Genomic DNA, 49,044 nt, shown 5'->3' on the forward strand with positions numbered 1-49,044 from the left:
GGCCGAAGCCGCTGCTGGTCGGTGCCGGGGACATCGCGGTGTGCTCGACCGGCCTGATCGGCGAGCTGCTGCCGATGGACAAGCTGCTGCCCGGCGTGACCGCCGCGGTCAAGGCGCTGAAGCCGGACGGCGGCCCGGCCGCAGCGAGCGCCATCATGACCACCGACACCGTGGCGAAGAACGCGGTCGCGCACGGCGAGGGCTGGTCGGTCGGCGGCATCGCCAAGGGCGCCGGGATGCTCGCGCCGGCCCTGGCCACCATGCTGGTCGTGCTCACCACCGACGCGGTCGCCGGCTCCGAGGCGCTGGACACCGCGCTGCGCGAGGCCACCCGGCTGACCTTCGACCGGATCGACGCCGACGGCTGCATGTCCACCAACGACACCGTGCTGCTGCTGGCCAGCGGCGCCTCCGACGTCCAGCCGACGCAGGAGGAGCTGACCGCCGCGGTCACCGCCGTCTGCGACGACCTGGCCCGTCAGCTGATCGACGACGCCGAGGGCGCCACCAAGCACATCGCCATCGAGGTGCTGGGCGCGGCCAGCGAGGCCGACGCGGTCGAGGTCGGGCGTACGGTCGCGCGCAACAACCTGGTCAAGACCGCGCTGTTCGGCAACGACCCGAACTGGGGCCGGATCCTGGCCGCGGTCGGCACCACGGCCGCGGCGTTCGCGCCGGACCGCATCGACGTCGCCGTCAACGGTGTGTGGGTGTGCCGGGGCGGGGCCGCCGCCGAGGACCGGTCCAAGGTGGACCTGAGCGGCCGGGACGTGACCATCACCGTGCACCTGCACGAGGGTGAGATGAGCGCGACGATCCGCACCACCGACTTGTCGCACGCGTACGTGCACGAGAACTCGGCGTACAGCTCGTGAACGCTTCCGACAAGGCCGCCATCCTGATCGAGGCCCTGCCCTGGCTCGAACGCTTCCACGGCACCACCGTCGTCATCAAGTACGGCGGCAACGCGATGATCGACCCGGAGCTGCAGCGGGCCTTCGCCGCCGACATGGTCTTCCTGCGGTACGCCGGCATCAAGCCGGTCGTGGTGCACGGCGGCGGCCCGCAGATCTCGTCGATGCTCGGCCGGCTCGGCATCGAGAGCGAGTTCCGCGGCGGCCTGCGGGTCACCACCCCGGAGGCGATGGACGTCGTGCGGATGGTGCTGGTCGGCCAGGTCGGCCGCGAACTGGTCGGCCTGATCAACGAGCACGGCCCGTTCGCCGTCGGTCTGTCCGGTGAGGACGCCCGGCTGTTCACCGCCGTGCGCCGGTCCGCGGTGGTCGACGGTGAGCCGGTCGACATCGGCCAGGTCGGCGACGTCGCGCAGGTCGACACCTCGGCGGTGGACGACCTGATCGCGGCCGGGCGCATCCCGGTCGTCGCCACCGTCGCGCCCGACGCCGACGGCCTGGTGCACAACGTCAACGCCGACACCGCCGCGGCCGCCCTCGCCGTCGCGCTCGGCGCCCGCAAGCTGGTCGTGCTCACCGACGTGCCCGGCCTCTACACCAACTGGCCCGACACCTCCTCGCTCACCTCGCAGATCGACGCCGACGCCCTGGAGAAGCTGTTGCCCAGCCTCCAGTCGGGCATGGTGCCGAAGATGGAGGCGTGCCTGCGGGCGGTGCAGGGCGGCGTCCCCGCGGCGCACGTGGTCGACGGCCGCGTGCCGCACTCGACGCTGCTCGAAGTGTTCACCTCGGAAGGATTCGGCACGATGGTGGTTCCGTCATGAGCTCGTTCACCGAGCGCTGGTCGCAGAGCATGATGAACAATTACGGCACGCCGTCGCTGGGCCTGATCAGCGGCTCCGGCGCCGTCGTGGTCGGCGAGGACGGCAAGGAGTACGTCGACCTGCTCGGTGGCATCGCGGTGAACGCCCTGGGCCACGCCCACCCGGCCGTCGTCGCCGCGGTCTCCCAGCAGGTCGCCACCCTGGGCCACGTCTCCAACCTCTACCTGGCCGAGCCGCCGCTGGCCCTGGCCGAGCTGCTGCTGGCCCTGGCCGGGCGCCCGGGCCGGGTCATCTTCAGCAACTCGGGGGCGGAGGCCAACGAGGCCGCGTTCAAGCTGTCCCGGCTCACCGGTCGCACCCACGTGGTCGCCACCGAGGGCGGCTTCCACGGCCGCACGATGGGGGCGCTCGCCCTGACCGGTCAGCCCGGCAAGCGTGAGCCGTTCCGGCCGCTGCCGGGCGAGGTCACCCACGTCCCGTACGGCGATGCGGAAGCCCTGCGCGCGGCGGTCACGACGCAGACCGCCATGCTCATCCTCGAGCCGATCCAGGGTGAGATGGGCGTGGTCGTGCCGCCGCCCGGTTACCTGGCCGCGGCCCGGGAGATCTGCACCGCCACCGGCACGCTGCTGGTGCTCGACGAGGTGCAGACCGGCATCGGGCGCACCGGGCACTGGTTCCACCACCAGAGCGAGGGCGTCGAGCCCGACGTCGTGACGCTGGCCAAGGGGCTCGGCGGCGGCCTGCCGCTGGGCGCCTGCATCGCCTTCGGCCCGGCCGGGGAGCTGTTCGGGCCCGGCTCGCACGGCACCACCTTCGGCGGCAACCCGGTCAGCTGCGCGGCCGGCCTGGCCGTCATCCGGACCATCGCCGGCGAGGGCCTGCTCGATCACGTCAAGCGGGTCGGTGAACTGATCCGGCGCGGCGTCGAGGGTCTGCACAGTCCGGCGATCGCCGGGGTCCGGGGGGCCGGGCTGCTGCTCGGCATCGAGCTCACCGCGCCGGTCTCGGCCGCGGTGGCGAAGTCCTTGCAGGAGGCGGGTTTCCTGGTGAACCCGATCCAGCCCGACGTGATCCGGCTCGCCCCGCCGCTGATCCTGACCACCGAGCAGGCCGAGGCGTTCGTCGCGGCCCTCGGGGAGGCCCTCTCATGACGCGGCACTTCCTGCGGGACGACGATCTGTCGCCCGCCGAGCAGAGCGCGGTGCTCGACCTGGCCGCCGCGATGAAGGCCGACCGGTTCGCGTACCGGCCGCTGGCGGGCCCCCGGTCGGTCGCCGTGTTCTTCGACAAGGTCAGCCTGCGCACCCGGCTGTCGTTCGAGACCGGCATCCCCGAGCTGGGCGGCAACGCCATCGTGGTGGACACCCAGGCCACCCACTTCGGCCGCGGCGAGTCGCTGCTGGACGCGGGCCGGGTCGTCTCCCGGTACGTGTCCGCGATCGTGTTCCGCACCTCCGGCGACGAGCGGCTGGCCGAGCTGGCCTCCGACGTGCACGTGCCGGTGGTCAACGCGCTCACCGACGGCTTCCACCCCTGCCAGCTGCTGGCCGACCTGCAGACGATCCGCGAGCGGCTGGGCACCACGGCCGGGCGCACGCTGACCTACGTGGGCGACGCCGCCAACAACATGGCCCACTCGTACCTGCTGGCCGGCGCGACGGCGGGCCTGCACGTACGGGTCGCCGGTCCGGAGGGCTTCGACCCGGACCCGGCCGTGGTGGCCCGGGCGGCGGAGATCGCGGCGGGCACCGGCGGTTCCGTCGCTGTGCTGCGTGACCCGCGCGAAGCGGCCACCGGCGCGCACGTGCTGGCCACCGACGCCTGGACGTCGATGGGCATGGAGGACGACGGGATCGACCGGCACACGCCGTTCCGGCCGTACCAGATCAACAAGGACCTGCTGGCCGCGGCCGCGCCCGACGCGATCGTGCTGCACTGCCTGCCGGCGCACCGCGGCGAGGAGATCACCGACGAGGTGATGGACGGCGCGCAGAGCGCGGTCTTCGACCAGGCCGAGAACCGCCTGCACGCGCAGAAGGCCCTGCTCGCCTGGCTGTTGGATCAGCAGTGACCGGGCCGGGGACGCGGGCGGCGCGGCACGCGCGGATCGTCGAGCTGGTGCGGGACAAGGCCGTGCGGTCGCAGACCGAACTGGCCGACCTGCTGGCCGTCGACGGCGTCCAGGTCACCCAGGCGACGCTGTCGCGCGACCTGGAGGAGCTGCGGGCGGTCAAGGCCGGCGGGGTCTACGTCATCCCCGAGGACGGGCTGCCCGCCCTGCGCCCGGTCGAGCAGGCCCCGGCCCGGCTGATCCGGCTGTTGCGGGAACTGCTCAACTCGGTCGACGTCAGCGGCAACCTGGTGGTGCTGCGGGTGCCGCCGGGCGCGGCGCAGTTCCTGGCCAGCGCCCTGGACCGCTCGGGGCTGCCCGACGTCGTCGGGACCATCGCCGGCGACGACACCATCCTGGTGGTGGCCCGCGACTCCGGCGCCGGGCCGGGCGCCGCGCTCGCCGAGAAGCTCACGGCCTGGAGCCGTGCCGACCCCGAAGGGAGCCAACCATGACCGCCGTCGAGGCACACTTCCCCGGCTTCGCCGACAACATGCAGAAGCTCCTGAACCACGGGCTGGAGTTCTACCTGGCGTCCAACGAGTCGCTGCGGCCGTTCCTCAACGAGGCCCCGTACGGCCACAAGCTGAGCTGGCTCGACTTCACCGACACGACCGAGGACAAGGGCTGGGACACCGGCGCGTTCCTCAACCTGTTCAACGTGATGAACGGCATCGCGTTCGGCGACCGGGGCATCCCGATGCCGCAGTGGGTGATGGTCGACCTGATCCTGATGCCCTCGGCCGCGGTCATCGCCGCGCTGCCGCAGTCGTCGTTCACCGAGGTGCTGGAGACCAGCGCCTTCGACGCGGACGCCAAGCGCCACATGCGGGCGGTGTTCGACAAGGCCAAGCAGAGCGACTACAACGGCCCGATCCCGATCGCCGGCTACTGCGCCGCGCCCAGTGCGGCCCCGGGCACCTGGGTCGGCTGGTCGCTGTGGTCACTGTGGACCAGCGTCGGGCTGGGCAAGGCGCTCAAGGCGTTGGCGCTGTCGGCGTACCAGGCGCAGAAGCTCGACGGCGTCACCCAGTACGACAACAGCGCCCTGCGGGTGCACACCCGTTTCGGCCGGCTGCGCATCATGGTGGCGACCGTGCCGTTCCACACCTCGCCCGGCTCGTTCGTCTACGAGAACGACTTCACCGTGCCGGTCACCGGGCCCGAGCCGGAGCCGTCGTTCCTGCTCGACCCGTTCGACTACGAGCGGCAGCGGGCCATGCAGAAGGCGATCGAGGCCCACGAGGCCACGTTCTACGTGCTCGCCCCCGGTCACCTGGTCCAGGACGGCCGGACCTACGTGCCCATCCTCGAGATCCCCGCATCCTGATAAGGAATTGTTGATGTCCAAGCGCAAGATCGTCCTCGCCTTCTCCGGTGGCCTCGACACGTCGTACGCCCTGGTCTCCCTGCGCGAGCAGGGCTGGGAGGTGCTCACCGCCAACGTCGACACCGGCGGCCTGCACAGCGGCGAGGGTGACGTCGTCCGGGCCCGCGCGGAGGAGCTCGGCTCGGCACAGCACTTCGTCATCGACGCCCGCGAGGAGCTGTACGCCCGGGTGGTCACGTACGCGATCAAGGCGAACTACCTGCGCAACGGCGGCTACCCGTCCTGCGTCGGCGCGGAGCGGTTGGTCCAGGCGGAGAAGGTCGTGCAGTGCGCGCTGGACAACGGCGCCGACGCGATCGCGCACGGCTCCACCGGCGCGGGCGCCGACCACGTGCGCTACGACTCGGTGATCCGGGCGCTGGCCCCGCAGCTGGAGATCATCACCCCGATCCGCGACGAGCGGCTGACCCGCGAGTTCGAGCGTGACTTCCTGCGCGGGCACGGCTTCGAGACCAGCGACAAGGTCACCACGTACTCGATCAACGAGGGTCTGATCGGCACCTCGATCGGCGGCAAGGAGACCTACGGCTCCTGGGACTACCTGCCCGAGGAGGCCTGGGAGAGCACGAAGTCCATCAACGACGCCCCTGCGGACGGGGTCGAGCTGATCCTGGCCTTCGACCAGGGCGAGGTCACCTCGGCGACGACGCTGGACGGCACCCCGATCGAGGGGACCGGCCCGGACGCGCCGAACTACGCGATCCTGCGCTCACTGAACACGCTGGCCGCCGAGCACGGCGTCGGGCGGGGCATCCACATGGGCTCGACCATGGTGGGCAACCTGGCCCGGGTCGGCTTCGAGGCCCCCGGCATGCTCACCCTGATCGCGGCGCACCGCGAGCTGGAGCGCCTCACCCTGAGCAACCGGCAGCAGGCCACCAAGCTCCAGCTCGGCAACACGTACGGCGACCTGCTGCACGAGGCCGTCTACTACGACCCGATCCTGGACGACTTCCGGGCGTTCCTCGACTCCAGCCAGACCCGGGTCACCGGCGAGGTGCGGATCCGGCTGCACAAGGGCAACGTGATCCCCCTGGGCAGCCGCAGCCCGTACAGCCTGCTGGACGCGGCGACCCGGCAGGGCGTGGTCTACGGCTACGGCTCGTCCCTGTGGACCGGCGAGCAGGCCCGCGCCTTCGCCCACATGTACGCCATCCCGGGCGCAATCGCCAAAAACGCCGCTGCACACGACAAATGACATTTCCTGGTACGGGGAGAAGGCGTTGACCACCACCGGTTACCAAGATCTTCCTGCTCGGGTGGCTTGGCGTCGCTGTCCGTGCTCGTCTCCGCCGTCGCACTCGCCCCGGGAAGGCCACTCGGAACAGACCGTGTGGGCGTCGCGGACCCCACCACCGCGCCGAGTCACCGCACCGTCGGTCGGCCGGCCGAGCGCGTCGTCCCGCCGGCGGGGTGTGTCGCCCGGCCGGCCGGATGCGCGACCGCAGCCTTGCCACCGTCTTCGCCCGGCGGTGCGGCACTGCGGTGACCCGGCGCTCAGGTCGCCGGTGGTGGCGAGGAGGTGGTGCTCGCGGTTGTCGACGCGTCATCCCCGTACCGGGAGGATGCTCTGGCTCTCAGCTCAACCAAGCGGCCAAGACCCGTTCGCATTCGCGGATCTCGGCGACCGGCACGTACTCCTCGTCGGTGTGGGCCAGCAGCGGGTCGCCCGGTGCGTAGTTGACCGCCGGGATGCCGAGTTCGGCGAAGCGGGCCACGTCCGTCCAGCCGAACTTCGGCGCCGGCTCCTTGCCCACCACGGCCAGGAACTCGGCCGCCGCCGGCTGGTCCAGGCCCGGGCGCGCGCCCGGCGCCTGGTCGCGGATCTCCAGCTCGTAGCCGGCGAAGACCTCCCGCAGGTACGCGTAGGCCTCGTCGACGCTGCGGTCCGGCGCGAACCGGTGGTTGATGTCGATGACGCACTCGTCGGGCAGCACGTTGCCGGCGATGCCGCCCTGGATGTTCACGGCGTTGAGGCCCTCGTGGTACTGCAAGCCGTCGACGAACGGGCGCCGCGGCTCGTAGGCGTTGAGGATGGCCAGCACGGGAGCGGCGGCGTGGATGGCGTTGATTCCGCGCCAGGCCCGGGCGGTGTGCGCGGCCTTGCCCTTCAGCGTGATCCGTACCCGCATGGTGCCCTGGCAGCCGCCCTCGACGCCGCTGTTGGAGGGCTCGCCCAGGATGGCGAAGTCACCGGCCAGCCAGTCGGGGTGGTTGCGCACGAGGCGGCCGAGCCCGTTCTTGACCGAGGCGACCTCCTCGTTGTCGTAGCAGACGAAGGTGAGGTCGTGGCGCGGCTCGGTGACGGTCGCGGCGATGCGCAGCTGGGTGGCCAGGCCGGCCTTCATGTCGCAGGTGCCGCGCCCGTGCAGGAGCTGGGCCTCGCCGTCGCCGGTGGTCCAGGTGGGAAGATTGTCCTTGATCGGTACGGTGTCCAGGTGCCCGGCGAGCACGATCCGCTTGTCCCGGCCCAGGTTCGTGCGAGCCACCAGGGCGTCGCCGTCGCGCAGCACCTCGAGGTGGCCCAGCTTGCGCAGGGAGGCCTCCACGGCGTCGGCGAGGGTGCCCTCGTCGCCGCTGACCGAGGGGATGTCGCAGAGCGCGCGGGTCAATGAGACAACATCATCGTGCAGGTCGAGCGTCATGGGACGGACCCTATCGTGGGTCACCCGAACCAAATCGAAGGAGTGAGCGCGTGCCGGAGACCGAAGGTCCGACCAGGCTGTGGGGTGGCCGTTTCGCCGGCGGACCGGCGGAGGCCCTGGCCCGGCTGAGCGTGAGTGTGCATTTCGACTGGCGCCTGGCCCCGTACGACATCGCGGCCTCGCGGGCCCACGCCCGCGTCCTGGCCGGCGCGGGCCTGCTCGACGCGGACGAGCTGGGCCAGATGCTGGCCGCGCTGGACGACCTGGAGTCGGCCTGCGCGGCGGGGGAGTTCCGCCCGACCGTCGAGGACGAGGACGTGCACACCGCCCTGGAACGCGGCCTGCTGGAGCGCCTCGGCACCCTGGGCGGCAAGCTGCGCGCGGGCCGTTCCCGCAACGACCAGGTCGCCACCGACCTGCGGATGTACCTGCGGGACCACGCCCGCGGAGTGGCCGCCGCGGTGGTCGAGCTGGCCGACGCGCTCCTGGAGCAGGCCGGCCGGCACCTCGACACGCCCGCGCCGGGCATGACCCACCTGCAGCACGCCCAGCCGGTGAGCTTCGGCCACTGGCTGCTGGCCCACGTCCAGCCGCTGCTGCGCGACCTGGACCGGCTGCGCGACTGGGACGCCCGGACGGCGATCTCCCCGCTGGGCTCGGGTGCCCTGGCCGGCTCGTCGCTGCCGCTGGACCCGGGCGCGGTGGCCAAGGAGCTGGGTTTCAAGGCCCCGGCGCAGAACTCGATGGACGCGGTGTCGGACCGCGACTTCGTCGCCGAGTTCCTCTTCATCACCGGCCTGATCGGCGTGCACCTGTCCCGCCTCGGCGAGGAGGTGGTCCTCTGGACCTCGCAGGAGTTCGGCTGGGTGATCCTCGACGACGCGTTCGCCACCGGCTCGTCGATCATGCCGCAGAAGAAGAACGCGGACATCGCGGAGCTGGCCCGCGGCAAGGCGGGCCGGCTCATCGGCGGCCTGGTCGCGGTGCTGACCATGCTCAAGGGCCTGCCGCTGACCTACGACCGCGACATGCAGGAGGACAAGGAGCCGGCCTTCGACGCGATCGACACGCTCCAGCTGCTGCTCCCCGCGCTGGCCGGAATGATCTCGACCATGACGGTACGGGTGGACCGCCTCGCCGCGGCCGCCCCGATCGGCTTCTCCCTGGCCACCGAGGTGGCGGACTGGCTGGTCCGCAAGCACGTCCCGTTCCGCGACGCCCACGAGATCACCGGCCGCCTGGTGGCCCTGTGCGCGGCCCGGGAATGCGAGCTGGAGGACGTCTCGGACGAGGACCTGAAGACGGTCAGCGAGCATCTCGACCCGTCGGTGCGCGAGGTGCTCAGCGTCCGCTCGGCGCTGGCGGCCCGGACGACGGCCGGCTCGACCGGCCCGGGTCCGGTGTCGGACCAGCTCCAGACGGCCTCGGACAAGCTGGACGGCTGGCGCGAATGGTCCATCGAGAGCGTGGTCCCACGCTGAACCCCCACGGGTACGGGCGCAGCGTCACCAGGAGCAACACCCCCGCCCGCCCTCACCGCGCAGCCACGTGACACTCCAGCCCGGCGGTCGCCCGCCGGGCTGGAGCGCGTCTACTGAATGTCTTCCGCGCGGCTACCGCAGGTTTGCCCGGCGCCGGAATCGAGGGTGCACTGGACGTCCGGCGCAGGATCCTGGGGGTCGCTCGTGCACGTGGTGTCCGTGATGAACTACAAGGGTGGCGTGGGCAAGACCACGCTCACCGCCAATCTCGCCGCCGAGATCGCCAACGGCGGCTATCGCGTCCTGATGATCGACCTCGATCCGCAGACGAACCTGACGTTCTCGTTCTTCACCGTCGAGGAGTGGAACGCCGACCTGCGCGACACCCGGACCATCCAGCGCTGGTACGACGGGGACATGCCCGGCCAGAGCGTCCGGCTCGATGAGCTGATCCTCACGCCGGAGCGGGTCAACGCGGTGATCAAGCAGGGCGCGGGCCAGCTCGACCTGATCTCCTCGCACCTCGCCCTCATCGACGTCGACCTGCACATGGCGGCGCGGCTCGGCGGCGGGGTCACTCTGGCCGAGAACAAGCGTAAATTTCTGCGCTTGCACGACTGTCTCGCCGAGGCGCTGCGGTCCCCGGCCTTCAGCGGCTACGACATCGTGCTGATCGACTGCCCGCCGAACTTCGGCCTGGTCACCAAGACGGCCATCGTGGCCAGCGACTACCTGCTGGTGCCGGCGAAGGCGGATTACCTGTCCACCCTCGGCATCGGCTACCTGCAGCACAGCGTCGCCAAACTCGTCGCGGAATACAACGACTACGTCGGGCACGCGCCCGGTGCCGGTGCGGCCGGCGACCGCATCGACCCGCGGATCGCCGGGGTGGCCTTCACCATGACGCAGATCTACGCCGGCCGGCCGATCGGCAGCCAGCGCATGCAGATCGACGAGATCCGGGCGGTCGGCGGCGTACCGGTCTTCGAGTCGACCATCCGCAACAGCCCGACCTACTTCGCCGAGGCGGGGCGCGACGGCGTGCCCGCCATCCTGTCCGCGCCGCTCAACGACCCGGTGAGCCAGGAGTTGCGCGCGCTCTCGGAGGAGTTCGTCGCGGCCATCGCTTCCGGGGGGTCCCGCCGATGAGTGCCGACCTGCTCAGCGTGCTCAAGCTGGTGCACCAGGTGACCGGGTTCCTGCTGCGCCTGCCGGCGGACCAGCTCGCGGGCATCGCCGACGGCCGCCTTGCGCTGACGGTGGGCGGCCCGGCCCAGCCGGCGCCTGCCGTCGCCGAGGCGAAGCCGCCGCTGAAGCCGAGGACCGCGCGGCCACCGGCGCAGCGGGAGGCGAGCGATGACTATTCCGAGATCGTGGCCGGGTTGCGCCGGCAGGAGTCGACCGTCGACGGCCTGACCTACCTGTCGACCGTGCAGGTGAACGGCAGGAAGTTGCGCAAGACGGATCTGCTGGCGGTGGGCAGACACCTCAAGGTGGACATCCCGTCGTCGCTGACCGTTGCGATGATCCGCCGCCGGCTGGTGGATCAGGCTTCCGGTGCCCGCCGCAAGTACGAAGGTCTGAGGCCCTGATGACCGACGAGGCGGGCCGGTCCATGCATCTGCTGGACGGGCGGCGGGTGACGCTGGCCGACCTCATCGCGGCCGGACTGCTCAAGCCGGGGGAGCGGGTCCGCTTCAGCCGTCCCCGGGTGGGGCAGACCCACGTCGCCGAGGTCCTGGAGTCCGGGCGGCTGCGCCTGGCGGACGGCGACGAGTACCGTTCGCCGTCGCGCGCGGCCATGGTCGCCGCGAACATGCGCGCTGTGGACGGCTGGCACGCCTGGCTGCTCGAATCGACCGGCGCGTCGCTGGACGCGCTGCGCCAGGATCTGCTCGACCAGGCCGTGGCGGACACCGTCGAGGAGACGGCGGCGCCCGACGAGGAGGTGGGATCTCCGGCGCAGGTCCACGAGTGGCTGCGCACGGCGCGGGTCCGCGCGGAGGGCGATGCGCCGGAGCGCATCTCGGTCCGCGAGCTGCTGTCCTTCTGGGGGGCCAAGGACCGGGGTGACCAGATCGTCCGGATCGAGGCTGACCTGGCCAACCACGGACTCGCCACCCGGCCGAACTTCCGCAGCGTGACGCTGGAGACCCGGGTCACGATCATCACCGCGGCGCAGGAGGCGGACCAGGAGACCGACGAAGCGGTGGACACCGCGGCCCCGCCGGTGGACGACGAGGACGAGGCCGAGTCGCCCTACATCGGCCTGATGGTGGGCAACCTCGCCGCGGCGCTCGCCGGTGTCGAATGGGTGAAGCCGACAGCCACCCTCCAGGAGGCCAAGACCAAACTCCTGCTCAACGACTTCTCGCAGCTCGCGGTGCTGTCCGGCAAGCACAACCTGCGGGGGGCGGTGACGTGGCAGTCGATCGCGCAGGCCCTGCTCGACGATCCGCACGCCGTGCTCGCGGACGCGATCGTGCCGGCACGCGACGTCAGCTACCGGTCCGACCTGCTGACCGTGCTCGACGAGTTACGGCGCCGCGGTTTCCTGTTCGTCCGCAACGAGTCCAATGAGATCGCCGGCATCATCACCGCCGCGGACGTCGCGGGTCGCTACGGGGAGATGGCGAACCCGTTCATCCTCATCGGCGACCTCGACCGGCTGCTGCGCCGGGCCATCATCCGCAAGATCACCCTGGCCGAGGTGGTCGCCGCCTGTGATCCGCCCGGCAACAGGATCAAGTCGCACGACGACATGGCCATGGGTGACTACCAGCGGGTGCTGGAAAACCCTGCCTTGTGGGCGAAGCTCGGCCTGCCGCTGGACCGGGCGACGTTCGTGGCCCGGATCAACACGATTCGCACGGTGCGCAACGCGGTCATGCACTTCAACCCCGATCCGCTGCCGGACAACACCGTCGCGCACCTGAGCATGATCAACGACCTGCTCCGCAAGTACGCGATCTGACCCGGCTCAGCGGGCGCTCACGCTCTCCTGGTGGTCGTCCTCCGCTGCCTCGTTCCGGCTCGGCACGGTGGCAACCGGCCGGCGGTTCCGCCGCCAGATCGTCAGTCCCACAGCGATCAGAACCGCCGTCCCGGTGATCACGCCCACCGCCGCGGTCGGCACGTCCAGCAGCTTCAGCGCACTGGCCAGCAGCACGATCACCAGCGCCGCCCGCACGATGCCGCCCGGCGCCCGGGACGAGATCCGCGCGCCCAGCAGGACGCCCGGGATCGAGCCGATCAGGACCGCGCCCGCGATGTCCAGTTGCAGGTCGCCGAAGAGGGCGTGGCCCACCGCCGCCGAGATGACCAGCGGGATGGCCTGGATCAGGTCGGTGCCGACCAGGTCGTTGGCGCGCAGCTTCGGGTACAGCGCCAGCAGGGCCACGATGATCAGGGAGCCGGAGCCGACCGAGGTCAGGCCCACGATCAGGCCGCCGCCGACGCCGACCAGCAGGGTGGGGATCGGGCGTACCGTGATCGGCTCGGCCGGGCCGTCGCCGCGCTGGTTCCGGGTCACCCAGGCCTTGAGCAGCATGCCGCCCGCGGCCAGCAGCAGCGCGCCGCCGAGGGCGATCTTGATCGTGTGCTGCACGGTCTCGTCGTCGCCGAGCAGGCGCAGCAGCAGGACGCCGGCGAAAGCGCTCGGGATGCTGCCGGCGCAGAGCCAGGCGACGAGGCGCCAGTTCACCGTGCCGCGGCGGGCGTGCACCCAGCCGCCGAACGGCTTCATCACCGCGCTGGCGGCCAGGTCGCTGGAGACCGCGGCGACCGGCGGGACGCCGAAGACCAGGACCAGGATGGGGGTCATCAGGGCGCCGCCGCCCATGCCGGTGAGTCCGACCACGATGCCGACGCCGAGTCCGGCGAACGCCAGGGTGAGGTCCATCGGTCGAGTTTCGGCGAGAATCCCTGCCTTGTCTACTAACTCGGTCGACTATATCAACTATTGGAACGACGAAGTCTTCATGTGACCGCTAACAACGGCCTGCCGGGGGTCATGTTGCCACTCTGTTACGGCTTGACTACATGAATGTTAGCGATAACACTGCGGGGGACGTATCGATGGGATGAGCGGGGTCATCGAGGAGGTCGCACCATGAGCACCCTGCCCCGGCACACCGCTCTCCGCGCCGTCTCCGACACAGTCGGCGGCAACCGCATCGAGCTGCGCCAGTTGCGCTATTTCGTCACCCTGGCCGAGGAACTGCACTTCGGCCGGGCCGCCGCCCGCGAGCACATCGTCCCCTCGGCGCTCAGCGCCCAGGTGCAACGCCTCGAACGCGCGGTCGGCGTGCTGCTGGTCGACCGGACCACCCGGCACGTCGCCCTCACCCCGGCCGGCGCCCGTTTCCTGATCGAGGCCCGGCAGATCGTCGAGCACGTCGACCGGGCCGCCGTACTGGCCCAGGGCCTGGCTCTCGCCGCGCCGACGCTGCGGGTCGGGGTGCTCGACGAGGGCTACGACGCCGTACGCCCGGTGCTGCGCGCGGTGCAGGCCCGTCATCCGGAGCTGGAGGTCCACCAGGTGCTCGCGGGCGTGCCGGAGCAGTGCCGGCTGCTCGCCGACGGCCGGCTCGACGTGGGCATCGGGCGGCTGCCGGGGGCGGCGCCGGAGATCGCCGCGGAGATCTTCCGGCTCGATCCGCTGGGCGTGCTGGTCCCGGCCGGGCACCCGTACGCCGCCCTGAGCCACGTCCCGGTCAGCGACCTGCGCGGCGAGACGCTGCTGCTGGCCGACGAGGACCAGGCGCCCGAGTTCAACGGCTTCGTCGCGGAGGTGTGCCGGTCCGCGGGCTTCTTCCCGACCCTGTTCTCCGGCAGTGTGCAGACGCTGCGCGCGGCCGTGGACCTGGTGTTGCAGGGTCGCTGCGTGCTGTGCACCCCGGAGTCGACGGCGGGCGTGTCCACCGAGCTGGTCTGGCGCCCGCTCGATGCGTCGGTGCCGAGTTACCCGTGGTCGATGTTGTGGCGGGCCCACCACCCGTCCCGATGGGCGATCGAGCTGGTCGAGACCGCCCGCGGACTGGCCGCCGAACTCGGCTGGTGCGACGCGGCCCGGGACCGCGCCAGCTGAGCCGGACCGGCGCGACGCGTCCTGGGCCCCGTGAACAGCCGGAGAAGCCTAGGTCGTCCGGGCGGCCAGCTCCCGGCACCGCTTGCTGAGCGCCTCGATCCGCCGGTCCAGCGCCGCGGAACCCGTCCCGTCCGCAAGGTCGCCGAGCAGCTCGGCATAGTCACCGGCGAGCCGCCGGTACTGCTTGTCGAAGGTCTTGCGCCGCCCCCGCGGCGACCGCCCGTCCAGCTCGACGATCTGCCGCGCGAGGACCGCCGCGGCGGCGCTCGTGGCGTTCCCGGCGTCGACGGCCGCGGCCCGGCGCTCATGCCCGGCGACCGCCAGCCGCCCGGCCCGGCGCCCGGCGACGTACAGCCCGGCCGCGCCCAGCAGGACCGCCGCGATCGCCGCCGCCGCGATCAGATAACGCGGCAGCGACGGGCTGATGGTCCGCGCGCCGTCGGGCACCACCTTGGCCTTGACCAGCCCGTCGTAGTTCACGGCGACCACCTTCAGCGCCTCCAGCGGCCGGTCGGCGAACCCGTCGATGCCCGAGCCGATCGTCGTCTCGGCCACCGCGGCCCTGCCGAAGTTCTCGTCGTCGACGCCGGGCAGCAGCGCGCAGCCGTACGTGTCGTACTCGTCGTCCTGCCGGCTCAGCACCAGCACCAGCGTGCCCTTGGCCGCCTGCCGGGCGGCGTCGCAGCCCTGCCGCAGATCATCCGTGCCGGGCGCCAGCATGATCACAACCAGCCGGCGGTTGCCGAGCACCCGCTGCGCGGCCGGGAGGTCCAGGTCGATGCCGGGGGCCGCGTAGACCGACGATGAGCGGACCTGCCGGGCGATCGGCCCGTCCAGGATGCCGCCGGACCACAGCGCCCAGCCGGCCAGGATCAGGCAGGCCACCACAGCCAGGCCGAACGGCGTGACCCGTCTGCTCACGCCGGCCTCCGCAGGTGGTCGCCGGGCCGGTAGCCGTCGAAGGGCAGCAGCCGCGCTGCCTCGTCGAGCTCGGCCTCGGCGTCGTCGAGCAGCTCGCGGACGTGCGGATCCGGCAGGTTCCCGGTGAGGGCGTCGCGGGCCGCCAGCAGCTTGGTGATGCCCCGGGTCAGCGCCGGGTCACTGGTCCGGGAGGTGAGCGCCGACATCTCGACGGCCAGCCCGGTCAGGCCGGCCAGCCGGGCCGGGGTGCCCAAGCTCGGCGCCGCCGGGGCCGGCCGGCGCACGGATCGCGCCGACAGCAGCAGGAAGGCGACGACGCAGGCGGTGAACAACCACGGCAGGGCGGGCAGGGCGACCCGGACCGGGTCGAGCGGACGGTACGGCAGGGGCCGGTCGAACAGCCCCGAGTAGCGCACGTCGGCGACCCGGTCGAGGTACGTGGCCAGCACCGCCCGCTGCGGATACGCCGACCGGCTGAGCAGATCACCGAACCGGCCGTAGTACGTGGCCGTGGTCAGCTCGGCGAACCCGGCCGCGCCCGGACCGTCGTACTCGATCCACGAGCCGTACATCACCACGATCGGGGTGTCCGGGAAGCTCGCCGCGAGCGCCGGCCCGTAGCGGGGGACCGGTTTCCCGGCCGGCTGCCGAGGCAGGGCCACGTACAACGCGCTGCGGCCCGGAAAAGCCGCCGTCGCCGGCACGTCGGTCAGGGTCGCGCCGGCGGCGACATGCACCCCCGTGCGCCGCAGGTCGGCGGTGACAACCCGCAGCTCCGCGGTGCTCGGGTCGCGCCGGGCCAACCGGTCGGTCTCCGCGGGCGCGGGCTGGTCGTTCAGCTCCGCGACCAGGCCCACCAGCAGTGTGGTCACGTCACCGGTGGCGAACTGGGACCGCCAGTCGGCCGCCGTGCTGCCGGTGGACCGGTAGAGCCCGCCGCTGACCTGGGTGCCGATGATCCGGACGGTGGCTTCCTCGACGTCGCGGACCCGGTCCTGCGCTGCCTTGTCCAGCCCGGGCGGCGCGACCAGGATGCGCACCTCGGCGCCACCGGCCGCGGCCCGGACCGCCGCTTCGTCCCAGGACGCGATGGCACCGGGCAGCCGGACCACCGGCTTCGCCCGGACCAGCGCGCTCATCTCCTCGACCGAGGGCACGCTCGCCGAACCGGCCGGCTGCTGGTCGATGCGCTGGGCGGTCGACGGGGACGCGCCGTAACTGACGTCGATGCTCTGCCGCTGGGCGCCCAGGAAGATCACCAGGATGCCGGCGGCGATGCCGAGCACCGCCCAGCGCAGACACTCCGGCCGCCGCCGCGGGAAGTGGTCAGCCACGCGCGGCCTCCCGCCACAGGGTGTCGGCCCGGCGCGCGCACTCGGCCGCTGTCCGGGCCGCCGCGCGCCCGCCGCGGCCCGCGGCGATCAGCTCGGCCCGGCTCAGCAGCTGCTCGGCCTCGGCGACCGGGACCGGGCACGCGTCGCGGCTGACGGTGGCGGTGTCGATCGCGGCCCGGGCGGTGGACCATTCCGTACGCCGGTGCAGCTCACCGGCCCGCAGCCGGGGCACGGCGACCGCCGCGAAACCGGCCCCGATGAGCAGCACGACGCCCACGGTCCAGATCGGCCATGACGACATGAAGGAGCAGCTCCGGTGGGGTCTCGAGCGGTTGTCAGGACCCGATTGTGCCGGACGGGGTCCATCGATCACGCAGGTATCGTCGTCGACACGGAGGTGGCCGATGACACGGGTCGTGGTGGCCGGGGACGTCGGCGGGTGCGCGCGGCAGCTGACGGACGCGGTCGGCGGGCTGACCCGCGACGAGGACACCGTGATCGTCCAGGTCGGCGACCTGGTCGACCGGGGGCCGGACAGCTCCGGCGTGCTGGCCTTCGTCGACGCCGGCCGCTCCTCGGCGACGTCCGGGATGCGGACGGCCGGGAGTGGCCCTGGACGGAACCGGGGTTCAGCCGCCGACCCTGATCATGTTCCAGGACAGGGCCGGGAGCTCGGCCCGCAGCCGGCCACCGTCCATCTTGGGCTCGCTCAGGTCGCGCGGCTGCACCCGGTCGGGCTGCTGGGCGGTGTTGATCGCGTCCGGGTCGTCGTCGGCCAGGACCGTGTGGGTGGCGGTGGTCAGGCCGGGCAGCGCGCGCAGGTCCACGTCCAGGGTCATCGGCTCGGTCTGCGACCTGTTCACCGCGAAGAGCACCACGCCGTCATCCGTCTGCACGGCCACCGCGTCCAGCAGCGGGACCTCGCCGTGCCGGGCCGTCTCGTGCGTCGGTGCCGTGATCGCCGGCTGCAACACGGTGCCGCGCCCGTAGCGGGTCGTCAGCGCGTACGGGTGGAAGCTCGCCTGCCGCCACGCCGTGCCGCCCGGCTCGGTCATGATGGTGGCGATGACGTTGACCAGCTGCGCCTGGCAGCCGATCTTCACCCGGTCGGCGTGGCGCAGCAGGCTGATCAGCAGGTTGCCGACCACGACCGCGTCGGTGACCGAGTAGACGTCCTCGATCAGCCGGGGCTGGTGCTCGACGGCCAGGTTCGTCTCGCCTGCGAAGCGGCTCTGGTACCAGACGTTCCACTCGTCGAACGAGATGTTGATCCGCTTGCTGTGCCGGCCCACCGCGCGTACGTGGTCGGCCGTCGCGACGAGCTCGTCGATGAACTGGTCCATGTCGGTGGCGCAGGCCAGGAAGCTGTCCCGGTCGTCCCCGTGCTGCTGGTAGTACGCGTGCATCGACACGTAGTCGACGGCGTCGTACGTCTCGGCCAGCACCGTCGCCTCCCAGCTGCCGAACGTCGGCATCTGGCGGCCCGAGCTGCCGCAGGCGACGAGCTCGATCGACGGGTCGACCTGGCGCATCGCCTTGGCGGTCTCCAGCGCCAGGCGGGCGTACTCCGGAGCGGTCTTGTGGCCGATCTGCCACGGACCGTCCATCTCGTTGCCCAGGCACCAGGTCTTGATCCCGTACGGCCGCCCGCCGCGCAGGTCCGACCAGTACGTGCCGCCGGGCAGGTTGCAGTACTCGACCAGGGACCGGGCCGCGTCGATGCCCCGGGTGCCCAGGTTGACCGCCATCATCGGCTCCACGCCGACGGTCCGCGCCCAGGTCAGGAACTCGCCGACCCCGACGTGGTTGGACTCCAGCGAGCGCCAGGCCAGGTCGAGGCGGGTGGGCCGCTCGCCGACCGGGCCGATGCCGTCCTCCCAGCGGTAACCCGAGACGAAGTTGCCGCCGGGGTAGCGCACGAGCGGGACACCGAGCTCGCGGACCAGGTCCGCGGTGTCCTGCCGGAAGCCGTTCTCGTCGGCGCGCGGGTGCCCGGGCTCGTAGATGCCGGTGTAGACGCAGCGGCCCATGTGCTCGACGAACGAGCCGTACAGCCGCGGGTCCACCTCGCCCACCCGGAACGCGGGGTCGACGGTCATGGTGGCGGAAAGCATGCTCAACCTTTCAGGCCGCTGCCGGCGATGCCCTCGACGATATGACGCTGGAACAGCAGGAACACGGCGACGAGCGGGATCGCGCCGAGAATAGCCGACGCCATCGTGTCCGCGTACCGGATGCCGAAGGCTCCCTGCACCGTGGCCAGGCCGACCGGCACGGTCATGATGTCGGGGTTGCTCAGCACCAGCAGCGGCCACAACAGGTCGTTCCACGAGGTGACGAAGGTGAAGATGGCCACGGCCGCGACCGCCGGGCGGGCCAGCGGCATGATGATCTTCCGGTAGATCCGCAGGTAGCCGGCGCCGTCCATGCGCGCGACCTCCTCCAGCTCGCGCGGCAGGCCGTCGAAGAACTGCTTGAAGATGAACACGGCGATCGCGGTCGGGATCTGCGGCAGGCTCACCGCCCACCACGTGTTCAGCAGGCCCAGCGCGTCGAACTCGCGGAACCAGGGCACGATCAGAACCTGGCCGGGAATCATGATGCCGGCCAGCACGAGCCAGAACACCACGTTGCGGTAGCGGAAGCGCATCCGGGACAACGCGTACGCGGCCAGGCTGGCCACCAGCACGGTGCCCACGGCGGTCAGCGTCGAGATGAACAGGCTGGAGCCGAACCAGGTGATGATGTCGGTGTCGCGCAGCACCCGGCTGAACGCGTCGAGGGTCGGGTCGGCGATGGCCCACGTGGTGCGGGTGGTCTCGGCGTTGGGTTTGAGCGCGGTGTCCAGCGCCCAGGCCAGCGGCACCAGCCAGAGCAGGGCGAAGGCGATCAGCACGCCGAAGCAGATGCGGTTGAAGAGCTTGACGCGGGTCTCCGCCCGCTGAGCGAGATCCGTCATGGGTCAGACCCCTTTCTCCTGGCGCCGGACGATGGTGAACCAGACGGCGGAGACCAGCAGCACGACCACGAAGAACAGCATCGACACGGCCGCGGCGTAGCCGACCCGGAAGTTGGTGAAGCCCTCGTCGTAGACGTACTCCAGGATCGAGCGGGTGGCGAAGTTCGGCCCGCCCGAGGTCATGATGTACATCTGGTCGAAGACCTTGAGCGAGGCGATCACCTGCAGCACGGCCACCAGCGTGGTGGTGCGCCCCAGCATCGGGATCGTGATCTTGCGGATCTGCTGCCAGGGTGAGGCGCCGTCCATCGCGGAGGCTTCGTAGAGGTCACGCGGGATCTCCTGGAGACCGGCCAGGTAGAGCACGAAGTTGAAGCCCAGCGTCCACCAGATGGTGGTCATGGCCAGCGACGGCATGGCCCAGTTGGGGTCGCCGAGCCAGTTCGGCGAGGTGATGCCGATCTTCAGCAGGGCGGTCTCGATCAGCCCCAGCCCCGGGGTGTAGATGAAGATCCAGATCAGCGCGACCACGGCCGAGGGCAGGATGAACGGCGCGAAGAACGCCAGCCGGAAGAACCACCGGCCGCGGCTGGCCCGGTCGGCCAGCAGGGCGAAGACGAACGCGAGCACGATCAGCGGCGGCGTGGTCAGCACGGTGAACCACACCGTGTGCCACAGCGACGACCAGAAGTCGCTGCTCTGCAACGCCTCGGCGTAGTTGCCGAAGCCCGCGAAGCCGGACAGCCCGGGCTTGACCAGGCTGGTGTCGAAGAAGCTCATCACCAGGCCGTAGATGGTCGGTCCGATGATGAACGCGAGGTACAGGATCAGGAACGGCGCCAGGAAACCCAGCGCGGGCAGGCCGGTGCCGGGACGTTGCTCCGGCGGGGCCCCGTCCTCGGTCGCGGGGCGGGGGCGTACGACGGTCTCGGTGGTCACCAGGCACCCCCTCAGATGGGTGACGCGGTCGTGGACAGGTTCTGCAGCTGGCCGCGCATCTGGGCGATCGCGTCGGCCGGGGACTGCTGGCCGCCCAGGACGGTGGCGACGGCGGAGCCCATGACGATCTCGAAGTTGGAGCCGGAGCCGGAGTACCAGCCCTCCGGGTCGTAGACGGCGGCGTCGGCGGCCGCGGAGTAGTTCGACTGCGGCGTCATCGCCTGGTACTCGGCGCTGTCCCGGAACGGCAGCCAGGCCGGCACGTGCCCGCCCTCGGCCCAGGTCTTGCTCTGGTCCAGCATCGAGCGCACCAGCAGCAGCGAGCGGTCGAGACCCGCCTGGCTCTGGTCCGGCCGGCGGGGGATGACCAGGGTGTGCGAGTCGGCCTGTACGGCGTACTTGTCGCCGCCGAAGACGTTGGGGAACAGCGTCATGGAGAACGGCATCTTGGCGGTCTGGAAGGTGGAGATCTCCCACTCGCCCTGGAAGTAGAAGCCGGCCTGGCCGTTGGCGAACGTGGCGATGGAGCCCTGGTAGTCGGTGGCCGCGGGGAACAGCCCCGACTTGGTCAGCGACTGCAGGAAGGTCAGCACCTGGCTCGCCCGGGCCTCGTCGAGGACGACCCGGCGGCCCTGGTCGGCCAGCACCTCGCCACCGAGCTGGCTGTAGAGCGACTGGAAGATGCGCCAGGGGGTCGAGGTGTCGTTGTTGATCGTGACGACCCCGCCGTACGCGCCGGAGGCCTCCTTGGCCTTGCGCATCGCCTCGGTGAACTTCTCCGGGGTGTCCAGCGGGGTCAGCGCCCCGGACGAGTCCAGCAGTCCCGCTTTCTCGCAGATGTCGGTGTTGTAGAACATGACGAACGGGTGGGTGTCGAGCGGGATCGCGTACGCCTTGCCGTCGACCAGCCCCGCCTGCCAGGCCCGTTCGGTGAACAGGTCGGCGCTGATGCCGTGCCGGGCCAGGTCCGCGGGCCGCAGCTCCTCCAGCAGGTCCGAGCTGACCAGCGTCTTCATCCGGGTCAGGTGCGAGATGGCGACGTCCGGCGGTTTGTCGCCGAGCGTGGCCAGCGCCAGCTTCGTGTAGTACGGGTTGCCCCAGGCCAGGGTGACCGCGCTGAGCGTGACGCGGGGGTTGGCGGTCCGGAAAGCGTCGAGCATCTGGGTCATCCGGACGCCGTCACCGCCGCCGAACAGGTTCCAGTAGTCGAGCGACCCGCTGGTGTCGCGCCCCGGCGTCACGCCACTGCACCCGGTCAGCCCGAGGGCCGCCGCCGCGGCCGTGCCGCTCAACAGAGCGCGTCGGGTCAGTGTCATGACAGGAGCCTCCCGCCGTGCTTCACCACGAGTCCACAGATCGGCCTTCGCAAGACGAGAACGATCGGACGCGAATCGAGAAGGATCGCCGGTGCTGACCGGTTCACGCGCCGAGCGGCACCGGGGTGAGCAGCCGGGTGATGTCGTCGCCGGTCATCGGGCGGGCGAAGTGGAAGCCCTGGGCGTAGCGGTAACCGGCCTCGTACAGCCGGCGGGCCTGCGCCGCGGTCTCCACGCCCTCGGCGACAGCCTCGATCCGCAGGCCGGTGGTGATGGCGATCAGGCTGTCCACGATGACCGCCTGGGCGGTGCCGGCGGTGACCCCGTCGACGAACGACTTGTCGACCTTGAGGACGTGCACCGGGCAGTCCACCAGCAGGCTCAGCGACGACTGCCCGGTGCCGAAGTCGTCCAGCGCCACTCGCAGGCCGAGCTCGTGCAGGCCCCGGACCGCCTCCAGGCCGGGGCCGGTGCCCAGCACCGCGGTCTCGGTGATCTCGGCGGTGAACCGGGCCGGGTCCGCCCCGGTCCGGGCCAGCAGCGCGGCGACCCCGGTCACGAAGCCGGGCTCGTGCAGCTCCCGAGGGGAGATGTTGACGCTGACCCGGCGGGGCGCGTCCGCGCCGAGTGCGCGGTCCCAGTCGGCGACCTGGGCCACCACCTGCTCCAGGATCCACCGGCCCAGGTCGATGATCGCGCCGCTGCGCTCGGCCAGCGGGATGAACACCCCGGGCGACACCGGCCCGTGCACCGGGTGCTGCCAGCGCACCAGCGCCTCGACTCCGGCGGGCCGGCCGGCCGGCAGCTCGACGATCGGCTGGTAGACCACTGACAGCTCGCCGCGGGCGACGGCCTGGCGCAGGTCCGCGCCGAGCCGGGCGTCGCGATCGGCCCGCTCGTCCATCGCCGGGTCGAACCAGGCCGAGCGGCCGCCGCCGGCGTTCTTGGCCGCGTACATGGCGACGTCGGCGCGGCGCAGCAGCTCGCCCGGGGTGTCGCCGGGCCGGGCGGCGGTGACCCCGATGCTGATCCGGGGCGTCATCTCGTGACCGTCGATGAGCAACGGTTCCTGCACCTCGGTGAGCACCCGCCGCAGCAGGGCGGCCGCCTCGGTGTCGGTCAGGCCGGGCAGCAGCAGGGTGAACTCGTCACCGCCGAGACGAGCCACCGTGTCCCCGGCCCGCAGCAGACCGAGCAGGCGGCGGCTGACCGCCTTGAGCAGGGCGTCGCCGGTGCCGTGGCCGAGCCGGTCGTTGACGGTCTTGAAGTCGTCCAGGTCGAGCAGCGCCACGACGAAGCCGCCGGTGGCCAGCCGGGCGGTGACCTGTTCCTCGAAGCTGGCCCGGTTGGCGATCTCGGTGAGTGAGTCGTGCCGCACCTGGTGGGCCAGCTGCTCCTGGTACGCCCGCAGCTGAGTGAGGTTGCTGTCGACGGTGGCGAGCAGCCGGTTGTTCTCCCGCAGCGCGGTGACCTGCCGCACCACCACCAGGGCGGTGATCGCCACCGTCCCGACAGCGACGATCCGCCCCTCGGCGCTGGGGATGTCGGTGCCCAGCAGCATCGCGTCCATGCCGGCCACCGCCAGGTACGGCACCACGCTCACCCGCTGCCGGCCGCGCCGCGCGACGGGCGCCACGACGCGAGCCCGCAGCTGCCGGCCGGCGGCGAGCTGCGCACAGAAGCAGGCGATGGGCACGGCCAGGAAGGTCGAGTTCAGCTCCGGCCGCTCGTCCAGGAACGGCATCAGCGAGCCGGTCGCGGCGGCCAGCGCGGTGCCGAACGACAGCAGGTGCACGGCCCCCCGATCCAGTCCACCGGCGCCGGTGAAGGCCACCTTGACGAAAGCGATCAGCGACACCGAGGCGATCATGACGATGCCCAGCAGCGGCGCCGCCGAACCGGTGTGCGCGACCCAGCCCGCCGCGTGGATCAGCACGAAGTGCCAGACCAGGATGCCGCTGGTGATCAGGATGATGCCGGCGTCGAAGCCGAAGCGCGCCCAGTCACCGCGCGAGCGCGCCTCGGCCGGCAACCGCATCAGGGCCCAGACCAGGACCAGCAGCAGGAGCAGGTACAGAGCCGTGGTCGTCAGGCTGATCCGCTGGTGCGGCGCCGGGCCGGTGAGCGCGTCGCGCGCGTGCAGGACCAGGGTCACGGCCAGCACGCCGACACAGGCCGCGAAGTGCTGCCAGAACCGGCGGGTCGGCGCGGCCAGCTCGGTGCGCCGGCCGACCTGCCAGGACGCGTACGCGGTCAGCACAGCCATCACCGGCAGCGGCAGCCATCCGGTCACCGGGTGCAGCCCGGCGCCCAGCAGCCCGGCGGCGAAGTTGCCCAGGCTGACCGCGAGCAGCGCGCCACCGGCGACCACGGGCGTGCGCTGTCCTGCGATCATGAACCCGCTCATCGGTAGCGACCAGCGGGTCTGAAGGACTTCCGGTCAGTCCGCGTCCCGTGACTCGCCGGCGGGCTCGGTCTCCTCGGCGCGCTCGCCTGTCTCGCCGGCGGTGTCGCCGTCCGCGGCCGGGGTGGTCTCGGGCCCGCCGACGCCGGTCACCGGTGCCTGCAGATCGGTGCCCACCTGCGGCCGGTCGACCCAGAGCGCGCGCAGCTGGCCCTGCATGAAGGTGGTGAGCCGGGCCCGGTACTCGCGGTCGAAGTGCTCCAGCGCCTCTATCTGCTGCTGCAGCGCCTCGCGCTTGGCGATCAGGCTGCCGACCGAGTCCTCGTAGCGCTGCTGGGCCTGAAGTTTGAGCTGCTCGGCGTGCCCCTGGGCGTCGCCGATGACGGCCGCGGCCTCGTCCTTGGCCTGGGCCAGGATCTGGTCGGCGGTGCGCTTGGCGTCGTCGGCCCGCAGCCGGGCGTCGCGGGCGGCCTGCTCCGACGTGGCGCGCGCCTCGGCCAGCACCTTGTCCGCCTCGCAGCGCACGTTGTGCGCGTGCACCTGGGCGTCGCGGGCCGACTGGTCGGAGGCGGCCTGCGCGTCGGAGCGGATCTTGTCCGCCTGGCGTTTGGCTATCGCGACGTGTTCCTCGGCCGTGCGCTGCGCCAGGGTCAGCACCTGCAGGGCGTGGTCCGGGTGCAGCGGGCCGCCGGGCACGACCAGCGGGTGTTCCGAGGTGGCGGTGTCCGCGGACGTGCCGTTGAGCACCGCTTTGACCCGCGCCTTGATCTGGTTGTCAGTCACGATACCTCCGGTAGCCAGGGCGAGGTCCGCGCCGTGGACCTTGCCCCCCTCCTAACGGGCCAGGGCGGCCGGACGCGACGGCCGGGGGTGGCTTCATTGTTGGTGGTAGTCCTCACCTCGTCCGGGTAAGAGGCTGGCCATGGAGCAACTGCAGTGGCTGGGCGTCATCCGTCATGGCCAGAGCACCGGAAACGTGATCGCGCAGGACGCCGAGACCGGCGGGCTGGAGGCCATCGACATCCCGGAACGCGATGCCGACGTGCCGCTGTCCGGCACCGGCCGGGAGCAGGCCGAGGCGGTGGGCAGCTGGCTGAGCGGGCTGGGCAGTGCCGAGCGGCCCCAGGTGGCGATCGTCTCGCCGTACCTGCGGACCCGGCAGACCGCCGAGCTGGCGTTGGCCGGCACCGGCATCCCCGCGGTGGTCGACGAGCGGCTGCGCGACCGGGAGCTGGGCGTGCTGGACCTGCTCACCGCGCGCGGTGTGCAGGCCCGGCTGCCCGAGGAGTACGCCCGCCGCGCCCGGCACGGCAAGTTCTACTACCGGCCACCCGGCGGGGAGTCCTGGGCCGACGTGCTGCTGCGCCTGCGCGCCCTGCTACGTGAGCTGCGTCAGGACCATCCCGGAGGGCGGGTCCTGCTGTTCGGTCACGAGGCGACCGTGCTGCTCGTGCGCTATCTGGCCGAGTCGCTGAGCGAGGCCGAGCTGATGGAGGTCGCGCACGCCACCAGCGTCGCGAACTGCTCGATCAGCACCTGGCGCCGCGGCGACGACGTGCTGCGCCCGGAGCTGTTCAACTCCGTGGCCCACCTGCACCAGGAAGGTGCGCCGCCCACCAAGCAGGAGGAAGTCAATGCCGAGCCCGTCTGAGGCCGAACGGGTCATCACCCCGCAGGTGCTGCGCGACTGGCCGCTGCCCGATCCGCAGGGCGGCAAGGAGGCCCGCGGCACCGTCCTGGTCGTCGGCGGGTCGCGGTCGACGCCGGGCGCCGTGCTGCTGGCCGGTGTCGCGGCGCTGCGGGCCGGGGCCGGGCGCCTGCAGCTCGCGGTCGAGCCCTCCACGGTCAGCGCGCTGAGCATCGCCGTGCCCGAGGCCAAGGTCGTCGGCCTGGGGGAGAACCAGGACGAACTGGAGCAGCTCGCGGCGGACGCCGACGTCGTCGCGGTCGGTCCCGGGCTCGACGACATCGACGTCACGTCGCGGCTGCTGCACGCCGTGCTCGACGCGGTCGGCAAGGACACCGCGATGGTGCTGGACGCGTACGCGCTCGGCGCCCTGAGCAACGAGCAGGACCTGCTGGCCGGCCGGTCCGCGCGGGTGGTGCTGACGCCGAACGTGACCGAGGCCGAACGGCTGCTCGGGCGCGAGCCGGGCGACGACCTCGCCGCCGAGGCCGCCGACCTGGCCCAGCGCTACCAGGCGACGGTCAGCCTGTTCGGGCACATTGCCACCGCGGACGGTGGCCGCTGGCGTGAGGAGAGCGGCGACGTGGGCCTGGGCACCTCGGGCAGCGGTGACGTGCGCGCGGGGATCGTGGCCGGCCTGCTGGGCCGCGGGGCCGAGCCGGCCCAGGCCGCCTGCTGGGGCGCCTTCGCGCACGCGGTGAGCGGTCAGCGCCTGGCCCCGCGGTTCGGGCGCACCGGATTCCTGGCCCGTGAACTCGTCGACGAGGTGGCATACACGATTGCCACGGTCTGAGCCGGGTACGCGGGAGGTGTCCACCGAGCGAAGGGAGAACCCCGATGACCACCGCACGCGAGATCATGACCCCCGACGTGACCTGCATCGGTGAGAACGAGAACCTGGCCGAGGCCGCCCGCAAGATGGCCGACCTCGACGTCGGCTCGCTGCCCATCTGCGGCGAGGACAACCGCCTCAAGGGCATGATCACCGACCGCGACATCGTCGTGAAGGTCGTGGCCAAGGACCGCAACCCGGCCGACTGCACGGCTGCCGAGCTGGCCCAGGGCAAGCCCGTCACGGTCGGCGCGGACGACGACGCCGCCGAGATCCTGCGCACGATGTCCGAGCACAAGGTGCGCCGGCTGCCGGTGATCGACGGCCACCAGCTGGTCGGCATCGTCGCGATCGCCGATGTCGCCAAGGCCCTGCCCGACCGCCCGGTCGGCGACCTGATCGACGCCGTCACCTCCTGATCGGCCCGGCCCGGGGTGGGGGTCGCGGGACCCGGCCCCCACCCCGGGGGTCTCAGGCGGTCACCAGCACCTCGTAGAGGCGGGCCGCGGCGCTGCCGTCGGACGTCGGCGTCACCACCGCCACCCGCACGTAGCGGGCGTCGACGCCGACCGCCGTGGTCGTGGAGTCGGCCGTGTTGCCCCGGACCTGCGCCCGGGTGGTCCACGCGGACCCGTCATCCGAGGTCTGGATGTCGAAGTCGCGCGTGTTCCAGGCCGGCAGCTCGCCGCCCGCACCGGCGTGCCGGATCAGCACCGAGCCGACCCGCTGCCGGGTGCCCAGGTCGGTCTGCACCCACCGGGCCGAACCCTGGGAACACCACTTGTCGTTCCAGCCCCCCAGCCAGCTGCCGTTGAAGGCCTTGGCCGGGCCCTCGTTCGCGCCGCAGGACGAGTCCGCCGCCGCCGGCCGGTTCAGCGCCAGGTCGGGCGGGGCGCTGCTGCTGCCGTACACCTCGAGCTCGTAGATCCGGGCCGCCGCGCTGCTGTCGGTGGCCGGCTGGCTGGTCTCCAACCGCACGTAGCGGGCGCTGCGGGCGGTGATCGGGGTGTAGGTCCGGCTGCTCTTCGAGCCGGTGACGGTGACCGCGGGAGTGAAGGTGGTGCCGTCGGTGCTGGTCGCGATCGTGAACGCGCCGGTGTTCCAGGTGGTGCTCTCCCCGCCCAGACCGGCGTGCTTGACGACGAACGACGACACCGTGCGGGCCGAGCCGAGGTCGACCTGGAGCTGGCGCGGCGCGGTGGACGTACACCATTTGCTGTTGCCGGCCAGCGCGCCGTCGACCGCCTGGCCGGCGGCCTCGCTCGCGGCGCAGGCCGCCGAGCCGGTCACCGGCCGGCCCAGGGCCAGGTTCGCTCCGAGATCCGGTTCCGCCGGCGGCTGGGTCGCCCCGGCGGCAAAGCTCGGCGGTACGTCGGCAGCGCCCGTGCCCCAGCTCGACGGACTGCCGCCCATGGTGAAGGCGACCGTCCCGCCGTCCGCGATGTCGCCGTAGCGCAGGTAGTTGTGGCTGGTCGTGCTCCCGTCGACCGCCAGCGACTGCACATACCGGTTGGCCGCGCTGCCGCCGGTGATGGTGATGTCGCCCGGGCCGCGCCGGATCAGCACGCTCGGGAAGAGCGCACCGTGCGCGGCCAGGGTGTCCGCGCCCGGCGTGACCGGGTAGAGGCCCAGCGCCGACCAGACGTACCAGGCCGAGGTCGCGCCCAGGTCGTCGTTGCCCGGCAGGCCGCCGGCGCCGGTGGTGAACGAATCGGCCATCACCCGCCGGACGGCGTCACTCGTGCCGGCCGGCTTGCGGGCGGCGTTGTACGTCCACGGCACGTTGTGCTCGGGTTCGTTGCCGATGTAGAAGTACGGCCGGCTCAGCCCGCCGTTGAGCTCGGTGAAGTGGTGGTCGAGGCGCTGCACCGCGGTGCCGGGGCCGCCCATCAAGGTGATCAGCGCGCCCATGTTGTGCGGGACCATCCAGGTGTACTGGGCGGCGTTGCCCTCCACGTACGGGCTCTCCTGGGCCGGGTTCAGGTTGGCTGACCAGCCGCCGCCGCCGTCGCGGGTGTGCAGATAGGACGACTCGCCGTTGAACAGGCTGCGCCAGTACTGCGAGCGGGCCGCGTACGTGTCGCGCCCGGCGCTGTCGCCGAGCGCACCGGCGAACTCGGCGATGGCGAAGTCGCTGGCCGCGTACTCCAGGGTTTCCGAGGGGTTGCCCGGAATGAAGTGGTTGGCCTGGTAGGTGGCCTGGTTGCCGCGCAGCACCACGCCCTGGGTCGAGCCGCCGCTGCCGCTTTTCTTCATCAGTGCCAGCGCCGCCGCGGTGTCGAAGCCGCGCACGCCGAACGCGTACGCACTGGCCACGATGATCGGGCCGGGGTCGCCGGGCATGACGAAGTCCTCGACGGTCTGGTGCGACCATTTCGGCAGCAGCCCGCCCTGCTGGCCGTCGAGCACCATGGACTTGACGATGTCGGTCATCACGTCGGGGGCGATCAGGGCGACCAGGGCCGCCCAGGAGCGGTAGATGTCCCATCCGGAGTAGTTCTGGTAGACGGGATGGCTCGCCGTGTGCACCGCGTTGTCGAAGCCGCGGTACTCGCCGTTGGTGTCGCTGGACAGGTTCGGGTTCTGCAGCACGTGGTAGAGCGCGGTGTAGAACTTCTGCAGGTCGGTGGCGGCGCCGCCGGTCACCTGCACGCGGTTCAGAGCGGTGTTCCAGGCGGCGTCGGCGTTGGCGCGCACGGTGGCGAACGGTGCCGCTTCGGCGGTGGCGTTGTTCTGCGCGTTGGCCACGCTGACGAAGGAGATGCCGACCGTGGCGTTGACGACCGCGTTCGCGGTGGTGTCGAAGGTGACGTAGGCGCCGGTGCTGGTGCCGCTGGTGGTCGACGACCCGGCGGTCACCGTGGCGCCCTTGAAGGTGCCGAAGCCGGTGGGCGTGCGATCGAACTGGATCGAGTAGTACATCTTGAACGTCTTGCCGCCGCAGAAGCCGCCGGCGGTGTGCTCGCCCCAGACCCGGTTGCCGGTGATCGTCACGTTGCCGTCGCGGTCGCCGGTGGCCGAGCGGCTGGCGTTGATGAGCACCCGGGCGGTGGTGCCGGCCGGGTAGGTGAGCTTGAGGGCGCCGGTGCGCTTGGTCGCGCTGAGCTCCGCGTCCACGCCGTACCTGTCGAGCCGGTTGCGGTAGTAGCCGGGCTCGGCGCTCTCGTTGCTCTTGGTGTAGGCGGACGCGTAGCTGGTCCAGTTGGAGCCGGGGGAGGCGCCGAGCGCGCCGGTGATCGGCAGGATCGGGATGTCCTCGTTGTTGGGACAGCCGGCCCCGTTGAAGTGGGTGAGGCTGAACGACTCGACGGTGCGGTCCCGGTCGCGGTAGCCCGACGGTGAGGCGGTGGGGGTGTCCGGGCTGAACTGCACCATCCCGAACGGCACGGTGGCGCCGGGGAAGGTGCTGCCGCCGGCGCCGCCACCGACCGGGTTGGGGGATTTGCTGTCGTCGGTGCCGACGAACGGATTGACGTACTGGGTGAGGTCGGGATCGGCGGCCGCTTGCGCGGCCGACGGGACCGAGAGGGCCGCGGCGGCGAGGATGACCGCCGTGGCGAGGGTACGGAGCATGGGGGAGCCGTCCCTTCGTGGTGACAACGATGTCAAATCGCGTGAACCATAGAAGCACGCAGATATAACCAGTTGTCAATACGCGGGCCGGCGCGGGTCTCGACGCGTCAGCGCGCTGCTGTCTGCCGCTCGCCGGTGCGGGCTGTGCGGCGTACCCGCAGCAGTGACGCGGCGGCCAGCGCGGTGCCGCCGGTCCCGACCCCGCCGAGCACCCCGAGCGCGAACCGCTGCTGGTGATCGACCTGGCGTCGCGCGGCGGCGTTGTCCCCGGCCGGGATCTCCTGGCTCATTCCGGCGACGGCACTGATCCCGGCGAGCCAGAACGCGAAGAACACCAGGCCGGTGAGGGTGAGTCCCCACCGGGGCAACTCGGGCGGCGACCACACCGACCGTACCCACCCGCTCTGCGGCTGCCGGCCCCGCACGATGCGCCGGTTGGTCAGGACCCCGGCGGTGAACCCCGGCAGCACGAGCACCCCGGCGACCACCACGGCCACGGCGGTCGACACGAGCCGGTCCCCGGCCAGCAGGGCGCCGATGAGCACGCCGGCCCAGCCGACGCCGGCCACACACATGACGTCGAGCAGCAGCAACATCCGACGCGAGATCACCACCGGGAACGCTAACGGCCGGGTCGCCCGCCGGGGGGCGGATCGCGCTTATTCCACCGGGTACGGTGCTGCCGTGCGAGGAGCCGGAGCCGTGCTGGGCCGAGCGGGCGCGTACCTGCTGGTCTTTCTGGTGGTGGCCGCGCTCGACACGGTGGTCGCCACCACGTGGGTGCGCCCTGACCTGGTGCCGGTGGTGGGGACCCTGATGTGGGCGGTGAGCCCCATCGTCTTCTACGTCGCCCGGCCGTGGCCGTCCGTCAACGCCCGGGCGGTCTGGCTCCTGGTCGCCTGGTTGCTCAGCGCTGTGCTGATGTTCCTGGCCGCGGCCGCCTGCTGGGCCGTGGTCCTGGACATGCGCGGTGTGCGGACCGTCGGCACCGTGGCCGAGGTGCACCGCGGCAGCCGCGGTCCCGCCACCTACACGCTCCGGCGCGCCGGTGAGCCGGTCGCCGGCCGGCTGGTGTCCTGGCCCGAGGACCGGCCGGCGGCCGAACTCGGCGACGCGGTCATCGTGGTGCTCGATCCGGGCGGGCTCGTCGACCCCCGGCTGCCGGCCGAGGTGCCGACCGGCGGGGAGGCTCTCGCGGCCCTGGCGGTAGCTGTGCTCATCGTCGCCGGGCCGTGCATCGGCGCGGCCCGGGCGCACATCCGGGAAGAAGAGGAGGCGTGGTGACCACCAGTGGAGGACCGGCCCGGCCGGAGATCGCGCCCGGCGGGCCGGCCGCCGGGCGTCGACGTGGACGCGCCGGGCGGGCTGACGATGCAGCTGATCGACCCGTACGGCAACCTGCTGCGTTTCGCCCAGCCGGAGCGGGACTGACCGTCAGCTCCGGGTGCGCTGCCGGGGTGTGTGCCGGCGGTAGCCGCTCACCGTGGGATCGCCCTTGATCCAGAACCGCCACGGCACGTCGTGCGCGGAGGTGACCCCGACCCGGGGTCCCGCGACCACCGCGGCCGCCGGCACCGGCTCGACCGGCGGGGTCAGGGTCGCGGGGCCGGTGCCGTCCACCACGGACGTCGCGTTGGCCCGCCGGTCGAGGGCCAGCACCTGCATCAGCTTCGCGGGGCCGGCGGCCAGGTCGCGGTCGTGCTTGGCGGCCGGGCGCCGGGCCCGCGCGGTCTCCAGCCCGGCGACGACCTCCCCGGCCCGCAGCAGTACGGCGGAGGCGACCCCCTCCTCGCCGCAGACCACGTTGGCGCAGAAATGCATGCCGTAGATCTGGTAGACGTACAGCATCCCGGACGGGCCGAACATCACCTCGTTGCGCGCGGTCATGCCCCGGTGGGCGTGGCTGGCCGGGTCCTGGCCGAGGCCGCTGTAGGCCTCGACCTCGGTGAGCCGGGCGGTGACCCCGTTGGCGGTGAGCCGCCACCCGAGCAGCTCCCGCGCCGCCCGGTCCACGTCCGCCGCGGGGATCCGCAGCCAGGAGTAGTCGTTCACCCGCCAGACGCTAGCGGGTGGCGCCGAGACGCTCCCAGCCGGCGAGGGCGGACGGCTCCCGGCCGGTCTCGCCGACGTAGTCCGCGGACGGCCTGATGATCTTGCCGAGGTGCTTCTGCTCGATGATGTGCGCGCTCCAGCCGGCCGTCCGGGCGCAGGCGAACAGCGGCGTGAACAGCTCGGCCGGTACGCCGGCGAAGTCGAGCACGATCGCCGCCCAGTACTCGACGTTCGTCTCCAGCACCCGGTCCGGTTTGCGCTCGCGCAGCTCGGCCAGCGCGGCCTCCTCCAGGGCGAGTGCGACCTCGTACCGGGGCGCCCCCAGCTCCCGGGCAGCCGCACGCAGGATGCGGGCCCGGGGGTCCTCCGCCCGGTAGACCGCGTGCCCGAAGCCCATCAGGCGTTTCCCGCTGTCCAGCACCCCCTTGACGTAGCCGCGGGGATCGCCGCTCCGCTCCACGGCCTCGACCATGCCCAGCGCCCGCGACGGGGCCCCGCCGTGCAGCGGCCCCGACAGGGAGGCGACCGCCGCGGACAGGCAGGCGGCCACGTCGGCCCCGGTGCTGGCGACCACGCGCGCCGTGAACGTCGAGGCGTTCATCCCGTGCTCCGCCGCGCAGACCCAGTACCGGTCGACGGCCTCGACCCGGCGCGGGTCCGCCTCGCCCTGCCACCGGATCATGAACTGCTCGGCGGCGGTACGGCCCGCGTCGACCTGCTCCTGGGGCACCGCGGGCCGGTCCGGACCGCGGGCAGCCTGCGCCACGAACGACAGCATCGTGGCCGAGGCGAGGGCGAGATCTTCCCGCGCCCGGTCGTCGTCGATGTCGATCAAGGGCTGTAGTCCGTGCCGGGCGGCCACCATGGCGGTCGCCGCCTGCAGGTCCACCCGCAGGCTGCCGGAACGGACCGGGAGGGCGAAGGGTTCCGCGGCGGGCAGCGGCCGGGCGAAGTCGCCGTCGACCAGCAGGCCCCACACGTCGGCGAAGCCCGCCCGCCCGACCAGCGTCTCGATGTCGACCCCGCGGTAGCGCAGGGAGCCGCCGGTGCGGTCGGGTTCGGCGATGCGGGTGTCGAACGCGACGACGTCGGCCAGTCCAGGTTTCACGGTCAGCATCACCTCAATGTCGGCGCCACCGATCCGCATGTCAACATTGATCCAGTCAACATGAGAAGATGACCACATGGGCGAAGACCGGCTGCTGACGACCGAGGAAGTGGCGCGTCGGCTCGGCGTCAAGAAGGCGACGGTCTACGCGTACGTGAGCCGGGGCCTGCTCGGCAGCCACCGCAACGCCGACGGCAAGGAGAGCCTGTTCGCCGAGCCCGAGGTCACGGCGTTCGCCGCCCGGCGCCGGCGTCCCGCGGCCGCGCCGGACGCCCCGGCGATCCACACCGGCATCACCCTGATCACCGGCGACGACCTCTTCTACCGCGGCCACCGCGCCGGCGAGCTCGCGACCACGACGTCCTTCGAGTCGGTGGCCACCCTGCTGTGGACCGGGCGGCTGGAGCACGTCCCGATGGAGCCCGACCCCGAGCTCCTGGCGCTGGCCGAGGGGGTGACGGCGCCACTGCCGGCGAACGCGCGCGCGGCCGACCGGCTCCGGGTGACGGTCGCCGCGATCGCCGCCGCGGACCGGTTGCGCTTCGACACCACGCCGGCCGCGGTGATCGCCCGCGGTCGCACGATCATCGCCACCATGGTCGCGGCGCTGCCCGTGCAATCGCAGCCCGCGCGAGGTGCGGACCTCGCCGGTGCTCTGTGGGCGCGGCTGAGTCGGCGCCCGCCGGCCCCGGCCGACCTCGTCACCCTGAACGCTGCCCTGGTCCTGCTGGCCGATCACGACCTGGCCGCCTCCACCTTCGCGGCCCGGGTGGCCGCCTCGACCCGGGCGCACCCGTACGCCGTCGTCCAGGCCGGCCTGGCCGCTCTGGACGGCCCGCTGCACGGCGGGGCCAGCGACCTCGTGGTCCGCCTGCTGACCGAGGCGACGCGCTCGGGCGATCCGGTCGGCACGATCGCCGACCGGCTGCGCGCCGACGGCTGGGTCCCCGGCTTCGGTCAGCAGCTCTACCCGTCCGGCGACCCCCGCGCGGCGGTCCTGCTCGGTCTGCTGGAGGAGTCGCCGGCCACCGCGGACGCGCGGGCGGTCCGGGCGGCCATGGCCCGGCACTCCGGCGCCGCGCCGAACGTCGACTTCGCCCTGGCCGCTTTCACCCGGGCGACCGGCATGGCCGCCGACGCCGGTGAGGCGATCTTCGCCGTCGCCCGGACCGCCGGCTGGCTCGCCCACGCCCTGGAGGAGTACGCCGACGAGCCGAGCCGCTTCCGGCCCAGCGGCCGCTACGCCGGCCGCTCCCCGCGGGACACTTCCTAGGCCCGCGAGCCGACCAGCATGCGGGTGAGCAGGTTCCGCGTCGCCCGCTGGATCCGTACGTCGGTGTACGCCGAGTCGACCAGGGCGAGGTTCCAGTGGAACGTCCCCGCGGCGAAGACCAGCGTGCCGCGGGCGGTCTCGTAGAGGCTGGTGTTCTGCACCCGTGCCCCGCGGCCGAGCCGGTCCTCGTACGGGGTCTCGGACAGCAATGTCTGGTTCGCCCGGCGGGACAGCTTGATCTTCGGATTCCAGCCGTCGGCCTCGACCGCCACGAGCCCGGGGACGGTGTCGCCGTCGCGGACCCCGGTGCCCGCCCAGAACCAGTGCCTGCTCTTGCTGATCACCAGCGGCAGCGGGTCGGCCAGCATCCCGTTGTACTGCACGCCCAGCAGCCGTTGCTCGGCGTGGCTGTGCTTCTCGCCGATCTTGCGCCAGTTGCAGGTCGGCCCGTTCCCGTCCGCTCCCGGGTCCGGCGTGTCCTTGTAGCAGGTCACCACCCGGTTGCGGCGCCCGTCCCGTGCGGGATCGAACCGCACGTGCCAGTAGACGTTGTTCGCCGCCAGGAACGCCAGGTGCGTACCACCGTCGACGGCGCTCTCGGCGCTGTCGCGCATGGCTTTCGACCAGTACTCGTCGTGGCCCGGGAAGATCAATGCGGCGTGCTTTCCGGCCGGGATGCGCTGCTCGTGCAGGTCCAGGCTGGAGGCGTACGCCACGTCGAAGCCGGTGGCCTCGAGCCAGCGGGCGGCGGCAATGTCGAGGTCGGACCAGCTGGGCATCCCGCCGCCGGCATAGGGGCGGTCGAAGGACACCTGGAACGCGCGCTCCGGGATGCCGCCGACCTTGCCGGGCCGGACGTAGCCCTTGTACAGGTTCTTCGCGGTCCGCCCGTCGGCCGGCCAGAAGTTGTAGGCCTGGTAGGTGCTGAACGGCACCACGACGACGAAGTCGGCCCGGCGCCCGTCGTCGCGCACCACGAACGGCGTGCAGCTGCGGAAGCCGTCGTCGGTGTCGAACACCGCCAGGAAGTATCCGGAGGTCCATTCGGCGGGGACGGCCAGCGTCCAGGAGACCGGCCAGTCACACTCGATCAGGCCCGTACCGGGGTCGGCGGTGGGGGTGGGCTGCTCCGTGCCGCGCAGGCTGCCGCTGGTCAGCAGGCGCCGGCCACCCGCGCCGCCGTAGTGGCCGAGCCGGTAGATCGAGACGGTGAACGCCCGGTCGCCGGCCACCGAGACATGGAAGTCGAGCGACTCGCCGACGTTGACCGACGTACGCGACGCGTAGCCCTGGATCTGGCCCGTGACGTCGTCCGAGCTCCGTACGCCGGCCAGCTGCCACCCGCTGTCCCCGTCGAGCATGTTCTCCAGGACCACCGGGTTGGCGGCCCGTCCTTTTCCTCTGCTGTCGTGGTGGGCCGGCTGTGCACCGGCCCTACCGCAGGAACCCGATGTGCTGGCGGCGGTGAGCGCGAGCAGGCTCAGCGCCGTCCGACGAGACATGGCCGGCATGGTGTTTCCCCCGTGGTGAAATGCCGCCCGCGCCGCCGCCCGGACGCAAAAATGGCTCCACTGTGGACAGTGGAACCGCAGGGCTGGGCGCGGGATCCGTCGGCGGCGGCAGGCGTGTCTGTCACTGCCGCGCCGAGTATGCCGGGCGTCCGCAACCCCGTACGGGGTCCGTGGCGGAGGGTCAGCGGGCCGGGCGCCGGGGGCCGGCCGGCCGGGTGCGCTTGACCGGGCCGCACTGCCCGCCCGGCCGGTTCGGGCCGAACGGGCGCGTCGGGCCGAACATGTCCCGCAGGCGGCGGCGCCGGGCCGGGCCGCTGGGCCACCGGCCGGTCATCCGACGAAGTCCTGGGTCAGCCAGACCTTGCCGCCCGACTCGCGGACGACGCTGAGCCCGATCCGCTTGAAGTCCTTGCTCAGCAGGTTCTTGCGATGGCCGTCGGCCGGCGGCACCTCGGCCAGCATGCTGTCGCACAGCCCGTTGGCCGCCTTGACGATCTCCGAGTCCGCGGCGCCCGCGAACCCGAAGCCGATGTTCTCGCCGGCCGAACGCCACTGCACACCCTGCGCGCTGAACCGGTCGCCGATGCCGCCCTCGCCCGAGCACTGGTGGTTGAGCCCGCAACCGTCGATCATCCGCTGGTTGTGCAGGGCCGCCGCCTTCGACAGCGAGCTGTCCAGCGACAACGCCGCCAGCCCTTCGTCGCCGCGGGCCGCGTTGATGTGGTCCAGCACCTGGTCGAGAATCGAGCCGCTGGTCGCCGGGGCGTTCTTCGGCTTCGGCTGGTCCGCCGGCGCGGTCGTCCGGCGCTTCGTAGGCGTCGCCGGCTTCTTCGCGGCCTTGGTCGGCGCCTTGGTCACCGGGGTGGCGCTCGTCACCGACGGGGACGGTGCCGGGGTCGCCGAGCTGGGCAGGATCGTCTCGTCCAGCAGATCGGTGCCGGTGTCCGGCTCACCCGTCGGCTCGGCCACGACCAGGGGGACGTCCGCGGCCGTACGGGTCGCCGGGGGTGCGGCCTGCCGGTTGAAGCCGACGACCGTGAAACCCACCCCGATCACCACGGCGGTGGCTCCCGCCACCAGGGTGTACCGGAATCTCTGGGCAGCGGGCATCGGCACGGGACGGTCACCTCGGGAGTAGCGGGTCGCGGCCGCGCGGGCGCGGCAGGAAGCCGGGTGGGGGACGGCAACACAGGCGACTATGCGGCCCGCCGGCCCCGAGTGGGGGCCACCTCAGGAGCGCTTAAGGATCGACTCACGAAGACATAAGAAGCCGGGTACGCAGGGCGGCGACCACGCTGTCGTCGAGCTCCAGCCGCTCGGTCGCGTACCGGTGCACCGAACCGTGCCCGGCGGTGAGCTCGGCCAGGACCATCCGGATGAGCTCGGCCGGCGCCCGGCCGTAGCCGGGCCAGCGCAGCTCCCGGCCCGGATGCTCGGCCAGCCACCGCTCCCGCAGCCGCGGCGTGGCCAGCTCGGTGAGGGCGAAATCGGCGGCGATCGTCTCGACCGGCACCTCCAGCAGCGCCAGCACCAGCGCGGCGAGCAACCCGGTGCGGTCCTTGCCCGACGCGCAGTGGAACACCAGCGGCGCGTCCGCGGCGGCGATGGTCTCGATCGCCTGCCGCAGCTCGAGGGTGCCGTCGGCGGCCACCTCGGCGTACCGGTCGGCCAGGTAGCGCCACGGGTCGAGGTCCGGATCGATCTGCGACTGGTCGTAGGGGCGGTGCTCGATGCTCAGGTTGAGCCAGGTCACCCCGTCGACGGCGGGCAGCCGGCCGGACGCGGCGATCTCCCACGGATAGCGCAGGTCGATGACCGTGCCGACGCCCAGCTCCCGGAAGCGCCGCAGGTCGTCCTCGCCGGCGAGGCGGCCGAGGGAGTCAGCGCGGTAGAGCGTGCGCCAGCGGGTGGTCCGCCCGTCGCTGGTCGCATAACCGCCCAGGTCGCGGAAGTTGCAGAGGCTGTCGAAGGGCACGTGCCGGCCGGAGGTCATGCCGGAGATCATCGCCTCTGCGAGGATCGGGACATGAACAGGGAGCTGCCGCAGGGCTACCAGCTGATCGAAGGGCCGCCACCGGTCGAGGCGTACCTGACGCTGCGGCGCGACAGCGGACTGTCGCCCAAGACCCGGGAGCAGGCGGTCGCGGCCCTGCCGGGCAGCTGGTACGCCTGCCACATCGTGCACCCGGAAACCGGTACGGCGGTCGGCATGGGCCGGATCATCGGCGACGGCGGCTGGTACTTCCACATCGTCGACATGGCCGTCCTGCCCGATCACCAGCGCCGCGGCCTGGGCGACGTGGTGCTGACGGCGCTGCTGGCCCGGATCAGGCAGGTGGCCCCGCCGGACGCGTACGTCAACCTGCTCGCCGACGCGCCGGGCCGCCGCCTCTACGCCCGCCACGGCTTTGCCGACACCGCCCCCATCTCCCTCGGCATGGCCCTCAGACTCGGCTAACCGACCCAGGCCAGGAAGCGTTCGTAGAGGTCGGCCGGGGTCGGTTCGCCGACGGTGGTGAGGTCGCCGATCGCGTCGTACATCACCGAGGCCATGTAGATCCCCAGGCCGGCCGGGAAGCGGGCGTACTGCTCGGCCAGGTCGGCCCGGGCCGGCGGGCAGGGCCAAGGGTCGGCGCAGAGCCGGCAGTCCCAGGTCGGGCGGGCCGGGAGGTGCTCGGTCCGCGGCAGCAGCATCGACGCACGCACCTTCCGGGCGATCCTGCTCACTTTGAGCGATCTGGTAACTACTCAGAGGAGCGTGCCTGACCTGGTGTCAGTCATCAATGGCTGTCGGGGCAGCTGGCAACTTTCCGACAGGAGCAAAGTCCGAGGGGGCAATAGCCTGTGGTCGTGATCATCCCTGTTGACCTGCCCGGACCCGGCCCGGTGTGGAGCCGCTGGGTCACCCTGGCCGCCGCGCTGAGCGCCATCGGGTGGGACGACGTCTGGTCGGTGGGCGACACCGGCGCGCACCACGACGACGGCGGGGGCAACTGGGCCCACCTGGCGCTGATCGAGGGCGGCCGCGCGGTCCTGTACGGCTGCGACCACGAGTACAGCGCCACCACCCACACCGACCCGCCGCTGGACCTGCTCGCCGGGGCACCCGACTGGCTGCCCTGGGACGATCTCGTGCCGTACGCCGCCGAGGACCAGCTCGGTTACGTCCTCTGGCACGACGGCGGCAGCTGGCACCGGGTCGAGTATCCGGGCGGCGTGCACGACGGGCTGGCCGAGACAGCCGGTGCCGTGCTGGACGCGGACGCCACGGTGGCCGCGCTGGTCGACGTGGTCTTCGAGTGGGGACAGCACGACGCCGACACCGCCGACGAACGGGCTGACGTGCGGGCTGCCGCCGTACGGCTGCTGACTGCCGGCACCCGGCGTGAGCTGGACGGGACCGCCCTGGCCGGCCTGCTCGCCCGGCTCGCCGATCCGGCCCTGGACGCCGCCGCGGGCCTGGCCGTCGCCGTGCGCGGTGGCGTGGCGCCGGGCACCTCGGTGCCGGAGACGGTTGCGGGCCGGCGACCGGCCCGGCGGCGGGTCCGCAAACTCAGCGACCACGAGCACGACCGGCTGATCTGGGCCGCCATGCACACCGAGCCCGAACGCGAACGCCCCGAACCGGTGCCCACCGGCGAGCTGGGCGCCCTGGTCACGTGGATGCGCAGCCGCGCACCGGGCGGTGACGGCCATTGCACGCTGCGGGTCTACGCCGACGACAGCAGCCTCGCCGCCCAGCCGGGCGAGGGTGCCCCGGCCGACCGGCCCGGTGAGGGCAGGTTCGGCGCGTTCGGGGAGCTGAGTGAGCTGGTCCGCCGGCTGCGGTCGGCCGAAGCCGCGGACGCCTCGGGGCGCTGGCTGTTCCTGTTCGTCGAGACGACCACGCACGGGGTGACGGTGGAACGCCGCTACGACTCGTGGCCGGACTGGTGGGAGGACAACGGCATCTCGGGTCCGTGGCGCAGCAACCTGCGGGCCGAGGTGCAGGCGCGGGAGCCGCAGTGGCACCCGTCCTGGGCGGCGCTGCTCGACCCCGAGGTCGCCTACCGCTCGGCGGAATGAGCCAGCCGGGCCCGCCACGGATGATCCGGGTGGGCCAGGGCCAGCGCCGCGTCCAGCCAGGCCCGGCGGCCGGCCGACAGCTCCGGCAGCACGGCGGCCAGATCCTGCTCGTCCTTGTCCCGGGCCGCCTTGGCCTTGAACAGCAGGACGACCTCCGGGACGACGAACGGGATCCCGTCCGGTGTGCGCCGCACGACCTCCGCGTACGGGCGGCGGATCCGCTGGTCGCGCCGGCAGATCCAGGTGTCCCCGTCGTGCGGCTCCCGGAACACGTCGAAGCGCCACCTCCCGATCGCCGGGTCCAGCGCCCAGGTCTGGAACTCGGCGGCCAGGCTCACCGGGTCGGCCGGCGTCAGCTTCCCGGACACCGGCACGTGGAACTCCCAGCCGGGGAACAACGGGGTGAGCTGCCCGAAGTGGGACGCGGGCAGAGCCATCTCGAGGTCGTGGTGGTCGCGGGTGACCCGGCCGAGGAACAGATCAACGGCCCACCCGCCGGCCACGGCCCAGGTGACCGGCAGCCCGGCCAGCCGGTCGGCCAGCTCCCGCGGCGAGTACGGCTGCCACGCGTCCACGCCGGGAGTCATGTTGTCAGCGTAGGGCCTGTCGATACAGTGCGCGGGTGAGCAGACTCCTCAACGGCATCACCAGCACGCTGCGCCGGGTCGCTGCCCGCCGTACCCCGGCCCCGCAGGGCACGGCGCACCCCGCCCCGCCCCGGCAGGTCCCCACCGCCCAGCGCGGGCGCCACCTCGAGTACTCGCCGAACCTCGACGGCGACGCCGATCCGGGCGAGATCGTGTGGACCTGGGTGAAGTACGAGGACGACCCGTCGCAGGGCAAGGACCGGCCGGTGCTCGTGGTCGGGCGCAACGGCCGTACCCTGCTCGGCCTGATGCTCTCCAGCCAGACCGAGCGCGACGGCCAGCGCAACTGGCTCGCCCTCGGCCCCGGTGACTGGGACCGCGACTCGCGGCCCAGCTGGATCCGCCTCGACCGGGTCATCGAGGTCGACGAGGACGGCATCCGCCGCGAGGGCGCGGTCCTGGACCGCGTCCGCTTCGACCGCGTAGCCGCTGTGCTGCGCCGTGATCACGGCTGGGCATAACCGGTCACCCCGGTGAGTTGACCACTACCGTGGTGCACATGGATACGGACGTTATGGTCGGTTTCGGCGGTAAGCAGGCGTGGCTCGCGGTCCGCGACGGCGACCCGGAGCAGGTGCTCGCCGCTCTCGGCCTGCGCGACCTCGGCGAGGTGTCCTGGCGCGCCGGCATCGACCTGGCGCACCTGAGCGACGACCGCGTCGCGGTGACGCCCGCGCTGCCGGGCGCCCGGGACACGTCCTGGGTGCTCGCAGCCGGCCGCTACCTGCTGCGCCCGGACACCGTGGTGGATGTCGTGGAGCTCTCCGCGCGCCTGCACACCGAGGTGCAGTTCTTCGCCACCCACCGGGTGACCGAGTCGCACCGCTGGCAGCGGGCCGTCGACGGGGAGCTGGTCCGCACGTTCGGCTACGTCGGACAGACCGGCGACGTCACCTCGTGGCACGGCGACCCCGACCCGGCCGAGCGGGCCGCCGGGCTGCCGGCGAGTTTCGTCGACGAGGAGAGCACGGTGCTGGTCTCCGAACAGGACGTGCTGCGCGTCGCCGACGGGTGGAGCATCGACCCGTCCGCGCTCGACGGACGCAAGGCCCCCGGCCCGCTCCGCGTGGGCGCCGCGGACTGAGAGAGGACGACACCATGCGCAAGTACGTGATCATGGGCGTGCAGGGCAGCGGCAAGGGCACCCAGGCCGAGCTGCTCTGCCAGGACCTGGACCTGGTGCACATCAGCGTGGGCGACATCTTCCGCTGGCACGTGCAGCGCCACACCAAACTCGGCGCCCAGGTGCGGCGCACCATGAACGCCGGCGAGCTGGTCGGCGACGACATGGTCGAGTCCGTGGTCCGTGACCGTCTGGACCAGCACGACTGGAACTTCGGTTTTGTCATCGACGGGTTCCCGCGCAACGGCCGGCAGGCCGAGTTCTTCATGGAGAGCTACGACATCGACGGCGTCATCCACCTGGAGCTGCCCGACGACGAGGTCCGCCGCCGGGTGCTCAGCCGCCGGCTCTGCCCGGGCTGCGGGATGGACTACAACCTGATCGCCGACCGGCCCGAGGTCGACGGTCGCTGCGACATCTGCGGCACCGAGCTGATCACCCGCGCGGACGACACCCCGGAGGCGCTGGCGGCCCGGCTGAGCGACTACCACGAGAAGACCCGGCCGGTGCTGGAGCTGTTCGGCCGCAAGGAGGTCGTGCACGACGTGGACGCCCGCCCCTCGCGCGACGAGGTGCAGGCGTCCATCCGTGCGGCTCTGGGGCTACCGGCCTACGCCCCGGCCGCCTGACCGCTCAGGCGGTGAACTTGTTGCGGCGGCGGGTGACCAGGAAGGCGACCACACCGGCCACGAGCAGCAGGCCGCCGACGCCCGCGATGGCGACAGCGTTGATGCCGGTCACCGGCAGTCCGCCGCCGCTACCGCCGCCGTCGGCCGGCGGGGTGGTCGCCGGAGCGGCGTCCGTGCCGGTCGGGGTGGCGGTCGGCGCCGAAGTGGGCGCGGTCGTCGGTGCGGTGGTCGGCGGCGTCGTCGCCGGGATCACGAGCTTGACGAACGCGAAGCCGACCCGCTCGGTCTGCGCCGGCACGGGCAGCTCCCGCGGCTCCAGAGCCAGCTTCGCCCCGGTGCCCGCCACGGGCGCCTGGTCCCCACGGCTGTCGCGCTCGGCGAACTTCTTGATGCCGCCGTTCTCGTCGGCCCAGTCCTTGGGGAACCACTGGAAGACGATGCTGCCGCTGATGTCCTCGGCGTCGTCCTCGGCCGAGACCTCGAACGGCGAGAGCGCGTACGTGCCGCCGACCGGCAGCTCCGGCTCGAACTCGCACCACGCGCCGTCGAGGTTGCTGTCGGTGTAGTACAGACAGTTGGTGAAGCTCTTGGGCAGGTTCAGGTCGTTGAACGTGCGGATGTTGACCACGACGCCCGCTGACGGCGCGGTGCCGCGGTTGGTGACGCCCAGCACCACCGGGATGGTCTCGCCCCGGTGGATGGGGTAGGTGACGGAACGGCCGTTCGCGTCGCGTTCGGTCAGCGCCCCGAACAGCGGGACGTCCTCGGCCGCCAGGGCCACCGAAGGGACCGCCAGGACGCCGGCGGTGACGAAAGCAGCGCCCAGTGCGCGCAAGATGGTCTTCACGACGGGGGACCATACAAGGGATCGGCAAATCCCTCTGCCCCGCCGCCGCTCAGTCGGCGTCGTGGATGTTGTAGCCGTGCCGGGTGAGGGCCTTCTCGACGGTCTTGCCGACCCGCTCCACGACGGCCAGGCGGGCGTAGTGCTTGTCGTCACCGGCGATGACGTGCCAGCGCGCCTTCGGCCGGTCCGTCTTGTCGAGCATCTCCGCCACCGCGACCTCGTAGTCGGCGCGGCGGTCCCGGTTGCGCCAGTCCTCGTCCGTGAGCTTCCACCGGCGCAACGGGTCGCCGGCCCGGTCCTCGAACCGGCGCAGCTGCTCGTCCTCCGAGACGTGCATCCAGAACTTGATGAGGATCGCGCCCTCGGCGGTCAGCGTCCGTTCGAACTCGGCGATCTCGTCGTACGCGCGGGTCCACTGTTTCGTGGTGGCGAAGCCCTCGACCCGTTCGACCAGGACGCGGCCGTACCAGGAGCGGTCCAGCACCGTCATGCCACCCCAGCCGGGCAGCTTGGGCCAGAAGCGCCAGAGGAAGTGGTGCCGCTTCTCGTCGTAGGTCGGCGCGGCGAACTGCGACACCCGGACGTGCCGCGGATCCAGCGGCGCGACCAGCCGTTTGATCGCCCCGCCCTTGCCGGAGGCGTCCCAGCCCTCGAACAGGACACAGAGCGGCGGGCCGATCTTCTTGTTGCCGATCTGGCCGCCGAGCAGCAGCCGCAGGCGCAGCAGCCGCTGCTGGGCGGTCTCCAGCCGCTCCTTGGCCTGCTTCTTGGACAGCTCGACGGGCGGTGCGGCGGAACCCAGGCGACTCATCGCCCCAGCCTCGCACCCGGCCGCACCCGCGGCATCCCGAAACCCGGTGTGAGCGGCCCGGCCCGGTGCGGGACAATTTCCCGGTGACTCTCGTTGACGACATGCAGTGGCGCGGACTGATCCAGGACTCCACCGACCCCGAGGAGCTGCGCAAGCACCTCGACGGCGGCTCGATCACGTTCTACGTCGGCTTCGACCCGACCGCCGCCTCCCTGCACGTCGGCAACCTCATGCAGGTCGTCACCGCCCGCCGCCTGCAGCTGGCCGGGCACCGCCCGTTGCTGCTGGTCGGCGGCGCGACCGGCCAGATCGGCGACCCGGGCGGCAAGTCCGCCGAGCGCGTGCTCAACCCGCGCGAGGTGACCGCCGGCTGGGTGCTGCGCATCCGCGACCAGCTCGCCCCGTTCGTCACGTACGAGGGTGAGAACGCCGCCACCATGGTCAACAACCTGGACTGGACCGGCGACCTGTCGGTGATCGACTTCCTGCGCGACGTCGGCAAGCACTTCCCGGTCAACAAGATGCTGGCCCGCGACGTGGTGAAGAACCGCCTGGAGACCGGCATCAGCTTCACCGAGTTCAGCTACCAGCTGCTGCAGGCCAACGACTTCCACGAGCTGCACCGCCGGCACGGCTGCTCGCTGCAGTTCGGCGGCTCCGACCAGTGGGGCAACATCACCGCCGGGGTCGACTTCGTCCGCCGCCGCGGGGCCGGCCCGGTGCACGCCTTCACGACCCCGCTGGTCCTCAAGGCCGACGGCACCAAGTTCGGCAAGAGCGAGGGCGGCGCCACCTGGCTCGACCCGACGATGACCTCGCCGTACGCGTTCTACCAGTTCTGGGTCAACGCCGACGACCGGGACATCCCGCAGTACCTGCGTTACTTCAGCTTCAAGAGCCGCGAGGAGATCGAGGAGCTGGAGAAGGCGACCGCCGAGCGGCCGCAGGCCCGGCTGGCCCAGCGCGAGCTGGCCTTCGAGATCACCGCGCTGGTGCACGGCGAGGAGGAGGCCCGGCAGGCGGTCACCGCCAGCCAGGCGCTGTTCGGCCGGGGATCGCTGGAGGAGCTCTCGGCGGACACGCTGCGGGCCGCGCTGTCCGAGGCCGGCCTGACGGAGGTACGCGGTGAGCTCCCGACCGTGACGGCCCTGCTCCAGACGTCCGGCCTGGTCAAGAGCGGGGGAGAGGCACGCCGCACGATCGCCGAGGGCGGCGCGTACCTGAACAACGAGCGCCTCACCGACCCCGAGGCCACCGTCGGTGAGTCGGCGCTGCTCCAGGGCCGTTTCCTGGTCCTGCGCCGCGGCAAGCGCACCTTCGCCGGCGTCGAAGTGATCAAGTAAGGAACGCCGCGGCGGCAGGCACGCCGGCCCCACACCGGGCCTGCCCCCGCGGCATTCACTTGGCCGGACCCGACGGCTTCCCGTGCCCCGCACCGGGGTGGCTGGGCATGACCGTAGGCCTGCCCGGAGCCGGCGGCGTCGGCTTCGGCTTCTTCGTGGGCGTACCGGGGTCAGTGGGTTTGCTCGTCCCGGCCGGCTTGGCGAGCAGCTCGCGGCAGAAATCGTCGATCTTCGGCATCCCGCCGGCCGCCGCGGCCAGCGCCCGCCGGGCCGGCGCCGGCACGGCCTTACCGGGCGGATCCTGCCGGGCGGCGTCCCAGACCCGGCAGAGATCCAGGACAGCGGGCACGGCAGGCGAGGCAGTCACGCTGCGGGACGGCTTCGGCAGCGGAGACGGTACGGCTGACGTGGTCACGCCACCAGCAGTGGGCTGCGTCGACGCCTCCGGAGCCGGCACCCCCACGTCCGAGAAGATGTCGTGCGCGCGTTCCTGCACCGACGGAGGCAAACTGCCCGCCCGCGCCGCCAAGGCGGTGCCACCGAAAGCCAGGACAGCGAATCCGAGAGCCACCTTCATCGCGAACGTCCTGACCGCACGGTCCCTCCTCGGCGGCGCGGTCGGTACAGCACGCTGCCGGGCGGCGAGGAAACCGGCCACAGCCGCCCGCTCGCCGGCCAGATCCTCCCCGGGGGTGGAAGCCCTGGCGGCGTCGAGCAGCTCGGCCAGACCCTCCATGCCAGGGTCCGGCCGTGCACCGGCTACAAGCCGATCAGCCTCGGAGAGACCGATCCGGCGGGCTCGCCTCATCGACATCGCAGACCGAAGAGCGCTCCATGCCCCCACCGCGTTACACCCCCTCCGGCAGAGCCGGATCAACCGGCGAACCGGCCACCGGCGCATGACGCGCCTGCACCTGCGGATGCGCGGCCAGCCGCCGCAGCCCCCGCATCGTGGCGATCCGCACGGCACCGGACCGCTTACCGAGAACCTCGGCCGTGGTGGCGACATCCAGCCCGGCGACCACCCGCAACATGACGGCCTCGGCCTGATCGGCAGGCAGCGAGGCGATCAGCCCCAGGGCCCACCGCGTATCGGAACCTTCAAGCGCCTCGGCAGCGGCATCCCGGGCCGGAAGCTCGGCATTCACCGACCTAGCGGGCTCCTCAGGCCGACGGCCCAGCCGCCGCCGCTCATCGATCCCGCGATGCCGGGCGATCCGGAAGAGCCACCCCCGGAAAGCCCCGAAATCACCGGAGAACCGATGCAGATCCCGGGCGGCCTGCAACCAGGTCTCGGAAGCGACATCCTCGGCGGCATCACCGACGACAACCCGCAGATACCGGAGAACAGCAGGCTGCAAGGCCCGCCAAACAGTGGCAAAACCCCGCTCATCACCACCCTGAGCAGCCCGCAGCGCGAGGAGGAGGTCATCGTCATCGGACACGGTGATCCCGTCGGCTCCCTATCGCATGAAACGTGCACATCCCACCAAGGGCAGCACCATACGCCGAGCGGCCGGCCGCGGACGCCACCCCGAGCGCGACGGGGGTGTTGGTCCGCTTCTGTCGGTCTCCCGGGGGCTGTTCTTGGCCTTGACACTCCGGGGCGCGGTTGGTGGGTGCGGCATGGCCTGCGCGTCCGGCGCTGGTTTCGGCCTCAGTCTTCGTTCGTTTTGGGCCGGCTCCGGGCCGGGCCTCGGCCTTCGGCTGTTCCAGGGCCGGTCTCGGTTCTGGTCCGGGCCTGGCCCGGTGCGGGCTCGATGCCGCTGGGCGTCCGGGGTCTGTTGCTGGCCGGCCGGTTATCCGCGCTCCCGGCCGGGCCTCGGTCTCCGACCTGGACCTGCGCTGTCCCGCCTTCGCCCATGCCGGGGTTTTGCCCGGCGGCTTCGCCGGAGTCCTGACCTTGCTTCGTCATCCAGCTCCAGCCGGGCGCGCGAATTCCGGTCGCCGAGTTCCGGTACGGGCCTCCGCCGCGAGTTCGTCCCTGCTCTTGCCCGTTCCACCCGCCTACCTCGGTTGTCGGCCTTTCTGGCCGCCTGGCTCGTCGGCCTTTCTGGCCGCCTGGCTCGTCGGTCTTCCTGGCCGCCTGGCTCGTCGGTCTTCCTGGCCGCCTGGCTCGTCGGTCTTCCTGGCCGCCTGGCTCGTCCGCCTTCCTGGCCTGCCTGGCCTGCCCGTCTTTCCTGGTCCGCCACGCTTGCCTGGCCTGTCCGCCTTCCTGGCCTACCGCCGTAGCCCGCCTTTCTGGCCTGCCCGGCCCGTCCCCCTTCCTGGCCTGCCCGGCCCGCCCGCCTTCCTGGCCCGCCTGGCCCGCCCGTCTTCCCTCGCCCACCCGGCCGGCCTAGCCCGGTCGCCTTTCCTGGCCAGCCTCGCTGCCCTGGCCTGTTCCGCCTGGCCCGCCTGGCCCGCCTGGCCTGCCCGTCTTTACTGTTCCGCCTGGCCCGCCCGACCTGCGTGCCTTTCCTGGCCCGCCCGACCTGCCCGCCTTTCCCGCCCCGCCGGACCTGCCCGCCCTTCCTGGCCTGCCCGGCCTGTGCGCCTTCCCGGCCCGCCTGGCCCGCCTGGCCCGCTCGGCTTGCCTGGCCTGTGCGCCTGGCCTGGTCTGCCTGCCGGCCTGGTCCGCCCGCCTGGTCCTGCCCGTCCGCCTGTCTGATCTACCCGCTCGCCGTGCGCAGCCTCCGGCTTCCCAAGACCCGAGCTCAACTACGCCACTCGCGATGCAACTTCGCCATGCCACTTCTCGTGCGCGCCGTCGTCTGGTGTCACTACCCAATCGGATGACGCCGCTACCCAGCGCTCTTTTCCCAGCTCAACGAACTGCGAACGGCGGTCTGAGGCCCTCCCGAAGCGTTGTGGCGGGGGCCACGGGGGGCCGATTTGGCGCTCCCGGGAGGAGCGGGTAATGTTTTGGGAGCCGCAGGGAAACGGGCGAGGCAAGCAGGACGAACTGGCCAAGCAAAACCGGTCAGGGAGATCAGCTACCGGCCGTCCTGCGAACCCCCAGAAATAGCATCGGTTAGAGTCGTGCGCGGCTCTCGGCCGAAGCTACGGACCGGGGGACTTGCGCGAAACTCTCACGCAAAACCGGTAAAACCCGGATTTGACGCTGAGAAATAGCGCAGGTAAAGTTGAACGAGTGCCCCGGGAGCGGGTCGTCTGGTTGGGCGGCGGGTTTTCGGTGTGTGGTTGTTCTTTGAGAACTCAACAGGGTGCTAGA

Annotated in this window: 48 protein-coding genes (1 of these 48 only partly in view); 24 read left to right on the forward strand and 24 right to left on the reverse strand. The window is 72.0% G+C overall.

Features of this window, described 5'->3' with window-relative positions:
* The 7 genes in view from argJ to AB0C12_RS41065 are tightly spaced (at most 13 nt apart) and all read left to right on the forward strand, a layout consistent with a single transcriptional unit that may run on beyond the window.
* Positions 1-875, forward strand: the 3' portion of a protein-coding gene (gene argJ / locus AB0C12_RS41035) for a bifunctional glutamate N-acetyltransferase/amino-acid acetyltransferase ArgJ (RefSeq protein ID WP_360556283.1). The gene continues 298 nt to the left of window position 1, outside the view; only the last 875 of its 1,173 coding nucleotides appear in the window; its start codon lies beyond the left edge, outside the window; the stop codon is at positions 873-875.
* Positions 872-1,738, forward strand: coding sequence for an acetylglutamate kinase (gene argB / locus AB0C12_RS41040; protein ID WP_360556284.1), 867 nt, complete (start codon positions 872-874; stop codon positions 1,736-1,738). The genes argJ and argB overlap by 4 nt, the downstream gene beginning before the upstream one ends.
* Positions 1,735-2,892, forward strand: a complete 1,158-nt coding sequence (locus AB0C12_RS41045; RefSeq protein WP_360556286.1) for an acetylornithine transaminase — start codon at positions 1,735-1,737, stop codon at positions 2,890-2,892. The genes argB and AB0C12_RS41045 overlap by 4 nt, the downstream gene beginning before the upstream one ends.
* Entirely contained in the window at positions 2,889-3,812 is a 924-nt protein-coding gene (argF, locus tag AB0C12_RS41050; protein ID WP_360556287.1) for an ornithine carbamoyltransferase, read from the forward strand. Before AB0C12_RS41045 ends, argF begins: the two co-directional genes overlap by 4 nt.
* Positions 3,809-4,306 carry an arginine repressor gene (locus AB0C12_RS41055; protein ID WP_360556288.1) on the forward strand — a complete coding sequence of 166 codons (498 nt, stop codon included), beginning with the start codon at positions 3,809-3,811 and terminating at the stop codon, positions 4,304-4,306. Before argF ends, AB0C12_RS41055 begins: the two co-directional genes overlap by 4 nt.
* Positions 4,303-5,181, forward strand: a complete 879-nt coding sequence (locus AB0C12_RS41060) for a hypothetical protein (protein ID WP_360556290.1) — start codon at positions 4,303-4,305, stop codon at positions 5,179-5,181. The genes AB0C12_RS41055 and AB0C12_RS41060 overlap by 4 nt, the downstream gene beginning before the upstream one ends.
* A gap of 13 nt (positions 5,182-5,194) precedes the next feature.
* Positions 5,195-6,439, forward strand: a complete 1,245-nt coding sequence (locus AB0C12_RS41065) for an argininosuccinate synthase domain-containing protein (protein WP_360556292.1) — start codon at positions 5,195-5,197, stop codon at positions 6,437-6,439.
* Positions 6,440-6,818: 379 nt separating this feature from the next.
* Here AB0C12_RS41065 and dapE read toward each other — a convergent pair whose 3' ends face one another.
* Positions 6,819-7,886 carry a succinyl-diaminopimelate desuccinylase gene (gene dapE / locus AB0C12_RS41070; RefSeq protein WP_360556293.1) on the reverse strand — a complete coding sequence of 356 codons (1,068 nt, stop codon included), beginning with the start codon at positions 7,884-7,886 and terminating at the stop codon, positions 6,819-6,821.
* 50 nt (positions 7,887-7,936) lie between these two features.
* Between dapE and argH the strand changes: the two genes are divergently transcribed.
* The 4 genes from argH to AB0C12_RS41090 all read left to right on the forward strand — a co-directional run bounded on the left by argH (position 7,937) and on the right by AB0C12_RS41090 (position 12,341).
* A complete protein-coding gene (gene argH / locus AB0C12_RS41075; protein WP_360556294.1) occupies positions 7,937-9,367 on the forward strand; it encodes an argininosuccinate lyase in 1,431 nt (476 codons plus the stop codon).
* A 117-nt stretch (positions 9,368-9,484) separates the two neighbouring features.
* Positions 9,485-10,516, forward strand: coding sequence for an AAA family ATPase (locus tag AB0C12_RS41080; protein WP_360556296.1), 1,032 nt, complete (start codon positions 9,485-9,487; stop codon positions 10,514-10,516).
* A gap of 17 nt (positions 10,517-10,533) precedes the next feature.
* Entirely contained in the window at positions 10,534-10,959 is a 426-nt protein-coding gene (locus AB0C12_RS41085; RefSeq protein WP_360556297.1) for a hypothetical protein, read from the forward strand.
* Positions 10,959-12,341 carry a hypothetical protein gene (locus AB0C12_RS41090; RefSeq protein WP_360556299.1) on the forward strand — a complete coding sequence of 461 codons (1,383 nt, stop codon included), beginning with the start codon at positions 10,959-10,961 and terminating at the stop codon, positions 12,339-12,341. Before AB0C12_RS41085 ends, AB0C12_RS41090 begins: the two co-directional genes overlap by 1 nt.
* Before the next feature lie 6 nt (positions 12,342-12,347).
* Here AB0C12_RS41090 and AB0C12_RS41095 read toward each other — a convergent pair whose 3' ends face one another.
* Positions 12,348-13,268, reverse strand: coding sequence for a sulfite exporter TauE/SafE family protein (locus tag AB0C12_RS41095; RefSeq protein WP_360556301.1), 921 nt, complete (start codon positions 13,266-13,268; stop codon positions 12,348-12,350).
* 210 nt (positions 13,269-13,478) lie between these two features.
* Here AB0C12_RS41095 and AB0C12_RS41100 point away from each other — a divergent pair, with 210 nt between their 5' ends.
* The gene (locus AB0C12_RS41100; RefSeq protein WP_360556303.1) at positions 13,479-14,456 is read left to right on the forward strand and encodes a LysR substrate-binding domain-containing protein; all 978 of its coding nucleotides are present in this window, start codon (positions 13,479-13,481) and stop codon (positions 14,454-14,456) included.
* A 48-nt stretch (positions 14,457-14,504) separates the two neighbouring features.
* Here AB0C12_RS41100 and AB0C12_RS41105 read toward each other — a convergent pair whose 3' ends face one another.
* The 9 genes from AB0C12_RS41105 to AB0C12_RS41145 all read right to left on the reverse strand — a co-directional run bounded on the left by AB0C12_RS41105 (position 14,505) and on the right by AB0C12_RS41145 (position 25,112).
* Complete coding sequence (locus AB0C12_RS41105) at positions 14,505-15,377, reverse strand: hypothetical protein (protein ID WP_360556305.1); 873 nt, start codon at positions 15,375-15,377, stop codon at positions 14,505-14,507.
* Positions 15,374-16,711 (reverse strand): hypothetical protein, encoded by a 1,338-nt coding sequence (locus AB0C12_RS41110; RefSeq protein ID WP_360556306.1) that lies wholly within the window; start codon positions 16,709-16,711, stop codon positions 15,374-15,376. The genes AB0C12_RS41105 and AB0C12_RS41110 overlap by 4 nt, the downstream gene beginning before the upstream one ends.
* Entirely contained in the window at positions 16,704-17,012 is a 309-nt protein-coding gene (locus AB0C12_RS41115; RefSeq protein WP_360556307.1) for a DUF6403 family protein, read from the reverse strand. The genes AB0C12_RS41110 and AB0C12_RS41115 overlap by 8 nt, the downstream gene beginning before the upstream one ends.
* 328 nt (positions 17,013-17,340) lie before the next feature.
* The gene (locus tag AB0C12_RS41120; RefSeq protein ID WP_360556308.1) at positions 17,341-18,825 is read right to left on the reverse strand and encodes an alpha-N-arabinofuranosidase; all 1,485 of its coding nucleotides are present in this window, start codon (positions 18,823-18,825) and stop codon (positions 17,341-17,343) included.
* A gap of 2 nt (positions 18,826-18,827) precedes the next feature.
* A complete protein-coding gene (locus tag AB0C12_RS41125; RefSeq protein WP_360556309.1) occupies positions 18,828-19,670 on the reverse strand; it encodes a carbohydrate ABC transporter permease in 843 nt (280 codons plus the stop codon).
* Between the two features lie 3 nt (positions 19,671-19,673).
* On the reverse strand, positions 19,674-20,609 hold the full coding sequence (locus tag AB0C12_RS41130) for a sugar ABC transporter permease (RefSeq protein ID WP_360556310.1): 936 nt from the start codon (positions 20,607-20,609) through the stop codon (positions 19,674-19,676).
* An 11-nt stretch (positions 20,610-20,620) separates the two neighbouring features.
* Positions 20,621-21,925: an extracellular solute-binding protein gene (locus tag AB0C12_RS41135; protein WP_360556312.1), complete on the reverse strand. Its 1,305-nt coding sequence runs from the start codon at positions 21,923-21,925 to the stop codon at positions 20,621-20,623.
* A 103-nt stretch (positions 21,926-22,028) separates the two neighbouring features.
* Positions 22,029-24,320: an EAL domain-containing protein gene (locus AB0C12_RS41140; RefSeq protein ID WP_360556314.1), complete on the reverse strand. Its 2,292-nt coding sequence runs from the start codon at positions 24,318-24,320 to the stop codon at positions 22,029-22,031.
* A gap of 45 nt (positions 24,321-24,365) precedes the next feature.
* On the reverse strand, positions 24,366-25,112 hold the full coding sequence (locus AB0C12_RS41145) for a hypothetical protein (protein WP_360556316.1): 747 nt from the start codon (positions 25,110-25,112) through the stop codon (positions 24,366-24,368).
* A gap of 139 nt (positions 25,113-25,251) precedes the next feature.
* Here AB0C12_RS41145 and AB0C12_RS41150 point away from each other — a divergent pair, with 139 nt between their 5' ends.
* Genes AB0C12_RS41150 through AB0C12_RS41160 form a run of 3 tightly spaced genes read left to right on the forward strand, consistent with a single transcriptional unit; the run spans position 25,252 to position 27,267 of the window.
* Positions 25,252-25,980: a histidine phosphatase family protein gene (locus AB0C12_RS41150; RefSeq protein WP_360556317.1), complete on the forward strand. Its 729-nt coding sequence runs from the start codon at positions 25,252-25,254 to the stop codon at positions 25,978-25,980.
* Positions 25,964-26,809 carry an NAD(P)H-hydrate dehydratase gene (locus tag AB0C12_RS41155; protein WP_360556318.1) on the forward strand — a complete coding sequence of 282 codons (846 nt, stop codon included), beginning with the start codon at positions 25,964-25,966 and terminating at the stop codon, positions 26,807-26,809. The genes AB0C12_RS41150 and AB0C12_RS41155 overlap by 17 nt, the downstream gene beginning before the upstream one ends.
* 44 nt (positions 26,810-26,853) lie before the next feature.
* Positions 26,854-27,267 (forward strand): CBS domain-containing protein, encoded by a 414-nt coding sequence (locus AB0C12_RS41160; protein ID WP_360556320.1) that lies wholly within the window; start codon positions 26,854-26,856, stop codon positions 27,265-27,267.
* 52 nt (positions 27,268-27,319) lie between these two features.
* Here AB0C12_RS41160 and AB0C12_RS41165 read toward each other — a convergent pair whose 3' ends face one another.
* Positions 27,320-30,421, reverse strand: coding sequence for a GH92 family glycosyl hydrolase (locus tag AB0C12_RS41165; RefSeq protein WP_360556321.1), 3,102 nt, complete (start codon positions 30,419-30,421; stop codon positions 27,320-27,322).
* A 107-nt stretch (positions 30,422-30,528) separates the two neighbouring features.
* Positions 30,529-31,032: a hypothetical protein gene (locus tag AB0C12_RS41170; protein ID WP_360556323.1), complete on the reverse strand. Its 504-nt coding sequence runs from the start codon at positions 31,030-31,032 to the stop codon at positions 30,529-30,531.
* Between the two features lie 73 nt (positions 31,033-31,105).
* Between AB0C12_RS41170 and AB0C12_RS41175 the strand changes: the two genes are divergently transcribed.
* Both AB0C12_RS41175 and AB0C12_RS41180 read left to right on the forward strand, forming a co-directional pair.
* Positions 31,106-31,705 (forward strand): hypothetical protein, encoded by a 600-nt coding sequence (locus AB0C12_RS41175; RefSeq protein WP_360556324.1) that lies wholly within the window; start codon positions 31,106-31,108, stop codon positions 31,703-31,705.
* A 6-nt stretch (positions 31,706-31,711) separates the two neighbouring features.
* Positions 31,712-31,852 carry a hypothetical protein gene (locus AB0C12_RS41180; protein WP_360556326.1) on the forward strand — a complete coding sequence of 47 codons (141 nt, stop codon included), beginning with the start codon at positions 31,712-31,714 and terminating at the stop codon, positions 31,850-31,852.
* 3 nt (positions 31,853-31,855) lie between these two features.
* On the opposite strand, the gene AB0C12_RS41185 is transcribed toward AB0C12_RS41180, so the two are convergent.
* Complete coding sequence (locus AB0C12_RS41185; protein ID WP_360556328.1) at positions 31,856-32,473, reverse strand: DNA-3-methyladenine glycosylase; 618 nt, start codon at positions 32,471-32,473, stop codon at positions 31,856-31,858.
* 10 nt (positions 32,474-32,483) lie between these two features.
* Complete coding sequence (locus AB0C12_RS41190) at positions 32,484-33,590, reverse strand: citrate synthase 2 (RefSeq protein ID WP_360556329.1); 1,107 nt, start codon at positions 33,588-33,590, stop codon at positions 32,484-32,486.
* Between the two features lie 67 nt (positions 33,591-33,657).
* Between AB0C12_RS41190 and AB0C12_RS41195 the strand changes: the two genes are divergently transcribed.
* On the forward strand, positions 33,658-34,854 hold the full coding sequence (locus tag AB0C12_RS41195) for a citrate synthase family protein (RefSeq protein ID WP_360556330.1): 1,197 nt from the start codon (positions 33,658-33,660) through the stop codon (positions 34,852-34,854).
* On the opposite strand, the gene AB0C12_RS41200 is transcribed toward AB0C12_RS41195, so the two are convergent.
* From AB0C12_RS41200 to AB0C12_RS41210, 3 genes are all read right to left on the reverse strand, one after another.
* Complete coding sequence (locus tag AB0C12_RS41200; protein ID WP_360556332.1) at positions 34,851-36,356, reverse strand: N,N-dimethylformamidase beta subunit family domain-containing protein; 1,506 nt, start codon at positions 36,354-36,356, stop codon at positions 34,851-34,853. The two genes, AB0C12_RS41195 and AB0C12_RS41200, sit on opposite strands and share 4 nt — an antisense overlap.
* 339 nt (positions 36,357-36,695) lie before the next feature.
* Positions 36,696-37,475, reverse strand: coding sequence for a CAP domain-containing protein (locus AB0C12_RS41205; protein ID WP_360556361.1), 780 nt, complete (start codon positions 37,473-37,475; stop codon positions 36,696-36,698).
* Positions 37,476-37,617: 142 nt separating this feature from the next.
* A complete protein-coding gene (locus AB0C12_RS41210) occupies positions 37,618-38,358 on the reverse strand; it encodes a tyrosine-protein phosphatase (RefSeq protein ID WP_360556334.1) in 741 nt (246 codons plus the stop codon).
* A gap of 33 nt (positions 38,359-38,391) precedes the next feature.
* Here AB0C12_RS41210 and AB0C12_RS41215 point away from each other — a divergent pair, with 33 nt between their 5' ends.
* Positions 38,392-38,823, forward strand: coding sequence for a GNAT family N-acetyltransferase (locus AB0C12_RS41215; RefSeq protein ID WP_360556335.1), 432 nt, complete (start codon positions 38,392-38,394; stop codon positions 38,821-38,823).
* Here AB0C12_RS41215 and AB0C12_RS41220 read toward each other — a convergent pair.
* Positions 38,820-39,059, reverse strand: a complete 240-nt coding sequence (locus tag AB0C12_RS41220; protein WP_360556336.1) for a hypothetical protein — start codon at positions 39,057-39,059, stop codon at positions 38,820-38,822. The two genes, AB0C12_RS41215 and AB0C12_RS41220, sit on opposite strands and share 4 nt — an antisense overlap.
* A gap of 156 nt (positions 39,060-39,215) precedes the next feature.
* On the opposite strand from AB0C12_RS41220, the gene AB0C12_RS41225 reads away from it, so the two are divergent.
* A complete protein-coding gene (locus tag AB0C12_RS41225; RefSeq protein WP_360556338.1) occupies positions 39,216-40,430 on the forward strand; it encodes a hypothetical protein in 1,215 nt (404 codons plus the stop codon).
* Here AB0C12_RS41225 and AB0C12_RS41230 read toward each other — a convergent pair.
* Positions 40,412-41,017 (reverse strand): hypothetical protein, encoded by a 606-nt coding sequence (locus tag AB0C12_RS41230; protein ID WP_360556339.1) that lies wholly within the window; start codon positions 41,015-41,017, stop codon positions 40,412-40,414. The genes AB0C12_RS41225 and AB0C12_RS41230 overlap by 19 nt on opposite strands.
* A gap of 35 nt (positions 41,018-41,052) precedes the next feature.
* Between AB0C12_RS41230 and AB0C12_RS41235 the strand changes: the two genes are divergently transcribed.
* The 3 genes from AB0C12_RS41235 to AB0C12_RS41245 are packed head-to-tail and all read left to right on the forward strand — an operon-like array spanning position 41,053 to position 42,829.
* Positions 41,053-41,538: a type II toxin-antitoxin system PemK/MazF family toxin gene (locus AB0C12_RS41235; RefSeq protein ID WP_360556341.1), complete on the forward strand. Its 486-nt coding sequence runs from the start codon at positions 41,053-41,055 to the stop codon at positions 41,536-41,538.
* A 38-nt stretch (positions 41,539-41,576) separates the two neighbouring features.
* Positions 41,577-42,161 (forward strand): hypothetical protein, encoded by a 585-nt coding sequence (locus AB0C12_RS41240; RefSeq protein ID WP_360556343.1) that lies wholly within the window; start codon positions 41,577-41,579, stop codon positions 42,159-42,161.
* Between the two features lie 14 nt (positions 42,162-42,175).
* Positions 42,176-42,829 (forward strand): nucleoside monophosphate kinase, encoded by a 654-nt coding sequence (locus AB0C12_RS41245; protein ID WP_360556345.1) that lies wholly within the window; start codon positions 42,176-42,178, stop codon positions 42,827-42,829.
* 4 nt (positions 42,830-42,833) lie between these two features.
* Here AB0C12_RS41245 and AB0C12_RS41250 read toward each other — a convergent pair whose 3' ends face one another.
* Both AB0C12_RS41250 and AB0C12_RS41255 read right to left on the reverse strand, forming a co-directional pair.
* Entirely contained in the window at positions 42,834-43,676 is an 843-nt protein-coding gene (locus tag AB0C12_RS41250) for an LPXTG cell wall anchor domain-containing protein (protein ID WP_360556347.1), read from the reverse strand.
* Positions 43,677-43,725: 49 nt separating this feature from the next.
* Positions 43,726-44,487 (reverse strand): UDP-galactose-lipid carrier transferase, encoded by a 762-nt coding sequence (locus tag AB0C12_RS41255; protein ID WP_360556348.1) that lies wholly within the window; start codon positions 44,485-44,487, stop codon positions 43,726-43,728.
* A 101-nt stretch (positions 44,488-44,588) separates the two neighbouring features.
* Here AB0C12_RS41255 and tyrS point away from each other — a divergent pair, with 101 nt between their 5' ends.
* Positions 44,589-45,830, forward strand: coding sequence for a tyrosine--tRNA ligase (tyrS, locus tag AB0C12_RS41260; RefSeq protein ID WP_360556363.1), 1,242 nt, complete (start codon positions 44,589-44,591; stop codon positions 45,828-45,830).
* 55 nt (positions 45,831-45,885) lie between these two features.
* Here tyrS and AB0C12_RS41265 read toward each other — a convergent pair whose 3' ends face one another.
* On the reverse strand, positions 45,886-46,566 hold the full coding sequence (locus AB0C12_RS41265; protein WP_360556350.1) for a hypothetical protein: 681 nt from the start codon (positions 46,564-46,566) through the stop codon (positions 45,886-45,888).
* A 112-nt stretch (positions 46,567-46,678) separates the two neighbouring features.
* Complete coding sequence (locus AB0C12_RS41270; protein WP_360556351.1) at positions 46,679-47,275, reverse strand: RNA polymerase sigma factor; 597 nt, start codon at positions 47,273-47,275, stop codon at positions 46,679-46,681.
* Positions 47,276-49,044: the final 1,769 nt, after the last annotated feature.

Source organism: Actinoplanes sp. NPDC048967, assembly GCF_040649415.1.
Lineage (GTDB): Bacteria > Actinomycetota > Actinomycetes > Mycobacteriales > Micromonosporaceae > Actinoplanes.

Coding starts and splice junctions, on each gene's coding strand:
- AB0C12_RS41045 (WP_360556286.1), top strand. CDS start 1,735: ATGAGCTCGTTCACCGAGCGCTGGTCGCAGAGCATGATGAACAATTAC.
- argF (WP_360556287.1), top strand. CDS start 2,889: ATGACGCGGCACTTCCTGCGGGACGACGATCTGTCGCCCGCCGAGCAG.
- AB0C12_RS41060 (WP_360556290.1), top strand. CDS start 4,303: ATGACCGCCGTCGAGGCACACTTCCCCGGCTTCGCCGACAACATGCAG.
- AB0C12_RS41065 (WP_360556292.1), top strand. CDS start 5,195: ATGTCCAAGCGCAAGATCGTCCTCGCCTTCTCCGGTGGCCTCGACACG.
- dapE (WP_360556293.1), bottom strand. CDS start 7,886: ATGACGCTCGACCTGCACGATGATGTTGTCTCATTGACCCGCGCGCTC.
- AB0C12_RS41080 (WP_360556296.1), top strand. CDS start 9,485: ATGTCTTCCGCGCGGCTACCGCAGGTTTGCCCGGCGCCGGAATCGAGG.
- AB0C12_RS41090 (WP_360556299.1), top strand. CDS start 10,959: ATGACCGACGAGGCGGGCCGGTCCATGCATCTGCTGGACGGGCGGCGG.
- AB0C12_RS41095 (WP_360556301.1), bottom strand. CDS start 13,268: ATGGACCTCACCCTGGCGTTCGCCGGACTCGGCGTCGGCATCGTGGTC.
- AB0C12_RS41100 (WP_360556303.1), top strand. CDS start 13,479: ATGAGCACCCTGCCCCGGCACACCGCTCTCCGCGCCGTCTCCGACACA.
- AB0C12_RS41115 (WP_360556307.1), bottom strand. CDS start 17,012: ATGTCGTCATGGCCGATCTGGACCGTGGGCGTCGTGCTGCTCATCGGG.
- AB0C12_RS41120 (WP_360556308.1), bottom strand. CDS start 18,825: ATGCTTTCCGCCACCATGACCGTCGACCCCGCGTTCCGGGTGGGCGAG.
- AB0C12_RS41125 (WP_360556309.1), bottom strand. CDS start 19,670: ATGACGGATCTCGCTCAGCGGGCGGAGACCCGCGTCAAGCTCTTCAAC.
- AB0C12_RS41135 (WP_360556312.1), bottom strand. CDS start 21,925: ATGACACTGACCCGACGCGCTCTGTTGAGCGGCACGGCCGCGGCGGCG.
- AB0C12_RS41140 (WP_360556314.1), bottom strand. CDS start 24,320: ATGATCGCAGGACAGCGCACGCCCGTGGTCGCCGGTGGCGCGCTGCTC.
- AB0C12_RS41150 (WP_360556317.1), top strand. CDS start 25,252: ATGGAGCAACTGCAGTGGCTGGGCGTCATCCGTCATGGCCAGAGCACC.
- AB0C12_RS41155 (WP_360556318.1), top strand. CDS start 25,964: ATGCCGAGCCCGTCTGAGGCCGAACGGGTCATCACCCCGCAGGTGCTG.
- AB0C12_RS41160 (WP_360556320.1), top strand. CDS start 26,854: ATGACCACCGCACGCGAGATCATGACCCCCGACGTGACCTGCATCGGT.
- AB0C12_RS41165 (WP_360556321.1), bottom strand. CDS start 30,421: ATGCTCCGTACCCTCGCCACGGCGGTCATCCTCGCCGCCGCGGCCCTC.
- AB0C12_RS41190 (WP_360556329.1), bottom strand. CDS start 33,590: ATGCTGACCGTGAAACCTGGACTGGCCGACGTCGTCGCGTTCGACACC.
- AB0C12_RS41195 (WP_360556330.1), top strand. CDS start 33,658: ATGGGCGAAGACCGGCTGCTGACGACCGAGGAAGTGGCGCGTCGGCTC.
- AB0C12_RS41200 (WP_360556332.1), bottom strand. CDS start 36,356: ATGTCTCGTCGGACGGCGCTGAGCCTGCTCGCGCTCACCGCCGCCAGC.
- AB0C12_RS41205 (WP_360556361.1), bottom strand. CDS start 37,475: ATGCCCGCTGCCCAGAGATTCCGGTACACCCTGGTGGCGGGAGCCACC.
- AB0C12_RS41210 (WP_360556334.1), bottom strand. CDS start 38,358: ATGACCTCCGGCCGGCACGTGCCCTTCGACAGCCTCTGCAACTTCCGC.
- AB0C12_RS41215 (WP_360556335.1), top strand. CDS start 38,392: ATGAACAGGGAGCTGCCGCAGGGCTACCAGCTGATCGAAGGGCCGCCA.
- AB0C12_RS41220 (WP_360556336.1), bottom strand. CDS start 39,059: ATGCTGCTGCCGCGGACCGAGCACCTCCCGGCCCGCCCGACCTGGGAC.
- AB0C12_RS41230 (WP_360556339.1), bottom strand. CDS start 41,017: ATGACTCCCGGCGTGGACGCGTGGCAGCCGTACTCGCCGCGGGAGCTG.
- AB0C12_RS41240 (WP_360556343.1), top strand. CDS start 41,577: ATGGATACGGACGTTATGGTCGGTTTCGGCGGTAAGCAGGCGTGGCTC.
- AB0C12_RS41245 (WP_360556345.1), top strand. CDS start 42,176: ATGCGCAAGTACGTGATCATGGGCGTGCAGGGCAGCGGCAAGGGCACC.
- AB0C12_RS41255 (WP_360556348.1), bottom strand. CDS start 44,487: ATGAGTCGCCTGGGTTCCGCCGCACCGCCCGTCGAGCTGTCCAAGAAG.
- tyrS (WP_360556363.1), top strand. CDS start 44,589: ATGCAGTGGCGCGGACTGATCCAGGACTCCACCGACCCCGAGGAGCTG.
- AB0C12_RS41265 (WP_360556350.1), bottom strand. CDS start 46,566: ATGGAGGGTCTGGCCGAGCTGCTCGACGCCGCCAGGGCTTCCACCCCC.